General features: G+C 62.9%; 41 protein-coding genes, 1 rRNA gene and 2 pseudogenes. 19 read left to right on the plus strand and 25 right to left on the minus strand.

All coding sequences use genetic code 11. From position 1 onward, the window contains the following. The first annotated feature begins 2 nt into the window (after positions 1-2). The 6 genes from rrf (at position 3) to JWN03_RS42610 (ending at position 8,757) form a co-directional block, all read left to right on the plus strand. Positions 3-119, plus strand: a 5S ribosomal RNA gene (gene rrf / locus JWN03_RS42585). Between the two features lie 364 nt (positions 120-483). Then, complete coding sequence (locus tag JWN03_RS42590) at positions 484-1,509, plus strand: SEC-C domain-containing protein (protein ID WP_297628161.1); 1,026 nt, start codon at positions 484-486, stop codon at positions 1,507-1,509. 184 nt (positions 1,510-1,693) lie between these two features. Further along, positions 1,694-2,068 (plus strand): hypothetical protein, encoded by a 375-nt coding sequence (locus JWN03_RS42595; RefSeq protein ID WP_297628163.1) that lies wholly within the window; start codon positions 1,694-1,696, stop codon positions 2,066-2,068. Then, positions 2,065-2,709, plus strand: a complete 645-nt coding sequence (locus JWN03_RS42600; RefSeq protein ID WP_297628165.1) for a hypothetical protein — start codon at positions 2,065-2,067, stop codon at positions 2,707-2,709. Before JWN03_RS42595 ends, JWN03_RS42600 begins: the two co-directional genes overlap by 4 nt. After that, on the plus strand, positions 2,709-8,276 hold the full coding sequence (locus JWN03_RS42605) for a putative T7SS-secreted protein (protein ID WP_297628167.1): 5,568 nt from the start codon (positions 2,709-2,711) through the stop codon (positions 8,274-8,276). The genes JWN03_RS42600 and JWN03_RS42605 overlap by 1 nt, the downstream gene beginning before the upstream one ends. Before the next feature lies 1 nt (position 8,277). Continuing rightward, positions 8,278-8,757, plus strand: a complete 480-nt coding sequence (locus tag JWN03_RS42610) for a hypothetical protein (protein WP_297628168.1) — start codon at positions 8,278-8,280, stop codon at positions 8,755-8,757. 109 nt (positions 8,758-8,866) lie between these two features. Here JWN03_RS42610 and JWN03_RS42615 read toward each other — a convergent pair whose 3' ends face one another. The 6 genes from JWN03_RS42615 to JWN03_RS42635 form a co-directional block, all read right to left on the minus strand. Beyond that, positions 8,867-9,175: a hypothetical protein gene (locus JWN03_RS42615; RefSeq protein ID WP_297628170.1), complete on the minus strand. Its 309-nt coding sequence runs from the start codon at positions 9,173-9,175 to the stop codon at positions 8,867-8,869. 42 nt (positions 9,176-9,217) lie between these two features. Next, positions 9,218-9,661 carry an SUKH-3 domain-containing protein gene (locus tag JWN03_RS42620; RefSeq protein WP_297628172.1) on the minus strand — a complete coding sequence of 148 codons (444 nt, stop codon included), beginning with the start codon at positions 9,659-9,661 and terminating at the stop codon, positions 9,218-9,220. A 2-nt stretch (positions 9,662-9,663) separates the two neighbouring features. Next, positions 9,664-10,314, minus strand: coding sequence for a YwqJ-related putative deaminase (locus tag JWN03_RS45705; RefSeq protein WP_366914561.1), 651 nt, complete (start codon positions 10,312-10,314; stop codon positions 9,664-9,666). Positions 10,315-10,319: 5 nt separating this feature from the next. Continuing rightward, positions 10,320-13,835 carry a WXG100-like domain-containing protein gene (locus JWN03_RS42625; protein WP_297628174.1) on the minus strand — a complete coding sequence of 1,172 codons (3,516 nt, stop codon included), beginning with the start codon at positions 13,833-13,835 and terminating at the stop codon, positions 10,320-10,322. 197 nt (positions 13,836-14,032) lie between these two features. Beyond that, complete coding sequence (locus JWN03_RS42630) at positions 14,033-14,542, minus strand: YbaB/EbfC family nucleoid-associated protein (RefSeq protein WP_297628176.1); 510 nt, start codon at positions 14,540-14,542, stop codon at positions 14,033-14,035. Beyond that, entirely contained in the window at positions 14,542-14,916 is a 375-nt protein-coding gene (locus tag JWN03_RS42635; RefSeq protein WP_297628178.1) for a hypothetical protein, read from the minus strand. The genes JWN03_RS42630 and JWN03_RS42635 overlap by 1 nt, the downstream gene beginning before the upstream one ends. 76 nt (positions 14,917-14,992) lie before the next feature. Between JWN03_RS42635 and JWN03_RS42640 the strand changes: the two genes are divergently transcribed. Then, positions 14,993-16,231 carry a hypothetical protein gene (locus JWN03_RS42640; RefSeq protein ID WP_297628179.1) on the plus strand — a complete coding sequence of 413 codons (1,239 nt, stop codon included), beginning with the start codon at positions 14,993-14,995 and terminating at the stop codon, positions 16,229-16,231. Between the two features lie 650 nt (positions 16,232-16,881). Here the strand turns inward: JWN03_RS42640 and JWN03_RS42645 are convergent. Continuing rightward, on the minus strand, positions 16,882-17,094 hold the full coding sequence (locus JWN03_RS42645; protein ID WP_297628181.1) for a hypothetical protein: 213 nt from the start codon (positions 17,092-17,094) through the stop codon (positions 16,882-16,884). 249 nt (positions 17,095-17,343) lie between these two features. Between JWN03_RS42645 and JWN03_RS42650 the strand changes: the two genes are divergently transcribed. From JWN03_RS42650 to JWN03_RS42665, 4 genes are all read left to right on the plus strand, one after another. Further along, complete coding sequence (locus JWN03_RS42650) at positions 17,344-18,246, plus strand: helix-turn-helix domain-containing protein (protein WP_297628183.1); 903 nt, start codon at positions 17,344-17,346, stop codon at positions 18,244-18,246. Then, positions 18,243-18,449 carry a DUF397 domain-containing protein gene (locus JWN03_RS42655; RefSeq protein WP_297628185.1) on the plus strand — a complete coding sequence of 69 codons (207 nt, stop codon included), beginning with the start codon at positions 18,243-18,245 and terminating at the stop codon, positions 18,447-18,449. Before JWN03_RS42650 ends, JWN03_RS42655 begins: the two co-directional genes overlap by 4 nt. Before the next feature lie 348 nt (positions 18,450-18,797). After that, positions 18,798-20,723, plus strand: a complete 1,926-nt coding sequence (locus JWN03_RS42660) for a DNA/RNA helicase domain-containing protein (protein ID WP_297628187.1) — start codon at positions 18,798-18,800, stop codon at positions 20,721-20,723. A gap of 211 nt (positions 20,724-20,934) precedes the next feature. Continuing rightward, positions 20,935-22,824, plus strand: coding sequence for a DUF2075 domain-containing protein (locus JWN03_RS42665; protein WP_297628189.1), 1,890 nt, complete (start codon positions 20,935-20,937; stop codon positions 22,822-22,824). Between the two features lie 27 nt (positions 22,825-22,851). On the opposite strand, the gene JWN03_RS42670 is transcribed toward JWN03_RS42665, so the two are convergent. Genes JWN03_RS42670 through JWN03_RS42680 form a run of 3 tightly spaced genes read right to left on the minus strand, consistent with a single transcriptional unit; the run spans position 22,852 to position 24,755 of the window. Continuing rightward, positions 22,852-23,205, minus strand: a complete 354-nt coding sequence (locus JWN03_RS42670) for a nucleotide pyrophosphohydrolase (protein ID WP_297628191.1) — start codon at positions 23,203-23,205, stop codon at positions 22,852-22,854. Positions 23,206-23,214: 9 nt separating this feature from the next. Further along, complete coding sequence (locus tag JWN03_RS42675; protein WP_297628193.1) at positions 23,215-24,174, minus strand: exonuclease domain-containing protein; 960 nt, start codon at positions 24,172-24,174, stop codon at positions 23,215-23,217. Continuing rightward, positions 24,174-24,755: a hypothetical protein gene (locus JWN03_RS42680; protein ID WP_297628195.1), complete on the minus strand. Its 582-nt coding sequence runs from the start codon at positions 24,753-24,755 to the stop codon at positions 24,174-24,176. Before JWN03_RS42680 ends, JWN03_RS42675 begins: the two co-directional genes overlap by 1 nt. Positions 24,756-25,492: 737 nt before the next feature. On the opposite strand from JWN03_RS42680, the gene JWN03_RS45710 reads away from it, so the two are divergent. Both JWN03_RS45710 and JWN03_RS42685 read left to right on the plus strand, forming a co-directional pair. Continuing rightward, positions 25,493-25,786, plus strand: a complete 294-nt coding sequence (locus tag JWN03_RS45710) for an AAA family ATPase (protein ID WP_366914563.1) — start codon at positions 25,493-25,495, stop codon at positions 25,784-25,786. Continuing rightward, positions 25,776-27,602: an AAA family ATPase gene (locus JWN03_RS42685; protein WP_366914564.1), complete on the plus strand. Its 1,827-nt coding sequence runs from the start codon at positions 25,776-25,778 to the stop codon at positions 27,600-27,602. The genes JWN03_RS45710 and JWN03_RS42685 overlap by 11 nt, the downstream gene beginning before the upstream one ends. Positions 27,603-27,644: 42 nt before the next feature. Here the strand turns inward: JWN03_RS42685 and JWN03_RS42690 are convergent, their stop codons facing one another. The 7 genes and pseudogenes from JWN03_RS42690 to rnhA all read right to left on the minus strand — a co-directional run. Then, a complete protein-coding gene (locus JWN03_RS42690) occupies positions 27,645-28,967 on the minus strand; it encodes a caspase, EACC1-associated type (protein WP_297628197.1) in 1,323 nt (440 codons plus the stop codon). Continuing rightward, positions 28,964-29,332 carry an effector-associated constant component EACC1 gene (locus JWN03_RS42695; protein ID WP_297628199.1) on the minus strand — a complete coding sequence of 123 codons (369 nt, stop codon included), beginning with the start codon at positions 29,330-29,332 and terminating at the stop codon, positions 28,964-28,966. Before JWN03_RS42695 ends, JWN03_RS42690 begins: the two co-directional genes overlap by 4 nt. A gap of 63 nt (positions 29,333-29,395) precedes the next feature. Further along, positions 29,396-30,688: a DUF4041 domain-containing protein gene (locus JWN03_RS42700; RefSeq protein ID WP_297628201.1), complete on the minus strand. Its 1,293-nt coding sequence runs from the start codon at positions 30,686-30,688 to the stop codon at positions 29,396-29,398. A 12-nt stretch (positions 30,689-30,700) separates the two neighbouring features. After that, positions 30,701-30,907 (minus strand): annotated as a pseudogene (locus JWN03_RS45715) (DUF2510 domain-containing protein); the annotation flags it as partial. Continuing rightward, complete coding sequence (locus JWN03_RS42705; RefSeq protein WP_297628203.1) at positions 30,907-32,835, minus strand: UvrD-helicase domain-containing protein; 1,929 nt, start codon at positions 32,833-32,835, stop codon at positions 30,907-30,909. The pseudogene JWN03_RS45715 and the gene JWN03_RS42705, both read right to left, overlap by 1 nt. Before the next feature lie 328 nt (positions 32,836-33,163). Next, entirely contained in the window at positions 33,164-33,820 is a 657-nt protein-coding gene (locus JWN03_RS42710; protein ID WP_297628204.1) for a plasmid pRiA4b ORF-3 family protein, read from the minus strand. Positions 33,821-34,281: 461 nt separating this feature from the next. Next, positions 34,282-34,716 (minus strand): annotated as a pseudogene (gene rnhA / locus JWN03_RS42715) (ribonuclease HI); the annotation flags it as partial. 324 nt (positions 34,717-35,040) lie between these two features. Here rnhA and JWN03_RS42720 point away from each other — a divergent pair. Both JWN03_RS42720 and JWN03_RS42725 read left to right on the plus strand, forming a co-directional pair. Further along, positions 35,041-35,583, plus strand: a complete 543-nt coding sequence (locus JWN03_RS42720) for a hypothetical protein (protein ID WP_297628206.1) — start codon at positions 35,041-35,043, stop codon at positions 35,581-35,583. A gap of 2 nt (positions 35,584-35,585) precedes the next feature. Beyond that, the gene (locus JWN03_RS42725; RefSeq protein ID WP_297628208.1) at positions 35,586-36,587 is read left to right on the plus strand and encodes an exonuclease domain-containing protein; all 1,002 of its coding nucleotides are present in this window, start codon (positions 35,586-35,588) and stop codon (positions 36,585-36,587) included. Here JWN03_RS42725 and JWN03_RS42730 read toward each other — a convergent pair. The 3 genes from JWN03_RS42730 to JWN03_RS42740 all read right to left on the minus strand — a co-directional run bounded on the left by JWN03_RS42730 (position 36,535) and on the right by JWN03_RS42740 (position 38,874). Next, positions 36,535-36,837, minus strand: coding sequence for a hypothetical protein (locus JWN03_RS42730; protein ID WP_297628210.1), 303 nt, complete (start codon positions 36,835-36,837; stop codon positions 36,535-36,537). The genes JWN03_RS42725 and JWN03_RS42730 overlap by 53 nt on opposite strands. A 307-nt stretch (positions 36,838-37,144) precedes the next feature. Further along, positions 37,145-38,551 carry a hypothetical protein gene (locus tag JWN03_RS42735; RefSeq protein ID WP_297628211.1) on the minus strand — a complete coding sequence of 469 codons (1,407 nt, stop codon included), beginning with the start codon at positions 38,549-38,551 and terminating at the stop codon, positions 37,145-37,147. Continuing rightward, the gene (locus tag JWN03_RS42740; RefSeq protein ID WP_297628213.1) at positions 38,551-38,874 is read right to left on the minus strand and encodes a type VII secretion target; all 324 of its coding nucleotides are present in this window, start codon (positions 38,872-38,874) and stop codon (positions 38,551-38,553) included. The genes JWN03_RS42735 and JWN03_RS42740 overlap by 1 nt, the downstream gene beginning before the upstream one ends. Positions 38,875-39,122: 248 nt before the next feature. On the opposite strand from JWN03_RS42740, the gene gcvT reads away from it, so the two are divergent. Continuing rightward, a complete protein-coding gene (gene gcvT, locus JWN03_RS42745; protein ID WP_297628215.1) occupies positions 39,123-40,223 on the plus strand; it encodes a glycine cleavage system aminomethyltransferase GcvT in 1,101 nt (366 codons plus the stop codon). A gap of 89 nt (positions 40,224-40,312) precedes the next feature. Here gcvT and JWN03_RS42750 read toward each other — a convergent pair whose 3' ends face one another. After that, positions 40,313-41,140 carry a hypothetical protein gene (locus JWN03_RS42750; protein WP_297628217.1) on the minus strand — a complete coding sequence of 276 codons (828 nt, stop codon included), beginning with the start codon at positions 41,138-41,140 and terminating at the stop codon, positions 40,313-40,315. 98 nt (positions 41,141-41,238) lie between these two features. Here JWN03_RS42750 and JWN03_RS42755 point away from each other — a divergent pair, with 98 nt between their 5' ends. Both JWN03_RS42755 and JWN03_RS42760 read left to right on the plus strand, forming a co-directional pair. Continuing rightward, the gene (locus JWN03_RS42755) at positions 41,239-42,339 is read left to right on the plus strand and encodes a branched-chain amino acid aminotransferase (RefSeq protein ID WP_297628218.1); all 1,101 of its coding nucleotides are present in this window, start codon (positions 41,239-41,241) and stop codon (positions 42,337-42,339) included. 338 nt (positions 42,340-42,677) lie between these two features. Continuing rightward, the gene (locus JWN03_RS42760; protein WP_297628220.1) at positions 42,678-43,031 is read left to right on the plus strand and encodes a hypothetical protein; all 354 of its coding nucleotides are present in this window, start codon (positions 42,678-42,680) and stop codon (positions 43,029-43,031) included. Positions 43,032-43,077: 46 nt separating this feature from the next. Here the strand turns inward: JWN03_RS42760 and JWN03_RS42765 are convergent, their stop codons facing one another. Beyond that, entirely contained in the window at positions 43,078-43,791 is a 714-nt protein-coding gene (locus JWN03_RS42765; RefSeq protein WP_297628222.1) for an MBL fold metallo-hydrolase, read from the minus strand. A 230-nt stretch (positions 43,792-44,021) separates the two neighbouring features. Between JWN03_RS42765 and JWN03_RS42770 the strand changes: the two genes are divergently transcribed. Then, positions 44,022-44,456 (plus strand): SRPBCC family protein, encoded by a 435-nt coding sequence (locus JWN03_RS42770; protein ID WP_297628224.1) that lies wholly within the window; start codon positions 44,022-44,024, stop codon positions 44,454-44,456. 152 nt (positions 44,457-44,608) lie between these two features. Here JWN03_RS42770 and JWN03_RS42775 read toward each other — a convergent pair whose 3' ends face one another. The 3 genes from JWN03_RS42775 to JWN03_RS42785 all read right to left on the minus strand — a co-directional run. After that, positions 44,609-45,739, minus strand: coding sequence for a homoserine O-acetyltransferase/O-succinyltransferase family protein (locus JWN03_RS42775; protein ID WP_297628226.1), 1,131 nt, complete (start codon positions 45,737-45,739; stop codon positions 44,609-44,611). A gap of 121 nt (positions 45,740-45,860) precedes the next feature. Beyond that, positions 45,861-46,832, minus strand: a complete 972-nt coding sequence (locus JWN03_RS42780; protein WP_297628228.1) for a carbohydrate kinase family protein — start codon at positions 46,830-46,832, stop codon at positions 45,861-45,863. A 306-nt stretch (positions 46,833-47,138) separates the two neighbouring features. Next, positions 47,139-47,291 (minus strand): HesB/IscA family protein (locus JWN03_RS42785; RefSeq protein WP_297628229.1); only part of this gene is annotated, 153 nt, incomplete at its 5' end.

The following is a 47,291-nucleotide window of genomic DNA, read 5'->3' on the forward strand; positions in this document are numbered from 1 at the left end:
GTTACGGCGGCTATAGCGGTGGGGAAACGCCCGGTCCCATTCCGAACCCGGAAGCTAAGGCCACCTGCGCCGATGGTACTGCACTCGACAGGGTGTGGGAGAGTAGGACACCGCCGGAACATCATTCACAAAACCCCCCAGCTCACGCTGGGGGGTTTTGTCGTATCTGCACCCTTGCGCGCCTGCAGCATTCGCTGCAGGCGTTTTGTCGTATCCGGACAATTCAATTGCGGGCCCAAGTCCGAGCGGCTCGTATTCCGAAGAGTCACTTGGAGTCTCAGCCGCCCCCGAAGGAGCGGCCCTCCTGCCACCCGGCGCGGCACTCCCGGTCGCGATCAAGGTCCGGATGCTCGCAGCCGGGATTTCGGTCGGGGGCTGGAGCTCCCGCATCCCTGAGCGCTGTCGGGGACTACTCTGCGTCCGTACAGATCTGAGCAGTGAATCGGCGGCACCGGTAGTCCAGCATGGAAGAGAGGGGCGGACATGTCCGAGGAGATGTCTGTCGCGGAACGGCGCGAGTATGAGCGACTGCTGCGGCAACAGGGCCGACTGCTGGCGGAGAAGGCGCGGTTGGGTGCGCAGCTCGCCGATGTCGCCGGACCGTTTCCGTCGCCCCGGGAGTTGGCGCTGGAACATGAACAGGCTGCCGCGGCTGATCCGGAGGAGAGAGCTCAGAACCTGAGCGAGGCGGGCTCCTATTGGGCTATGGCCGGTGAGCCCGAGCGGGCGCGTCGGGCCTATCTGGCCGCCATCGCCGACGGTGGTCCGGTGGCCGGCGATGCCCGGATCTGGTACGCGCTGTTTCTCATCGAGAATGGTGATGAAGCGGCCGGAGTCGAAATACTCGACACCGTATTCGCCGAGGGCGCAGACGATTACGTCGTCTACCAGTCGGTCGGCGAAATGTACGAGGAGCGTTCGGAACCGAAAGACGCGCTGCGCTGGTTCGAGGCCGGGCTGGCGCGGGTCCGTCTGCTCGGCGATCAACAGGACGAGGGGTTCGGCGAATACCGGCTTGCTTTCGGACGCAAGAGGATTCGGCAGTCGATGGATTTACCGGAGGATGCCGACGATCGCTGGGCTGAGCAGAAGCGCGATGAGCTCGTGCAATCAGTGGACGGAGGGCGTCCCGCTCGCGGTGCGCCCCAGCCGATGGTGCACTCCGTATTCTATTTCCCGGAAGCCGAATTGGATCGTGCGCTGAAACGGTGGCCGGAGCTGCGCGAGCATTTCGAGAGTCACGATGAGCATCGTGCGGCCGCAGAGCACAGCCTGAGCAGCCTTGTCCCGATCGGCTCATCACCGCTGATCTCCATCGCCACGGTCGCGGGCTTGATCGATTATGCCGCCGCTGCGGGTTCGGACCCCACCCTCCCGTCGACCCGTGCGGCCTACGCCGTGGAGCTGGCACGCATCGGTCAGGCAGTCGCGTGGCCGCCGGGCCGCAACGACCCGTGCTGGTGCGGTTCGTCCCGGAAGTACAAGAAGTGCTGCGGTAGACCGCGATAGGTGTCCCGCGTGCCGTCAGCCGGGAGGAATCCCTGTGAGCGCGGGTTTTGATCAGCGAATCAACGCCCGGACGATTGACCGGCCCATCGGATCGCCCGTTGCGTTGTTGTAGGGTGCGATGTGCTGCTGTTCGTGGGGGGAACTGTCTGCAGGTGTTGTCTTGACTAGCGCTAATGATGGTCTGATGGGGTTGCGGTCCGAGATCGCGGCGTTCTACGCCGGGTTCGGACAGCCGGAGTTGCTGCGCCGCGCCTTCGAGCAGGCCGCGGTACTCGTACCTCTGGTCGATACCGACCGCGTATTCACCTCGCGGGTGCGCGAGATCGATTGGATCTGCGCCTTCACCAGCCTGGAGGAATACGCTCGCTACATGGTCGCCCGAGGGGTCGCGGCCGATCACGAGTACAAATACCAGACCTTGCTCGGCTGCCGTTTGATCGACTACGCGGCCTCACGCCCCGAGCCGACCGGCATATCGGTCGATTGCGCGGGTGCCGCGCCGGTGGCCTTCCCGCCGCAGCTGCCCGCCGAGTTCGACGAAGTAGGGGTGGCGTCGTGAGCGATGAACTGAAGGTCGAACCCGCCGTGCTGCAACAGGCCGCGGCAGGCATCAACGCGATCATCGGCGAGCTGTCTGGCCTGGGCATCAAGGAGACCGGCGCACTGGGCCGAGGTTTCTCACTGCTGGCGTTGTCACCCTTGGAGGCCGGAAAGGCGTCGGTGCAGTCGACGTTCGAAACCTTCTGCGACCGCTGGTCGTGGGGTGTGCGCTCCCTGGTGCAATCGGCGAACAATATGGCCGAGGCAGTCGGCTTGGCGGCCGGCCGCTATCACATGATGGATCAGCAGAATCAGAACGCACTGAAAGAGGCGTACAGCGACCTGTTCAGCGACCCGCACCTGTCGAAGGACCAGATCGACAGCCGGTCGTGGAGCGAGACCTTCTCCGACAACGAGTTCAATGCGCTGGCCCATCCCGACTACAGCGACAAGTCGTTCCAGGACATGCTCGACCACGTCGGCACCGACGCGCAAGCGGTCAAGGCGGTCGCCCCGCAGGCCCTGGCGAACGACCAAATTTTCAAGAATCCGCTCGGCAATGACGGGGGAGCGGGGTGGAACACCGGCGCCGCCGCACGAGCGGCCCAGATCCTGCATCCCGATCCGGCAACCCCGGGTGTTGAAGGGGGACAACACTAGTGGGGCTGGGTGATTTCGTCGACAAGATCGGCGATGCGATCGAGAACGGCATCGACGAGGTCGAAACCAAGGCCGGTTCGATCATCGACCGTGGCACCTACAAGGTCGCGGACCTGGCCCGCGACGTCGGCGCGGATTCGGTCGCATCCGCCATCCAGGATCTGGGCGACCAGATCGCCGACCACCAGGGCGGCGAGGTCCTCGAGCGGCAACTCGGCCAAACCAAGGACAAGACCGAACTGATCCGCGGCGAGCCGTCGAAGATCCACGACGTCGCCGACAAACTCCGCACCATGTCGACCTCGATCGAATCGACCGGAAACGCGTTGCGCACCATCGACGTAGCGGACTGGACCGGCAAGGGCGCCACCGCATTCCACAGCGCCTTCGACAAGCAGCCCAAGCTGTGGTGGACCGCAGGCGACGCATTCTCCAAAGCCGCAGCGCACCTCGACAGTTGGTACTGGGCAGTCGTCACCGGCCAGGCGAAGGCGCAAGAGGCGATCGACAAGTGGGAGGCCGCCGACAGGGAGGAGAAATCCCAAAAGGACTCCTGGAACGCCTTGTCGGACAAGGACAAAAAGAAAACCACCCTGGTCGACACCTGGTCGCCGATGCGAGACGCAGCCCGCGACATCCTGAAAAACGCCCGCTCCCAACGCGACAGCATCGCCGGCACCGTAGTAAGCGGCCTCCAATCCCAAACCCAGGACGCCCCCACCGAACCCCCCTTCACCCAACGCTGGACCGACAACTTCGAAGACCTGAACGGCGTCTACGAAAACGGCAAAAACAGCTTCTACGCAGGAGTCCTGACAAGCTTCACCTCGATCGCCCAGTTCGCCCGCTCAGTGGATCCCCTTGGCACATACAACATCTCGCACCCGGCCCAATACCTCTCGAGCATGGCCGACCTGGCCACCGGAATGGTGGTGGCCGCCGCAGACCCAGGCGCGACAGTCGGCGCCATGCTCTCGGACGCCCGCAAGAACCCCTTCGAGGCCGCCGGCGCGATCACTGGCAACGTCGTGCTCACCGTCGCGACCGGCGGCGGCGGGTCGGCCAAGATCGGCGTCGACGCCCTTGATGAGCTCAGCAACGCCACCAAGGTCACCAAGGCCACAACCAGCGTGCTCGAAGACGTCCCCGGCGCAGCCCCCGGCCGCGCCCTGCCCCGCGGTGACGCCCCGGTGGCTCCCGCACGTACCGAACCGAAACCGGACCGCGCCGGAACTCCCAACGAATCGGGAGCCCCATCGGAGACCCGCCCGAACGCGACGAAACCGGATGCTCCCGATGCCCAGGCCCCGAAGGCAGGCCTGCCGCATCCGGACGGTGCCGCTCCAGGTGCTCCCGCACCGGAGGGCGGTGGCCCGGCCGCTGCCCCGCATCCAGACGGCGCTGCACCACAGGCCAATCCAGTCGCTGATGCCCGGCCGAACGAGGTAGCGCCTCACTCCTCATCGCCGGTCCCGAATCAGGAACAGCCTGTCGCGCAACCTCATCCGGCGAACGAGTACGTCTCAGACGCTGACTCGCCTGCGCCACATCGGGACCAGGATGTCCCACCGTCGAATCCGGCGCAAGCTCCGCGACCAGATCCCGATTCCAGCGCGCCCCACAATGATCGGCCCGCGGACATAGATCCGGCGCGCGCAGAGAACCCGGTCTCGGACGCGAGCCCCAAACTGGAGACCACTCCGCCTGCCGCCCATGAACCCGGTTCGGCTGCGCCACACGGCGAACCACCGAACACACTGCGAGACGCGGGTGGCAACGGCCCGCATGTTGAGCCAGAACGCAACCCCGCGCATCCCGGAGAACCTGACGGCACCCACGTCGGCGGACACGAGGCTCCGCTAGAACATGGCGCCCCAAACCACGAGCCGCATCCGGAGCCTGCGCAGGTCGAACATAATCCGACGCTGGATGAGCGTGCGGTCGCCGACGAGTCGGCACCCGAGCATGCGCGCAACGGCAGTCCGGAAGATACGAGCAAACTCGAAGAAAAGACATGTACCGAAGACCCGGTCGACGTTGCAACCGGTGCCTTCCTGCTCCCGGAGACCGATCTCGATCTCCCCGGTGTGCTGGGGCTGGTGCTACGGCGAACCCACCGTTCGAGTTACAAGTTCGGCCGTTGGTTCGGGCCGTCCTGGTCCGCGACTTTCGATTTGCGCCTGATCGTCGATGCCGAGGGTGTGACCTTCCTCGGCGAGGATGGTCTTCTACTCGCGTTCCCGCATGCCGCGGTTGGGGTTGTCGTCGAGCCGACGGTCGGCGGCCTGGCGTTGACACGCACCGAAACTGGCGGTTACCAGGTACGGGACCCGAACCGGGAGTTGATCTTCCATTTCTCTCCCGAGACCGGCCTGGATGGGCTGGATGCCCAACTAGGCAATATCGCGATCTCCGCTGTCACTGACCGGCACCGCAACCGGATCCGCTTCCACTACGGCCCGGACGGCGCCCCGATTGCTGTCACCCACTCGGGGGGCTACCGCGTGCAGGTCAATACCTCACGTGGACGGGTGATCGCGTTAACTATGGTCGGCGTCGATCAGGTTGGCCGCGAAACCCGGACGCGCGTGCGGGAATTCGGATATGACTCAGGAAACCTGGTCGCGGTCACGAATGCCGGCGGTGCGATCACGCGCTATGTCTACGACACTGCCGCGCGAATGCTGTCGTGGACCGACTCCAACAACAACCAAATGCTCAACACCTACGACAACGCAGGTCAGATCATCCGCCAGCGAGGCACCGGCGGCGTGCTCAATTGCGATCTGGACTACCAGATCTTCCCAGATGGCACCGGGCGACTGACCACGGTCACCGATTCCCTCGGCGCTGCAACCATCTACGGCTTCGACCGCGACCTACGACTCCGTGACGTGGTCGACCCAGCCGGCGGACGCACCCACTACGACTACAACTTTGATCGCAAACCCCTGAAGGTCATTGCCCCCGACGGCGCTACAACCGACTACCGGTACAACAGCGCTGGGGATGTCGCGCAGGTAACTCGACCTGACGGGGCAGCAATTGCCGTCACCTACCTGGCGAGCAACCGCCCGACAACGATCACGGATGCCGATGGCAGTGTGCAGCACAGGAAATGGGACGAAGCAGGCAACTTGGTGGCGGAAGTCGACGCGAGCGGCGTCCGTACCGAGTACATCCATCACGCTAATGGGGCGGTAGCCGCAGTCCTCGCATCGACTGGGGCTCGTTCCACCGTTGAAGTCGACCCGGCTGGCCTACCCGCCGTCATCTCCGACCCGTACGGCGCCGTCACCGTTGTTGAGCGGGATGCGTTCGGGCGCCCCGTCCGGGTTACCGACCCGACGGGCTCGATCACTAGCTACGAGTGGGACGCGAACGGCAATCTACTGCGCCGCAACGACTCCGACAGTTACGGAGAATCGTGGACCTGGGACGGCGAGGGCAACATGCGCACCCACACCGACCGGGCGGGCGGCACTGTCTTCCTAACCTATGGCGCGTTCGATCTGCTGGAATCCCGTACTGAACAGGACGGATCGATCACCCGCTACGCCTGGGACACCGAACGCCGTCTCGCGACGGTTATCAACCCTCTTGGTCAGACGTGGGCATACGAATACGACCACGCAGGAAGACTGCTCGCCGAAACCGACTTCAGTGGTGCCACAACGAAGTACACCCATGATCGGGGCGGTCGAGTCGCCACCGTCACTGCCGCGACCGGAGTCACCCGTCGGCATACACGCGATATTCTGGGCCGGGTCACCGAAACCGCAGCCGATACTGGAGAATGGCTCCGTTTCCGTCTCGACCCGCTCGGACGGGTGCTTACCGCTGCATCTGGCGTCGACGAGAAATGCACCCATACACTGGAATTCACTCGCACTCGCACGGGTCAAGTTGAATCCCAGCAACTCGATGACCAACCGGCAATGTTGTACGAGTACGACGGCCACGGCCGCCGAATCCGTCGGACGACTCCGAGCGGCGCTGCCACCACCTGGCGTTGGGACTTCGCTGACCGGATCAGCGGGCTGTCGGCCGACGACCTCCATATCTCATTTGCTCACGATCAACTGGGTCGCCAAACGAGCTGGCGCATAGGTGAAATCGAGGTCAACCGGACTCTGTCTGCAAAGGGACATATCACTGCCCAGAACGTGACCGCGTTTCCAACCTCGTCTTTGAACCTCGGCCCAACTCGTGCTGCTAGTCCTGAGCCGCGAGTAATCCGCCAGGACAACTACACATACCGCCCCGACGGGTACCTCACCGAACACTCTCTCTCGCGGCGTGATGCATCGACACAACGCCACTACACACTGGACGCGATCGGCCGCGTTACCGAAATTACTGCGGGCGGCTACCTTGCCGAGCAATACGCGTACGATCCGCTGAGCAACATCACCGACGCATACAGCACACATGATGCGTCTTCAACGAATGCTCCACCTCAGACTGCAGGATTCTCGAAAACCTCTGGGGCCAAGGCGCATCCAGAGCTCGGTGGCAGACGCGAATACCACAAGAACCGACTGATCCGGGATGGCCGCACCCGCTACCACTACGACGCCGCGGGGCGTCTCACCAGTAAGGTCACCACTAGGATTTCGCACAAGCCCGATGTCTGGCACTACCGCTACAACGCATTTGACCAACTCACTGATCTGCGAACCCCCGATCAGCAACGGTGGCACTACACCTACGACGCCGCAGGGCGTCGCAGCAGCAAACAGCGCGTGGATGTGGACGGCTCCGTTATCGAGCGTGTCGACTACACCTGGGACGGCACCTACCTGAGCGAACAGGCTGAGGCCGAAACGACGACACATTGGCAGTATCAACCGACGTCGCGCGCTCCGATCACTCAAGCCACCGATCAGAACCTGATCGACCGCGCCTTCTACGCCATCATCACCGACCCCGTCGGCACCCCGACCGAACTCATTGATTCTGGTACAACCGAAACCGTCGCTACTGCTACACAAGAGCTTTGGGGCGACACCTCATGGCACGGCACGGCAGGCACACCCCTTCGCTTCCCGGGGCAGATCCACGATCCAGAGTCGGGACTTCACTATAATTTTCATCGCGTCTACGACCCCGAAACGGGTCGCTACATGACTTCGGACCCTCTGGGTTTGGTTCCCGCCCAGAACCCGAGTATCTATCCCCACAACCCCACCGGTTGGATTGACCCCCTAGGGCTCAGTTGCCTGAAGGACAACGAGATACACCTCTATCGGGCGGTGCAGGAGAAGGAACTGGCTCAGATCCTCGATACTCGAACCTTTACGAATCCCGTTGGTATTGAGACGAAGTATTTCTCCCTTACAGAGGAAGGGGCAAGTGCCTACGCGCGGGGCGCCTTTAGTATCTGGCCTTCGGAGGGGCCTTACACCATAATCCGAACAACGATCGACAGCGCGCTCATCCCTGAGGACAGCATCATTCCACACCTGTCCGATGCTGGTGTAGGCGATGCTTTTGCACTCCCCAACGACGTTTTACCCAAGCTTGGTAGGCCAAGAATTCTTCCATACGGAATGGCAGGTGAATAGTATGCGGATTGTGTTCGTCGCTGCGTCCGAGGTATTGCTGGATCCGTGGCGTGAAGCGCTTGGCAAAGCGGAGGGTGTCGAGTTCAAGGTAGGTGCGATGCCTGACGTTGCTTTCGGTTGCGATGCCATCCTCATCCCAGGAATTATTGCTCACGATCGCTACGGTGGAATTGGGCAGCCGCGACGTGCGCAGATCCTGGAAAATCTGCGCGGAGACGGAAACCCGGACTTGATTGTGGCCAGTCCAAACTATTCCAACGTGTTTGGTGCTGATGGAAATCACGCGCGTGCAATATCTAGTCTTCGTGAGGTATTTCTTGCATGCTTTCAGGCAGTGGAAGACTACAATTCTGGGAGTCAAGACCACTCCATTGAGAGCGTTGCCGTTCCGGTAGCAGCTGTGCGGGTGGATGGGCTCAAGCCGAAGGATGTCGCGTCGGCATTTGCGGCTTCGATTCCACGTCAGAACAACTCGATCTGACTGAAACTGCCGTCGAGCGCAGGGGGGCTAATCGGTGCATGCTCCCGTTCGCAAGAAAAAGGTTGGCGCAGGCTCGCGTACTGATTAACTCGATGTTCCAGCAGCGCAGTCATTCAGAGTCTGCTGCTGCGAAAACCGGATTCGGATTAGGGCGTATCCGAACATTGGGGTTGGTGGCTACCGTTACCGAAGGAAGAGAACCCAGCTGACCTGAACCCTTGTACACTACGGGGACACCACCCGCGATGGCGAATGATAGATCGCCGTCCACGAGCCACTCGCGTGCGCCTACCTTGAACACGTACAGCTCATCGGTCTCGACAATTTCTTGATCGTCGATATAAAAGGTGCCATGACTCCACTTCGGTTTGAAGTGGCTGATAATGGTCTCGAATGCCTGGTCGTACGTTGTGGTCATGGGTTCCTCTCGTAGTCATGGTCTCGGGTGCTCGGCACCGCGTCACGCCTCTTCAACAGGCACAGGTGATCTTCCGAGGATCAGGGACTCGAGTGCCTCTGGAATCTGGCCGAACGAGGCGAGCCAATCGGCAACCAGGTAGAGATCGCCCGACTCGGACATTCCGAGGAAGTAGCGGCCGGAGTCGAGTTCACCCACCGGTGCGATCGACTCACCGACGACCTCGGCCCATTCGGCGAACCTGTCGTCCTCGCCCTCGACCAACGTAGGATCCAACTCGAAAGGTTCACGGGCGGAAGTGATTCCCGGGCCGGATATATCAACAGCCAGTCCGCCGAATTCCTCGAGAAATCGATCCGCCGCTGCGTTCCACCTGAACCCGCTGAGTTCCAGCCTCTCCCTCCAGGCGCCGGTATCGACCTGCCTGCCGGGCAGCCATCCCGAAGCGCGAAGAACCCTTTCGGTTTCGTCCGTGAACTGTGTCACAACTATCTCCCATCGTCAGTAATGAAATCCAGCGAATAGTGTTCTCGGAGAGGCTTACAGCTGTCACAAGGGCCGACCGGGTGCCCATGCTTCGGGTGGTCCGGATTGCTTCGAACAATCTTGGCGGCGGCTTTGGCTCCGGTCGGATCCAAACCCGCGTGCAAGGCCTCGGATATGCACCGGGGAAGTCCGCAGGAGCCATGTCCGCGTCCCCGCTCCGCGACAGGAGTCGTGTCCAGGATCCGCTGTACCTCCGGATGTAATGTAGCCGATTCGCCCCGGAGGCTCGGTGCCGTAAACACCTCTCCACTTGTCAGTCGAAGTCCCTCTGCCACAGCTGGGCGATTCTTCGCTGGCGACCATGACACGCATTGGTCCGCTTCGTGCTGCGTCGCATCGAGAAGCTCGATGTCAGCTGGTTCCTCGGTTGGCGCGGGATGTTGCTCGCCCTCGGGTGGAGTCTGCTCGCCCTTATGTTCATCGGTCCGGCCGGGATGGGTGTCACGTGTATCGCTTAGCCGTGCCGGCCTATCCGTTTCGACAGGGTGCTCGGGGGTACGAGGGGTATCGATCCCAGCGCGAGTATGTGCAGGTGCAGGATTCGGGTCCTTACCCGATGGTACGGGCTCAGATGCCGAGGGTGCTTGGTCCACGTCGGTTAAGGGGTCACTCCCAGCTGCACGCTCGTCCTCCTCATCGCGACGGAGCGAAATCGCTTTCTGTTCAGCCGTTTCCGGCGATCGATTGTCGCGTTCTGAAGTGCTGCCTGCGGTGGGCTCACGTTCGGTGGTCGGGGAGCGTTCCGGTTCTGGCCCGGAACCGGCCGGGTCGGGACGGTCGGGCAGAAGTACTTTTCGTTGTCGCCCAGGTATTTGGCGAGTTCGGATTGGTGCTCGTCGAGCAGTCGCCACGGCAGGGAGGCCTTGTCGGTATCCGACAAGCCGAGTTTTTCGAATCGCTCGGCGAATTCGGCACGGAGACCGGGAAGCTCGTGTTGGCGAGCTGGATCGCTGTCGGCCAGCACGATTTCTTTGGTGAGGGCGCGCAGGTCCTCGAAACGGCCCTTCAAGTGTGGGGTCAGAGAGTCAGGACGATCGGGGTTGGGCTGATGCTCGGAGCCATGCAAGGGGGCGGGCTGTTCCTCGCTGGGATGCGAGGGGGCATGGTTATTCTCGGGTATCTCGGCAGGGTGCGGTGCGGCCTCATCGGGGTTGGAGTTCAGGCTGTCATGGGGTTCACCCGGATGTACTGGTGCGGAAGGAGTTTCGGACGTCGACTCCGGATGCGTCTGGTGGGGAGTGGTTTCCTCGGGTGTGTGAGGCGCTTGTTCGACGTACTTTTCGACCGAAGCGAACGGTGGGGTGGGTTTGTCGTCCAGTCTGATGTATTGCGTGTTACCGCCATGGTCGAAGTAGTTGGCCGCATCGAGCACAGGGGGTGTGGGCTGACTGTCGAGGAATCGGACTGTACCGCCGACATTTTCGACGGTGAAGACGTGACCGCCGCCGGACTTCCAGGTGATGAAGACTGTGCCACGAGATCCGGGCTCGCTGAAAGCCGCCTCGATCTCGGCTCTGGTACCAGCCTGCCATTGCCCGCCCCAGGCTTGCGAGACCTCGGAAATGGGTCGACCGCCCGGCCCCCCTTCGTCGCTCCGGAGGGGCTTCTCCAGCGGGCTAGCGGTCAGATCGGGTCCCGCCAATCCGCGCCGGCGGATCTCGTATGCTTGAACGCAACTCGTGCAGTTCTCGGCATATGCGGATTGTTTCGGATCGAATTTGGTGTTGACCTCGCCGAGCACCCGGTCGACCTCAGCGTTCGTCGCCGCCGTCTCATCAGCATGGACGGGCGTGTCGGCCGGATCGTTGCCCTCTTCGTGTTCTTCCTTGGGCTGCGTTTGCGGGTCGGTGTTCGCGTGGTCAACGGAGGGTTGCTTCGGGCCGGGTTCGGTGGGCTCGGAATGATCGGGGAGGAAGAACTTTTCGTTGTCGCCCAGGTATTTGGCCAGTTGTGATTGGTGCTCTTCGAGCAGACGCCACGGTGTCGCTGTCTTCTCGGTGTCCAGCAGGCCGAGCTTCTCGAATCGTTCGGCGAATTCGGCACGGAGGCCGGGGACTTCGTGCTGGCGGGCTGAGTCGGCATCTGCCAGCACGATTTCCGTAGCGAGGCCCCGTAGATCCTCGAAACGTTGCTTCAGATGCGGGGTCAGCGACTCCGGGCGGTCGGGGTTGGCCTGGTGCTCGGGGTCGTGCGTAGGGGTGGGCTGATCGTCGTCCGGATGGCTAGGGGCGGGCTCTTCCTCGTCCGCGCGGGCGGGGGTTAGTTGGTCGTCGGGGTGCTCTGTGACGCGAGGGGCAGTTTCGTCGGGGTCGGAGTCCGGTGTGCGGTGGGTATCGTCTGTGTGGGAAGGGTCCTCCGAGCGGCTGTTCCTCGGGGCCCGCTCTGGTGCAGGGGAAGTCGTGCCGGGTTTGCCGGTCGGGTCGATGGGCCGGTTCGCTGGGCGATCAATGGGTGCACGGTCGACCGGGATCGGCGCAACTACAGCGGGCTCGATGCGTGCTGGGGTCCCAGTGGGGTTGGCAGACTGGATGTTTCGCTGCTCGACGGGTTCGCTGACCGGCTGCAAGGTCCTGTCGCTACTCACCTGCGAGTCGCGCGTTGACGGAGCTGCGGCCTCCGTGCCGGAGTACCGGGCCTGTAGTGGCGAAGGTTCCGGTCGTTCGGTGCCACCGGAGCGATTTTCGCTGGGCAGCGCAGAGCGAGAGTCAAGCGATGGCCTGGCGGGCTGGGCGCCGGGCAGATCGGCGGCGGGGCGTGGTTGGGCCGCCGGAACGTCGGCGGGTTTCGGAGTCGCAGCTACGTCATTGCGGACCGGCGCGGGCGAATTCGATCCGAGATCGGCGTGGGCGGGCGGGCCCGTACCAGTGGCCGACGGCATCCCTGTGCGGTCGGTGACGGGCGCAACCTGAGCTTGTGCACTCGGGTCACCGAGTGTTGTTCCTCCGCTGAGGTTCTCGCCGAGGCGCAGATTCTCCGCCGTGGTCGGCGGGTGCTGTGGGCTGTCGCCAAGTCCGGCGGCGTGGGGATCGGCCAGGTGTTCCTGAGGGGGTGTGGCGACGTCGCTGGGCTGTTTGTTCGACGGTGCATCCGCCGGATGCGCGGCTGCTTCCTGATCGGTGCTGGGATGACCGGAAGTATCGGAGGTGGTGCGAGTCAGGTCGCTGGGATGCGCCGTGGTGGCGTCGACGGTCTTCGGTTGGCTGCGCCCAGCTTCGATGGCCCCGTGGCGCAGGCCCGCGGTCGCGCCCTGGGCTGCGCCACCGGTGACTGTGCGCCAATCAAATTCGCCGCCGTTGGCCAGCGAGTACAGGCCGCCCGCTCCACCGGCGACACCACCGCCGATCATGCCGCCGGCGGCGTGGGAAATGTAAGCACCTGCGCGGTTACCCAGCATGTTCGACAACGGCGTGCCGAGCCCTTTGCCGATGCCTGCTCCGATGGGGCCGCCGATCGCGCCGGCACCGGCCGAGGTCAGGGCGGTGATGCCGAGCTGGCCGAGGTCGAAGGTGTCGCGGGTACCCTCGATCATCTGGGCGGCCTGAATCCCGGCATCGGTGGCGGTGCCGATGATCGTGTTCAGCGCGATATGCCGGACGGTGTAGCGAACCACCGCCGCCGCAGCCGATTCCGCAGCCTTCTTCGCGGCTTCCGAGAGCAGCCGGCGGGTCAGGAACCGCACCGCGACACGGGCAGCGCCGACCGCCGCGGCCTCGGCGCCTTCCACGAGCGGGCCTGCCAGTGGTGCAGCGGCCAGGTCGATCGCCAACGTGACCAGCGTGGCGTAGAACATGATCTTGGTGTATTCGGTCTCGGTACCCATGCCGTGGGCGCTGTTACCGATCTTGTCCATCCACCCCGCGAGCTCTTCGATCGAGCCGTTGCCCGAGCGCATCTTCCCCAGCTCGGCGACCATCGCCTCACCACCGTCACCGAAGGGGTACGCCACCTGCGCAGCGGCTTTCGCCACATCGATGTGATCGCCGAGAGCGCGCATTTGGTCCGCGTGGGTCTGCCAGTCGTCGGCCATGGCCCACAGCGAGTCCTCGTCGCCGTCCGGCCATTTCATCCCCGCCAGATACCCCAGCCATCCTGCGCCCGGCGGCCGCGGAATCATCGCCCGGCCCCATCGACGCGAAAGCCGCACGGCGGCAGACGGTTCCCTGACGGCAATCGGGATGCGACAGGAGAATCCCCCCGGATTCCTAGCACCAACCCCCCAAGAAGTGATCCAGCCCCACACCGCAACCGGCTGTTATGCAACCAAACTGAAGATCAGAGCGCAAGAGCAGAGGCCCGAGCCACGACCGGCCTCTACCACTCCGGTGCCGCGATATTGCTTCGCGGGTTCAGGTCGATGTATTCGACGTTACTGAAATGCCGGTCTTCGGCCCCGGCGCTGGCGAGCAGGCGTTCCGGGGATCCGGGAGGTGCGGTGGAGATCGGCAGCGGTTCGGGAGCCATGTCCTCCACGTCCGGCAGTCCGACGATCAGATCGGACAGCTTCGGTATCCGCACCCGGCTGTCGTGCAGTGGGGCCATCAGCTCGTCGTTCTTGCGTTTCAATTCAGCGGCGGCAGCCTGCGCCGCCTCGGTGACTGCCCGCGCGATCTCGAACGGCTCGAGATCGAGGATGTCGTCGCTGAACTTCGTCTCAACCACGATGCTGTCGGCATTGACGGTCACCGAAACCCGCTTGCTACCGCCCATGCCACTGGCCAGCAGCTCGGTCCGCTTGCGATAGATCTCGGCGATCGCATGCATCTGGGTCTGGAATTCGTCGAGCAGCTCAGCCAGCTCAGCCTTGCCCTGCTCATTGGTCATCAATCTGCCCCGAACGCTCTGGCGTTACTGCCGTCGACGCCGGTCAATGCGTCCGTAGCCTTACCCTGCGCGGTCGCGAAGTGATCGAAAGTCGTCGCGATTTTGGCGATCCCGTCGGTCTGGTTACCGGACTGGGCCAGATACCCATTCTCGCCGCCTGCGAATCGTTGGCCGTATTCGTCGTTACCCCACGGAGTTCCCTTGGCGGACAACGCATCCTGGAGTGAGCTGAGGACATCGCGAACCCGGTCATGCACTTGCGACGTCTTGTCGGCGGCCGTATGCAACGCCTCGGCATTGACTTCGACCTTGCGGGCCATATCGATCAACTCCTCCCAAAACGGTTCTTCGACGCTGTCATAGCTGCGCTTCATATTCAACCGGAACGACTGGCCTGCCGCCTAGGTCGGGTGTGTAGGGTCGCAGTCAACATAGGAGGGGAAGTCCATCGTGACCGGCGAACCAGCCAACCCTGATGACGAACACCCGAACAACTTCATGAGGGGTTTCGCCGACGCCACCGGTGAATCCGACATCGCGAATTCCGTTGTCCACCACGATCAGCCATCGACCGTGGACCAGCAACAGATCGCGGAGAGGGCGCGGGAGCTGACTCATACGATCGCCCGCGAGCTTGCCGCCGCAGCCCCGGCGGGGTGGCAGCGCATGGATGCGGTTTTCGTGTGGACTGTCGCCGCGCAATCGTGGCGGATCTATTTCTCGGGGGACAGTAACGCGCAGCGAGTCGACCCCTCCGACAAGGTGACGTCCCTGGTTCGTGAGCAGCGCGAGGTGGCCGCGCGAATGCCCGAAGGACCGTGGTGGCGGATGTTGCTCCGACTGACCAACTCAGGTGCTCTGGAAACTGGCTACGACTACGGCGACGAACCATTCCCGGACGAAGACCTCCTCGCGCCTGACGCCTATCTTGCGGACCTGCAGGCATATCCACGTTCTCGGGTGCCGGTGTGGTTGGCCGCCTATGTCGGGCACCGGGATCGGCAGAAGCGCTCTCCACGCACTGCGGTCGAACAGGCTCGTCACCACCGCGACAGCGGTGTGCACCCGCGGCGTTCGATCGACGACTTCCCGCCGCTCCCTCAGCTGTGGGGTCGGTGGACAACGCTCGCCGCGATGTACGCCGCCATCGGGTCACCGACGGGTCCGCGAATCCTGCCATCCCTGGCCTGGTTCGAAGGACCGACCCGCAGTGGCAGCACGCTCTACCTACTCGCGCACGACCGGGCCGTCATCTCTGGTGGCGTCTGGAACGCCACGAACCTCGATGCCGCATACAGCCAGGGCGCGCCGATGCCGGAACTGTATGCCGGTGCGCCGGAATGGATTACCGACTCCGTTCTCAACCCGCGCGCCGCGACAGGGACACTGTCGTTCTGCTACTGGTGGGACAACGGCCACTGGTACCGCGGAGACTCACCCACCGGCCCAGGCGTTTCCGCCGCAGTACCGGGCGTGTGGACCGCCGAAACCGCCCTCGGTGTAGTAAACCGTGTGCTCGCGAGCGGCGGCCGCGACATCGATAACCGTGTGGAAAAGGCTGCAGCAGAACTAATTTCGGCCGCAGAAGCCGGTGCTGTAACCCGATCCATCCTGACCGCCCTGCTCGACGCCGACACCTTCGATATCGATGCAGCCGTCAACCAATTCGTTCTCGCCGGTCTCGCTTGAACGATCACCCTCACCACCACCGCCGTCACGAAGCAATCGCCTGAATCCGTAGGCATTTCGGTTCGCTCTTCAGAGGCGGAGCGACCGGTCGGTCGTCATCCGTTGCTCCCCTCGGGCTAAGCAGCTTCCGATGCCGTACCGGTTGGGCAGCGCGTCTCGGAAATCCTTGGGAAGCTTCTACTCCGGTGCCGGCGATGATATTCAGAGATCGGCACGATCCGGGAATCGCAGGATGGTCGCGGGCTTCTGGGCGAAGTCGTCCTTCAACCGTTCGTATGCGGCGCGGGCCCGCTCGCATGGTGGGTCGCAGTCTCGGTGGTGCACCCTGGCTTCGATCGCCTCCGTCTGTGACATACGGCTTTCGGACTCTGCGACGGTGTGCGCCTCGAGCATCTTCAGGCGCGGACCGTACCGATCCGCCGTTTCCGTACTGCTCGGTCCCGAGCTGACTATCTGTTTCGCCCAATGCCATTCGTTGCGGTCGGCTATCTCGAGCAGTTGCCGCAATCGGCCGCAACTCTTGGCGTTGTGTCCAGGTCCGGCAATGCAGTTGCGGTGTGGGTATATCAGCGCTCGCACGCCCTGCGGATAACGTAAATCGACTCGGTACTCCGGAACGGGGTGATGATCGAGCCTCGAGTACACGCCGGTCATCGCTGCGGCTCGATTACGTCGGCTCGATGCCGCCCGCGTGCGGGTCTGGCCGCGGCGGGATAGCTGCTGCCGGTGGACAGTTCGAGCCGAAACACAGCCCGCGGCGGCTGCGTGCTTCCGCTGTCGCGCAGCTCCGCCACCACCACGCCGATGATGGTGATCAGGCCGCTCGCAAGCAGCGTGAGCAAAACCAAAGATTCCCAAGGCATTTCAGTGTCTCCTTATCGGTGTCTGCTCCGGTGCCCGATTGGCGGCTTGGCGGAGGTAGTCACCCGGTGGTGATGAACGCAAGTAGGCACCCCTCTCGCGTGCGGTGGAAGGACTTTCGGATCGTCCATATGAATTCGCCCGTTTTCCCAGCACGCCACCCGAACTGAGCGGAAGATGACATCCAACAGGTCGAGCTACGCCATCCATGATCAGCGCACGAGTCATCCGAAAACTCGGGAGCAAGGCTTATGATCGGCAAGAATCCGACAACTATTCCCCGACGGCAGTTGGGTCGGCAGCTTCGTGAAATGCGGCAAGCTGCAGGACTTTCCATTGCCGATGCCGCGCGGCTGATCGAACGAGGGGCCGGGACGCTCCAGCGTTTGGAAAAGGGGGAGAACCCTCGGATCAGGCTGTTGGACATCGAGGCGTTGTGTCGCCTGTATGGCGTGGGAAGGGACAAGCTCGGTGCATTACAGGCTCTCGCCAAGGAAGCCGATGAGCGCATGCGACCGGTGGATGAGCGCGTCTGGTGGCATCGATACGACGATCTGATCCCTGACGACTTCGAGACCTATATGAGCTTGGAAGCCGCAGCGGCGCAGGTGATCATGTATCAGCCGGATGTTGTCCCAGGGGTGGTCCAGACGCCCGACTATGCGAGAGCGCTGGAGAGGACCTTCTTCAAGTCCGATACACCCATGGAGTCGGAGCAGCGGGTTCAAGTGCGGATGCAGCGGCAAACCGCAATTACACGGCGGCTGTCCCCTGTTGAACTGGACTTGCTCGTCGACGAGGCGGTAGTTCGACGGATTGCCGGCAGCCAGAAGGTGATGGCCGCGCAGCTCCGCAAACTGGCGGACGTTCCGCCGAACGTCCGTGTTCGCGTACTACCGTTCGCCGGTGGGTTCCCACTGGGCTGTGCACCTGGGGCATTCGTAATCCTGCGATTTCCAATGGATTTCGGTACGAAGGAGCCCGTGGAGCCGACCACGGTATACGTAGAGTCCTACGGTTCTCGGCTCTACTATGACAGTGCGGAGGTCGTGGATCGGTACCTCGAAGCGCACGATCAGTTGAGCCAGGTGGCTCTGAGTGAACCAGACAGTAAACACCTGCTCAGGCAGGTAGCGAAGGAGTTCGAATCATGAACGATCTAGCCGAGGCGCGCTGGTTCAAAAGCAGCAGAAGCCAAGGGGGAGAGGCGTGTGTCGAAACCGTCCACCTTCGCGGCGGCAATGTCGGGGTGCGGGATTCGAAGTTGGGGACCACCAGCCCGGTGTTGGTCTTCGATGGGCTGGCTTGGGACCAGTTCAATGATGCAGTGAAGTCCGGCCGGTTCGACTGCCTCTGAGGCTCTTGGGCTGCCTTCGATCTGTTCGAGCCGGTAGTGGCGGAACTGGGTGCAGTGCAGAAGAATTCGAGTCCAACTCGCGCACCGGCCGAACCCGATGCGGCATATGACCATCCGTCTGCTCGGTAGCCGGGATCGCTCACCGCTCCAAGGTTGGACGCCGAGCGACTTGGTGCTGAGGTGTTCTGCCAACGCAAGATCAGAGCCCGAAGATGGGTGCAGCGATTCTCCGCGGCAGACTCAAGTGGTTGTGTTCAAATTGATCTTGCGGCCCGCCGAGCACCGAGCTCACCTCGTTGTTGCTCCTACCCGCACATCGAATCCAGATGTGGCGTGTGGGGAGCGTGGATGGCGCTTATGCGGGGTAGCGTCCGGCAGCTGCTGGAGCTATCGATATCCAATCGTTTGCCGGTGCAGCTTCTCGAACGTGCTGCGGCGGAGTGGGGGCAAGAGGTCCGTACCGGCGAAGTTCGCGCGTGGAGGAACAGCTTGCGTGAGTTTCTCGGCGATTGCGAAGAGGCAGGTCTCGGGGATGTCGAGGTACTACTCGAACACAAGTTGCCGCACAGTGCCAAGCGGGTAGATGCGATCTTGTGCGGTGCGCATCCCGATACGGGTGCGCCGAGTTACGTTCTCGTGGAGCTGAAGCAGTGGTCGACGGCGGAGCAAATCGCCCGAAACCTTGTTGAGGTGCCATGTTACGACCACCCTGTACTGCATCCAGTCGCCCAGGTTCACGAATATTGCCGTTACCTTGTGGATTTCACGCCCGATCTCGAGCGGCAGACGGGGGCGGTGCGAGGTATCGCGTACCTGCATAATGCCGTGACGGCGGACGTCGCTTCGCTGACCCAGTACGAGCCGAGCGACTTCGGACAGCTGTTTTTGCAGGATGACAGGGAGCGACTACAGAAGTTCCTCGGTTCGGTACTGAACGCACGTGCGGGCCGAGAGTTGGTGTGCCAGATTACGGACAGTTTTCTGAGATTCCCCCACAGGCCGACCAAGAAGCTGCTCGATTTGGCGGCCGAGGAAATCCTGAGTCGTGAGCTGTTCGTCCTGCTTGACGAACAGCGTGTCGCGTACGAGATCGTGGCCGAGACGGTCAATCGGGCATTGGCAGCTTCGCGCGCTCGTCGGAGTCGGTCTCGAGTGGACTATGAGCCGACTGTCGTCGTGGTGGTCGGAGGTCCTGGCTCCGGAAAGAGTGTCATTGCACTCAGCCTGATGGGCCACTTAGCGCGGAAGAACCTTGCCGTAAATCATGCGACCGGTTCAGCTGCCTTTACGAGGACGCTGCAGAAAGTGGTGGGGGCCGAAGATTCTCGTGGCCGAGCGTTGTTGAAGTTCTTCAACAGCTATTCCGGCTCGGGGGTGGGCGAGCTGGACGTACTGATCTGCGACGAGGCGCATCGGATCAGAATGTCGAGTTCGTCCGGCTCGGCGGTGTCAGCAGACAGGAGAAGACGCCGAAGCCAGCTGGAGGAGTTGATCAGTGTCGCGATTGTCCCGGTGTTGTTTCTCGACGACAACCAGGTCGTGCGGCCACGGGAGGCGGGCTCACTCGCGGCGATCAAGGCTGGCGCGGAGGCCGCGGGATGCCGTGTCGACGTTGTTCATTTGCATGGCCAATTCCGTTGTGGTGGTTCTGATCTCTTCGAGGAGTGGGTTGACCGTCTACTTGGAATCAGCGACGATCCACCGCTCAACTGGTCTCGACTAGCCGCGGGCTCCGGTGATGATTTCGGCGTCGGAAGTGTGGCCACCCCCGCGGCCCTGGAAGCGTGGGTGGCTGATCGATATCAGCAGACCGGCGGTACGGCGCGGATGACCGCAGGCTTCTGCTGGAAATGGAGTGAGCGGCCGATTGGGTCCGGTGCCGAACGCCGACTGGTGTCCGATGTGCGGATAGGGGACTGGCACCGTCCATGGAACGCGCGCCCGGGGGCAAACCTGCCAGGTATCCCCGACTCTTATTTCTGGGCCTTCGATGATGGTGGGATGAGACAGGTGGGATGCATCTACACCGCTCAAGGCTTCGAATACGACTGGGCCGGTGTGATCTTCGGGGACGATTTTGTACGTCGAGGCGATCGGTGGGTTGCACGGCGGGAGCGCTCCGAGGACTCTGCCGTACGAGAGGCGGACGAGGCCAGCTTTCCGGACCTGATTCGCAATACGTACAAAGTGCTGCTCACCCGCGGTATGCGCGGCGCGTGCGTCTACTCGACCGATGATGAGACACAGATATTTCTAGAGCAGATGGCGAGGTAGCGATCGAAGTTTGCCGAATATGGCTGGTGTGCATGCCAATTCACCCAAAGTACTCACTGAGTGGTACGGAGGGCTGGTTGATCGTGGCGGTCGCCGGGGTTGTAGGCGCCTTTCGCTAATCTGATCTACGCGGCCCGCCGGGCACCGAAGGTCACTTCGTCGCTGCCTCTACCCGCACGTCGATTTCGCGCGCCCAGGTGGGGAAGGCAACGTGGCTCTGATTCGTGGAAGTGCTCGCTATCTGCTGACGGAAGCGCAGGCTGGTCGCCTGCATCTGCTGTTGAGCGAGCAGGCTCGGCATCAGTGGGAGCATCAGGCAGGGGCCGGCGAGGTGCGTTCCTGGATGCGCAGTCTGCCGCCGTTGCTGACCGAGCTGGTCGACTCGGGCCTCGGCGATGTCGAGGTGCTGCTCGAGCACAAGCTGCCGCACAGCCCGAAGCGTGTGGACGTCATCCTGTGCGGCGTACACCCGCGGTCAGGAGAGGTCAGCTATGTTCTGGTCGAGCTGAAGCAGTGGTCGAAGGCGGAACTTATTGCCGCCGATATTGTTTCGATCGCCGCCTATACGGATCCTGTCCTGCATCCGGTCGCGCAGGTGCGTGCGTACTGCCAATATCTCGTCGACTCGACACCGGCGCTGGCAGATCTGCCGCAAGCCGTGCACGGTATCGCCTATCTGCACAATGCGACATCCGCCGATATTCCTTCGCTCATGCAGTATCGACCCGACCGTTTCGGTCGCATGTTCACCGAGGACTTCAAGTCCGAACTGGTCGAGCACCTGCGCTCCCTGCTCGATGTGGAGGGTGGGCGAGATCTGGCGCGTGAGTCCGCCGACCGCTTCCTGCGATTCACTCACGGACCGAGTAAGCCGCTGTTGCAGTTGGCTGCCAAGGAGATTCAGGATCGTGAGCAGTTCGTCCTGCTCGATGAGCAACGCGTGGCCTACCAGCTGGTCGAGCAGGCTGTCGCGACCGCACGCGCGCAGCGCACTCAAACCGTCGTGGTGGTTCTCGGCGGCCCGGGCTCGGGCAAGAGCGTGATCGCGCTTAGCTTGCTCGGCGAACTGTCGAGGCAAGGGCGAAAAGTTCACCACGCCACCGGGTCCAGTGCGTTCACGAACACCTTGCGCAAGGTCGCCGGCAGCCGCAATACCCGTGTCAAGACGATGTTCAAGTACTTCAACAACTACGTCGGAGCGGAGCCGCGGGAACTCGACGTGCTGATCTGCGATGAGGCTCATCGCGTTCGAGAGAACAGCGTGAATCGTTGGACCGGAAAGGATAAGCGTGCGCTGGCCGGTCGGCAGGTCCACGAGCTGATCGACGTCGCGTGGGTGCCGGTGTTTCTTCTCGACGAGAACCAGATCGTGAGGCCGGGGGAGATGGGCTCGCTCGCCGAGATCACCGCAGCCGCGGCCGCATCCGGATGCAAGGTGGAAGTAGTCCGGTTGGACGGCCAATTCCGTTGTGGCGGTTCGGATGCCTTCGACGAATGGGTGCGACGGCTACTCGGACTGGACCCGTTACCTCCTGTCAGTTGGACCCGCTTGAGTGCTGGCACTGATGACGACTTTCATGTCGCCGCCGCCGCGAACCCGTCGGCGATGGAGGCATGGCTGCTAAACCAGCGTGAACAGCACAGCGGTACGGCGCGATTGGCTGGCGGGTACTGCTGGCCCTGGAGCGATCCGGTTGGCCCGGCTGACGCGAAGCATCTCGTAGATGATGTGAAAATCGGGGAATGGAAGCGCCCTTGGAATGCCAAGCCGGGCAAACGAGTTCCCGATGCACCCGAGTCCTACTACTGGGCATCCGATGATCGAGGGTTCGGCCAGGTCGGCTGTATATACACCGCACAGGGATTCGAATACGACTGGTCAGGAGTCATTTTCGGGCCTGACCTTGTGAGGCGAGGTGACCGCTGGGTGGCGCGCCGCGAATACTCCCACGACCCGGCCGTCAAGAAGGCGGAGGAGGCGCACTTCGGCGCTCTCATCCGCAACACCTACAAGGTGCTCCTCACGCGCGGTATGGAAGGCACCTGTGTGTTTTCGACCGACCCGGAAACCCAAGAGTTCCTGGAGAAGATGACCGGATAGGACCAGCCGAGTCGGGTAGCGATTCGGCTACCCGAGTTCGGAGTACTTCACCGCGCGCCCCCGCGCAAGGTTGACCGGGTACCGCTGTTCGTTTACCTTCAGCTTCGCCTGAACTGCAGTGGCGAGATCGATATCCAGCACGGTCGAAAGCCGCAGCAGGTAGATCAGTACGTCAGCGACTTCATGCTCGACCTTGACCCGACCTTCCTCATCGTCGCAAAGCGCCTCGCTCTGCTCCGGCGTCAGCCATTGAAAGATCTCCGCCAGTTCGCCGACCTCTCCGGTCAGAGCCATCACCAGATTCTTCGGTGTGTGGAAGCGTTCCCAATCCCGGCGTTGGGAGAATTCCGTCACCATATCCCGCAGCTCATCGATGGTCATGGGCACTGTCTACCAGGTCGGGCGTCTGGTCTCGTCTAGAGGTTTGCCCTCGAGACATCGGAGGAAATCGTCCTCGGTCATGACCTCGATGTCCTGGCCTTTATCCTGACGCTCGAATGCTTTGCGAGCCTTGCCTGTGACATTCGAACCTGGGCGTAGCACGGCAGGATTGATGTCGCCCACGACGAGGACGTTCGTCTTCTTCGTAACGTCTTTGTCGGCCAGTGCGCCGACTCGAGCGCACTCCTGCCAGGCGATGTGCCTGGTCATGGACATCAGGGTGCCGGTGAAAACGACGAGCCTGCCGTAGAGGTAGCCGTCGGGGTCGGCGTTCGGATCGAGTTCAGGCCGCACCAGTCGGGATCTGGTACCCCCGGAAATCGCAACACTGCCTTTGTAAATACCGCCAGCCATCGTGCCGATGCGAACACCAACCGAACTGGCTAGCTCCTCCAGATCGACAGCGTTTTGCGTCCGGGCCAGCCCACGAACCAAGTCCACCACGGCTCTGGCATCTGCGAGCGGATCGTGATGGTCGTCGATCGACCCGCCGAGCGACTCCAGGACATACGGAAGCCGATACGAAGGCAGGGACAGAACACGGCGAGACAGCACCATCGTGCACAGGAATCGCAGGCCCGGCCACTCGATTCGGTCGACTGCACAGGCATATCGGATGACGCCGGTATCGAAGCCTGCATTGTGAGCAACAACGACGTCGTCGCCGATGTAGTCGACGATCGCTGGCAGGATCTGCTCCCAGCTTGGCGCATGCGCGACGGTTTCCTCGCTGATGCCGTGCAGCACAGTGTTGTACGCGTCGAAGTAGTTAACCTCCTCCGGGGGACGGATCAGCCAACTGCGTTCGTCCACCACCACCCCATCGCGGACACGGACGAGACCGACCGCACAAGGCGATCCGCGGTAGGAGTTCGCAGTCTCGAAATCAATGGCTGTGTAGTCGAACATCAGGCCAGGGGCTCCGGCTGCACACGGTCCGCGAACTCGTCGGGGAGGATCGCGATGGTCTGACTATTGAGTTCCGCTGGCATGATCCACGGGCTTTCGCCGGTCTTGGGCGCCATCGTGCGGCGGTGACGTTGCTCGTCGGTGAACAGCCATGCTGCCCACACTTCGCCGGCGTAGTCGGCGACCGCCAGCGCGCGGTACTGCGGTTCGTCTTCGTTCGGTGGAGCGAGCACGGGCGTCGGCGGAAAGCGGGGGATCACAAGGTCTTTATGGTTGCGTGAGTTGTAGTCGCTGATCGCCTCACAGATGCGGTCCTGGTGTGTGGCGGTTTGCCTGATCAGGTCATCGAATGTGTCGAGGTGGACGGCGTGCACGAAGCCGACAGGTGACACCGTACCGGTTGTGAGCACGACCGATCGGCCTGCTGTAAGCGCACGGACCTTCATGTCGTACTCGGGATCGTCGTGCGCGATGACGACCGCGTTAGTGTTGTTGACTCTGGTGCTTCCGATGCGGCTGGTCACCCAGACGGCAGTGGCGCCTGCGGTCGGTTGCCGATCGACGATTGCGAAGCCGAGCATTACTCTCCCGTGAGTAGATGGGTGTACTGGTGGGATCGGAGTGTGGATGGATCAGTGTTACTTCAGCTGGGGCAATTGACCGAAATGTCCAGTGGGCAAGTGGAATCCGCCATATGGTCACGCAAGAGTGATATCTCCGAACGGTGAGGCGAAGCCCGGTTGGTTGCCTTCCAGTTTCATGCCTTGCTTGGAACTTCAGCGCTCGAGGGCGTGATCTCAGATATGAACTGGCGCAACAACTCCATGGCTCAAAGAGTACGCGTTGTGTTGAGCGCCAAGGTCGTTCGTGGATACATGGCCGATATGACGGCAGGAGCAGGCTGGCGGCGTGACGTTCTGGGCGAGGGTAGAGGCCAAGTGCTGTTGGGAACCTATGGATGCCAACGGGTTTCGTGGACAAGGTGGTGGGCATCTGGGTGTGGCGGAGTGTCGTTGGCGTCCGGGTTATCTCCGCTCAGGCCGGGGGCATTGGTGTCCTGACGAAACATACTGAGCCGTATAAATATTCGAGCATGTAACCGGCAGGCAGATCGGAGCGATCAAGTTCGCGACAGGTGTCATGACAGCGATAGGGGACGAAGATTGGTCGTTGAACGTACCGCCGGTCTCACGCTTACCGGCGAGTTCAAGGATGCGCTGTCGCGTCTGGAGCGAGGCGAAAACCTCTTCCTCACCGGTAGGCAGGCACAGGGAAATCCACGCTGATTCGCGAATTCCTAGCGACTACGGGCAGGAATGTGGTCGTGGCAGCACCTACGGGTATTGCTGCTCTCAATGTCGAGGGCTACACGATCCACCGGCTATTCGCGTTTCGACCGGCAAGCACCCCAGAGGATATCCGGTCGGGTAGCTACTCTCCGGGTCGGTTCGCCCCCATCCTGCGCAAGCTTGACACGCTGATCATCGACGAGGCTTCGATGGTGCGGGCCGACCTGTTCGACCTCCTGGTCCTCGCATTGGAACGGTTTGGGCCGAGGCCCGAAACCCGCTTCGGTGGGGTTCAGTTGGTGCTGGTCGGCGATGGTGATTGAGAGCGAGAAGGACTACTTCCAGACTAGATACGCATCCCCGTACTTCTTCTCCGCTGATAGCTACAGTCGCGAGCACTTCCCTACGGTTGAGCTCACCACCGTTTTTCGCCAGATTGGCGACCCGCGACTCGTCGATATCCTTAATGCCGCGCGCGAGGGAGCTTTGCTGGACGGGGCTCGGGCGGAACTGAACTCGCGAACCGATGAAACCTTTCGTCCCCCAATCGACGAGTTTTGGCTGACCTTAACTACGACCAATCGGATCGCGGGTGCCCGGAACCGGGAGATGCTCGGCCTGCTTCCCGGCCTTAAATCGCAGCAAAGGGCGACGAAGACAGGCGAATTGGATGGATTCGAGAAGCCAACTGACGACGATCTTGAGTATAAGGTCGGGGCGCAAGTCATGCTCCTGACTAATGACTCCAGTGATCGATGGGTAAACGGAACCATCTGGCGTGTCACCGGGTGTCGAGTCGACCGAGGTGATCTTGTCGTTACGGTCGAACTTCCTGGCGGCAGTGAGGTCGAAGTGGGCCCGCATACGTGGGAGGTCAGCCGGCCGGTCTTCGAGAGTGGGGCACTCCGTCATCGAGTGATCGGAACATATACCCAGTTGCCGTTCCGCCTGGCGTGGGCCATCACGATCCATAAGAGCCAGGGTCAGACTCTGGACCGTCTGGTGGTTGACCTCAGTGGAGGGACTTTCGCTGACGGGCAGCTGTATGTGGCGCTCAGCCGGTGCACATCGATGGAAGGCCTGGTGCTTCGGCGTGCAGTTCAACCACGAGACCTCAAGGTGGATCAGCGAATTCGCCGCTTCCTTCAGTCGGCCAGACCTGAAACGCGGTCGCGCGGAAATGTGTATCTCGGTGTCTGCACCGTCGGTGATGAAGGGCGGGCGTGGAAGCCGCGGCCAGTAGAGATTGCGCTGGTGACCGACGACGGCACCGAGGTCGCTACGCTGATCAACCCCACTCGTGATCTCGGTGACGCTCGCAGTGTTTACGGGATCACTGCGGGCGATGTGCAGTTCGCCCCGTTGCTGATCGAGGCATGGGCCGCGCTGGCTCCTCACTTAGCCGGGCGAACCCCCATCGGCCTCGATATCGACCGGCACCTCGGATACCTCGACTACGAGCTCAAGCGCAACGGCTATGTCGCACCTATGCCCGTTGGGATCGAGCTCAACGTTTCGAACCTGTCGCAGTTGGACTTGCGACGGCTCAACGCTTTTCGGGCACTTGACCGTGCCCACGCCGCCCGAGATATTTCGAGGCGTTCGGTGGCGGTTGTCAGTGCCGCTGACGTCTTTCCCCCGGCGGAACCCCGAACTGGGTACCTCCTGTCACGAGGCTTTGGGCCGGACTGCTTTCAGGTTGGTGGCGTTATCCCCTCCTCCTCGACCCCTGGGCAGGTCCTGGCGGATTACCTGCGCACCAAAGCCCAACAGGTCCATATGGATAACCGGACGAATCGGCTTCTCCGTGACGTTGAGGCCCGGCTCGGACACACCATCCTCGATTCCGACGTTGATGTCAGCGAACAGCACATCAACGCCGTCCTCGTCGCGGGAACTCGGGTCTGCTTCACCGGAACATGCATCGACGAGGACGGGAACGAGCGGACCCGAAGTGAGATGGAAAATCTAGCTGCAGCTCGTGGGCTCGTACCGGTGAAGACTGTCACCAAGAATAAATGCGATGCCCTGATCACCGCAGAAGCCGGATCACAGTCGGGAAAGGCCAAGACGGCGATTGCCTACGGCAAGCCGATCTTCACGGTGGAACAGTTCTTCTTCTGGACCCAGGCTGGCTAAACCGACACAGCCACAACAAGATTGAAGAAGTGATGGTTCAGCTTACTGTGACTGTCTTTGTGAGACCGGACCGCGTAGCTTCTCGTTGGTGCGTTGTGCCCGTTGGTGCCCGGCTCGCTGCCACCAGGTGGTGGCCTCGGAAATTTGTCCGCGATAGCGGAGTCGAATCGCGAGGTTGTGCATCGCGTCAGTGTGGTCGGCTTCGGCGGCCCGCTGGTACCAAGTGAGGGCTTCGTCGAGGTGTCGGGATTTATCGAGCATGATGGCGAGGTTGTACATGGCGTCGGTGTTGCCGGCTTCTGCCGCTCGGCGCCACCAGAGTTCAGCGTCCCGCAGTTGTTGTATTTGGTGCAGCAGGATTGCCAGGTTGCCCATGGCGTCGACGTTGCCTCGCTCGGCGGCTTCGCCGTACCACACGTGCGCTTGGCGGGCTTGTCCCCGCCCATGAAGCAGGTTGGCGAGGTTGTTCATCGCGCCGGTGTGTCCTTGCGATGCGGCTTGCCGCCACACAGACTCTGCTTGGCGGAGGTCGCCCTGGTCGGCGAAGCGCCGGCCACACTCGAAAAGCATGTCGACATCGATACCTGGGCCGGCAGGTCGTTCGATGATCGGCGCGATCGAGACATCGCCGCTGGAGAGCGGTCGGACGTCGGGTGGGGTGAACAGGCACAGTTCACCGGCAACGTTGACACTTCGTCTTTGGGGTCGGGGGTAGCCATCGCGGTGCAGGGTCTGGTCTATCTTCTGGTACAGCTGATCGAGGGTGAGGCCGGTGGTGGTGGCGGCGCTGAGTAGAGCCGCGGTGAAAGCGGTGTGGCGGTGGCCTTCGGGCGCGATCGATGGTTCGTTCTTTGCGGAGGACGCGATGGTGTAGGTGCCCTGGATGTCGATTTGGCCGTCGATGAGCGAGGAGGGTGTTCCCATTGCCTCAAACGCTCGTCCGGAGAAGCAGCAGTCCAGGATTAGGATGCGTGTGCGGGCCGGGCTCGCGATGATTTCATCGCGCATCGTCGCAAACGGGACTGAACTCCACTCTGGGTGATCACGGCTGGTGCCGGTGAGCGCCAAGTACAGTCGCCCGCGCCGGTCGACCACGCCGTGTCCGGCGAAATACACCAACAGGACACCTTTGGCTTCTCGCGCGGCTGAAGCGACCGCTGTTCCGACTTCCGTGTTGTGCTCGGGATCGGTTCGAACATCGCATTGGCTTTTGGCAAGTGCACTGCCGCTGGGAGCAGTCAGGAGCCGGGCGAGGTCCGCGACATTGTTGCCAGCAGCCGGGATGTCGGGGAATTCTGGATCGATGTACCGGCTCACCCCGATCAGGGCGGCCCGCCACTCGCTGCGATCCGGATCTGGTGTCACTGTGGGTTGTTGGGCCGTTCGAGCATGCTCTGCAATGCCTGGGTGATCTCTGGTGTCTTGATTCGTTTGGCGTCGATGGTGATCTCTGTGTGACCGTCGATCTTGAGGGTGACGGCGATATCGGATCGGCGGACGGTGAACCACGCTGTCAGGGACCGGGCCAGCGCAGGTGCGATTCCGCCCGCGCCGACAGCAACGACAAGCACGTCATAGAGGTCACCCATCTGCCCCGGACGAATCCGGGTGGGAGGCAAGCTCACTTGGCCCCGGAGCTCATCGTCATCGTTGAACCATTCGAGGAGCTGGAACAGGTCATCGGCGCTGCCATTTGTCTGGATCGTCAACTGGCCCTTAGCTTCCGGCATGCTGTCCATCCTGCCGTGCCCAGCCTCACCAAGTATGAGAAACCGGCGAGATCACACGCGCGATCATTGCTGGCTGGTGTCGCGGGGAACAGTGAGGCTTTGGCGGTACTCCACGGCTTCAGCGAGCTCGTTGAACTCGAGGAGCTGTCCCGTCAGTGCCTGTAGGTGCTGGCGTACCTCTGCAGGTGTGGCGTAAAAGAATTCGCGACGCTGGTTGACCTGATTGACGCGCTTGTGCGCCAAACGGCGATGTAACTCGGCTTCGATTCCGGCCGCGTCCTCGGCGTAGAACAGTGCGTGGACGTCGTATCGAAACGGCACCGATGCATTGCTCAGATCGCGGATGCGGTCCGACGGGTCGTAGCGGCGAGTCATGCCGATCTGGACAACTCCCTCGCCGAACGCGCCGATATTGGAGATGACGTACACATGGCCGATGCGAATGTCGCCCTCTTGGTCGGTGATGGTGGTGATGGCACGTTCCAGCGCTTCCAACCGTGCTCGCAGGTCGTCCGCGTCCGCGGTGTCGTCTTTGTGTGCGGATTCGAGCGCGGTGAGGGCGTCGCGGGCCTGCTGTTGCTGTTGTTCGAGTTTCGCTCGCTCGCGGGCGAGTTCTTCGTGGGCTTTGCGTTCCTCACGCAGGCGGTCGCGTTCGTCGCGCTCGGCTTGTTTCTGGCGGGCGAGCATCTCAAGATGATCAGCGGTCATCCCGAGCTCGCGGCGGCGGAGTTCGTGGAAATACGGGGCTACACGCAGCTGCATCGTCTTGCCCAGTCGTTCGATGGTGATAGAGATCTTGTCGAGGCGTTCGAGCGCCGAGTTCAGTTTGTACGGTTTGAGACTGCGGACGAGGTTGTCGGCTTCGGCGTTGTAGGCGCGCAGCATCAGCATCGAGTATTCGCGGATCATCTTGCGGCCTTCAGTGATCGACCCGTTGACCGTCCAGGTAAGCGATGCCTCGATAGCGCCGCCGTCGCGGCGAGCCAGCGCCTTGATTTCACCTTGTAGGTGCTTGAGCGCGTCGCGGTAAGCGACCGCGTCCGATAAGGGGTGGCGGTATTCGTAGATGCCGATCTCCTGGAGCACCTGCTCCTCTCGGGTGCTAACAACTTGCGTGCGCAGGCTCCCCAGCAGCGTCTGCTGATCGATGATCTGCGCTGCGAGCTGCCCCCGCAGCCGCTGCAGTTCGGCGACCTCGAGTCCTCCGATGCTCGCCAATTGCGCTTGTAGCCTTTGATTTTCGGTGAGCGCGTCCGCGAGCTCCTGCGATTGCCGCTTCGCATAAGCGCGGGTACCGAACAGCGGAACCTTCTCAGCCTGCGGGACGGCGTCACGGGTCTGGTCGGTGGTGTCCATGGCAGGGTTGGGTACTTGGTCGGCTGTCCATTCAGTGCCGTTCCAATACCTCAGAAAGCCCTCGTCCTGAGGGTCGGGATACCAGTTCGGTGGTGCGGTATTCATTATCCCCCTTGTCGCAGTTACTGTTTTGAGGACGCCAGCACGGCCGAGACCTGGTATAGATCGAATGATTATTGGAAGCGTCGACGCCAAGCTGCTGGCCCTGTCGAGCCTCATCAGCCCTGGATACGGCACTCCCAGACATAGTCGCGGGCTCGGCTGCGGGCCACCATGATTTGGCGCGCGGACAGTTCCGCATCATCGGGGAGGGCGGATTCGCGGACGATATGCAGGACGGCGGCGAAGTCCATGCCCTTCGCGCGGTGGACCGTTCCGACCTTGATGCGTGTATCGTCGGTGCCGTCGTAGTGTTCCAGGGATAGGGCGTGAAAACCCTTGCGCTCCAGTAATTGTCGTAGGTGTTTCGCATCTTTTCGGGTTGTCGTGATCACCGCGATGTCGCCGGGGGCGAAGCCGCAGTCGCGTATCTGATCGACCACGCGCGTGTCGACCGCGTTGGCTGCGACCGTTTCCAGAGTGGCTGTGCCGTCAGGCAGTACCGCTTCGCTGTCTCGCAGGGTGAAACTGGGTGCACCGTCCAGGTCGTCCACGGTGTTGACCGCGTTTACCTGCTGTGCGAACGCAAGGATGGCCTCACGGTTTCGATAGTTGATTTGGAGCTTGGCCCCACGTCCGACGATAGGTACACCGGCGTCGCGCATTCGCCAGCCGCCCGGGTATACCTGCTGTTGGCCGTCTCCGACGAGCAGGAGTCGGGAGGTAGAGGTTCCTCCGGCGATCTGATGCACCAGGCGGAGCTCCACAAAGGTGAAGTCCTGTACTTCATCGACTACGACCAATCCGTAGGGGTCGTCCTGCGGTGCGGCGCGCAATTCGTCGGTGGCAGTGGTGATGAGATCGTTGAAGTCTTTCAGGCCACGCTCGGCCAGCAAGGCCTGGTAAGGGTCGAACAGCTCGTTCCAGACGATTGCCCGCTGTGAATTGCCGAGCAAGACACCATGACGGTGTTTGCGTTCAAGCTGTTGGTACTCCTCAAGGGCGGTTAGTCCGCGCCCCTTGATGATCCGGTGGATCTCGTCCTTCCAATAGGACGGACTGGGATGGACCGGCGTGAGGTGATCACGTGCCACGCCACGCCAGACGCGGCTGAAGGTGTCCTCAATCTGTCCGTCGTCCGGCTCGATAACTGTTCCCCGGCCGCGCAGAAAGCCTTTCGCCCAAGCGTGTAAACCGATGAACTGTGCCCGGCTCTCGGCGTGCGGTGCAAGCTGCAGGAAACCGGACTGGTGATAGGTCGGCAGGGTTTTCACGAAGCTGGTGAACAACATTCGGCCGGGATGGTGCTTGGCGAAATGAGCCATGCGATGGATGGCGACAACAGACTTGCCCGTCCCTGCGGGACCACTGAACCGGGCGGGGCCGTTGAAGTTTCGGTACACCAGATCCAGCTGCTGCGGATCCAGAAATGTCATCCAGTCCTTGAACGGGCGCTTCAGCATTCGGCTGCGCTCGTCTTCGCGCAGATCCGCGGTTTCGAAGAGCCCGTCTGCGAGTACGGTTTCGGCACTGGGTGCGTCATCGGCCGAAATCAGCTCGAACCGGTCGAACCGGGCTGCGACGCCGAACGCGATGTCGCGGGCACGCTGTCGAGCCAGCTGCGCGGCGTTCTCGAACAGATACTGAGGCAGGGTCTTCGGGTCGAGCATGGTGTAGACGCCCGAGAGCGGCGGAAGCGTAACCTGGTCGGTCAACACCAGCAGTTCGATCATATGTGGCACGTACTGATTCCGGCCTGCCGTCACGTTGACGAACGTTTCTTCGGCGCGCACCCGGACCCGCGTCAGGTCGCTTCGATCGGGCACGTTGTCCGAGAAGACGAAGGCAAAGACCCCGGTCGGTCCGACCGCGAACGCGCCGGCCCGCCCCGGAGGCGGGAAGGGCTCGCTGCGGTCGATGAGGACGTGCCAACCACTTCGCATGAGCGGCACCGATAGGAATCGCCGGTGCACTGCCGATAGCGAGCCGAACCCGGTCAGCTGCTCTTCAACCCACTGGCGTCGTTTCTCGAATCGCATATCAGGCATCGACAACCCCCCAGAGCTTCTCTCGATATCCGCGAATGCCCTCAGCCGCAATTAAAGTATCGGTGTCGGGTTCGCAGAAGGACTGTCGCTTCGATCAGGTTGGCACGGAATGGCACATCCTGTGCGAGGTTCGTTCGCGTCAGTGGTGCTGGCCGAGGTTGCGACGGTGGATGGGTGGTTCATTGAGGACCTGGACACGCTGTCCAACAGGCTGATCCGGCCGCCATGGCCCGCTATTGTGGGACAAGTTCACGCGAACCGAATTTCGCGTGGCATCGGGCGCGGATCTTCCAGGAACTGGCCGACGAGTAGTCGGCCCGCGAATCGGCTACCTCACGTCACGTCCGTAGCCGAACTGACTGGCCAGTGCCCAGTTGATCTCTTCGATGACGAAGGGGCTGGGTTCGGCGTAGTCGGATTCGGTGATGATGTCTTCCGGGCTGACGTAGTGGAAGGATTCGCCTTCGTCGTCCGGATCCGCTCTGCGGGAAAAGTATTCGTATCGGGCTATGCCGCCCGCGACGTCTGCGGGGCAGTCGCGCCGACCGCCCGCGCAGCAGGCGCGGGGCATTTTCGCGGTGCGGGGCAGGATCTCTTCGACGTAGATGTGGTGCACCCAGGGGTTGGCGAAGTCGTAGATGTAGAACAGGGTGTCGCCTGGGGCGGTGAGGAGTTCGTCCAAGCGGACCTGTTCCTCGGGGACGGCGGGGTCGCCGTCGGCGACTGCTTCGGGGCAGATGTAGCGATCTGCGGTCGGGTCGTCGAAGGCTGCGCCGCAACGGAATTCGTGGGAGGCACGGTTGACCCAGCCGAAGGATGCGCCGATGACCTCATTGAGGTCGTTGAGGAACAGTTCGGAGGAGACATCCAGCCATCGGAACAGTGGCGGCTCGGTGCCCACGACTGTCGCGTGCAAGCGGAAAGTGACCGGCCGCTTGCGGCGCGGTCCACGGCGGGATAGGGAGGGCGGCTGTGTGTCGGCCACGAGGCGACATTAGTTGATGTGGTGAAGAGGTATGTCGATTCCGCAGAAGGTCGCAGGTAGCTCCCGGGGAATGACGGTGCCACGCCCCACTGGTCGCGCGTCCGGGCGGCTCGCACGGTGAGCACGGGGCCAGATGGAGGTATCGGCAGCCTTTCAGATCTCGGTGCTCACGAACCGGCCAGGTCGAGCAGCGATGGCGTCGTATCGGTCCTCGAATCAGGCACGTCGTAATGGGTTTTGCAGCGGCCGCCTCCGGTGGCGATGCCGCATGGTTTGCCTTTTCGATTGATCGCGCCGCATTGCAGCGCCGGGTCGTGAATATGGCACAGCCCGGATTCGCGAGCGGCGTTCGGGCAGGCCGTGCCCGACTTCGTCAAGGCGCGACAGGGGTTCGTGGCTGGGCCGACAGCTTTGCGCGGAGAACGCTCACGCGGTGTCGAGGCGCCCGGCTGCCCGCCGTACCCGCCGGCCTCGGTCGCACCCTGCACCGCCAATCGGTCGGCTCGTTCGTTGTCGGGATGCCCGGCATGCCCTTTCACCCACTCCCATTCGACCTCGTGAACGGAGCAGGCGGCGTGCAATTGCTGCCAGAGGTCCGCGTTTTTGACCGGCTCCTTCTTCTGCGTGAGCCACCCGTTGGCCTGCCACTTCAGAACCCATGAGGTGATCCCGTCGCGCACATAGGTGCTGTCGGTGAAGATCCGCACCTGTGCAGGGCGCTCGAGCCGCTCCAGTGCCCGGATCGGCGCTGTCAGCTCCATGCGGTTGTTGGTCGTAGGGCCGGGATCGCCGCCGTGTAATTCGAGTTCGCGAGTGCCGTAACGCAATACGGCTCCCCATCCTCCTGGTCCAGGATTCGGACTGCACGCGCCATCGGTGTAGATGTGAACCTCCATGCCTCCCCCTGTCTCGCTCCGGGTCCTGCTCGGATACTCCATGATTTTCACTCACGCCCGGGTTTGCGGGGAGGAGATCGAGTGGAACCTGTCGGGCGACGTCATCCCTACGCTGACCGGTCTGTGAAGATGTATCGAGTTATGCTGTCTAGCAATGTATTCCGGCTGCTCGATTGACCCGCTTCGAAACTGGACTAATGGCACAAATCGCGCAAGCAGTGGCAGCTTCTGGCACTTTTCGGTACCGGCCCCGAAACTGGCGGCATGTCGGACCCATGCTCTACGGTGGCCGGTGCAGACTGTCCGCAGAGGACTCGGAGCGCCATGAGCATGATGAACCAGACTGTGCTGTCGCTTGTTGTTGTGCTCGATAAAGTGGGCGACCGGTTGGTTATTTGGCATGTGAATGTTGGTCGGGGGATGGGGCTTTCGCGGCTAACGGGCGCTTGGGTGGTTGGACTCGATCAGGAGGATGTGATCTCGACGCTTACGGCTGGGTGTTTCGCGATCTGGTGTGACGGTGAGGTGGTTGCAGGCACGGCGGAGATGGGTGTTGTCGACCTCGATGCGACTGTGGATGCGGTCCTAGACGAGGTTGCGGTGGTGGACGAGCGGTTCACCGAGCATCAGGAAACCCTGTCCAGCAAGCTGATTCGTCCGCAGTGGCCCGCTGTTGCGCATCCGAGGGTAGCTACTCCGCCACTGCGTGAGATTGATGAAACCGTCCGTCCGGCATTGTGTTTGGCGCATGGCATCGCGGATCTCGCTGATCGGTGGGCGGAGTTCGAGGCGCTGCGGGTAGCGCGCCCGTTCCTGATCGAACAGGACGACAAGGCCGCTCGCCCGCTGCCGCTCGTGGTGCGGTGACAGTGACGGGATTGTCGTTCGCTGCAATCGACGTCGAGACCGCAAACTCCTCCCGGGGGAGCATCTGCGCGGTTGGTGTCACGATCGTTCGCGACAGTATTCGCGAAGAGACCTACTCATGGCTGTGCCGTCCTCCTGCCGCAGTGGACTTCTTCTCACCACACAACATTCGCGTGCATGGCATCCGGCCTGCGATGGTCGCGGACCAGCCCACGTTCGCGCAGCGTTGGCCGGAGGTGCACCAGGTGGTCGGAGACCTTCCCCTGGTTGCGCACAACGCCGGATTCGACAGCGGCGCTATCCGAGAAGCGTGCCGCCACAGCGGAATCGAAGCCCCGCGTTGGGAATTTAGCTGCAGCCTGGCGATGTCGCGGCGGCACCTCGATCTCGACGGTTATCGACTGCCGGATGTCGCTGGCGCACTGGATATCTCGTTGATCGCCCACCACGACGCCGCAGCCGATGCGAGGGCCGCCGCCGATATCGTGCTTGCGCTCGCGGCGAGGGCTGGGGTTGATTCGCTGGGTGAGCTCGAGCAGATGGTAGTGCTCGAACGAATGAAGGTCGACCTGCCGTTCCGGCCGGCGCTGCAGGTCAGTCGGCCGCGCCGATCAGTGTTCTCCCGTGAAGAATTGGTCATGCCCGAGATCGCCGGCACTGATCCGAGCCACCCGCTCTATGGCCAGATCGTCGTGTTCACAGGCGATCTCACCTCGATGACCCGCCAGCAGGCATGGGACGCGATCGCGGACCACGGTGCGACTCCGGCGAAGAACGTCACCAAGCGCACCACATGCCTGGTGATTGGTGACCGGTTTACCGGTTGTGACGCTGCCAGGTTCACCACGACGAAGGCTCGCAGGGTAGCTGAGTTACACGCGCGAGGTCAGCAGATCGAAGTGCTGGACGAGCAGCGGCTGGTTGCGTACCTCGAACCTGTACCGGTGGCCGTCACCGCAGCAAGTTTTCCCGGACCCATGTCAAGCACAGCATCAGGACGATGAGCGTCAGTGCGCTGAGGAAGGTTATTGCGAGGCCTGTTCCGATTTGGCGTGATCGTCCGCCGGCGAGGCACAGTGCTGCGATCACTATGAGCTCGATCAGGAAGAACAGCGCTAGGAAGAAATACGCGAAGCCGAGGGTGAACAGTGACGTGACGTTCAGGAAACCGCCGACAGCCGCGCTGATGAACGACGCTCGCCCGAACCAGGGGCCCCTGGTACGCAGATTCTGTTCGTTGTTGAGTGCAGTCACCACACAATCCCTACGTTGCTGTAAAGGCACATCTCGAAAACTGATGTGACAAGCCATGTTCCGGTCGTTGCGACTGCGGCCCAGGCGACTGCCCGTGCGGTGCCGAGACCTCGCCGGAACAGCAGGATCGCGGCTACGGCGCTGACACCGGTCGTGATCAGGAATGCGCGGAGTGGGTAATCGGAACCATCCAGGTTGATGATCGCGACGCTTGCCCCGAATATCAGTGACTGCATGACGAGAAGCGCGGCGACGCTCCATGTTGCGGCCCGCCAGTACCGGACTTCCGATTGTGACCGTAGTGACATCAGATCATTCCTTTGGGCACGAGTACTGGAACGTGGGGCGGTGCGGTGACGGGACCGAATACTGTCGACGGCTTGATCGCAGTCTTGGTGTCGTAGTCGGGATTCCAATCGTAGAAATCCGAGAAAGCCTTGGCGCCTGAGCCGATGTCGTGATGGAAAGGCAGGTTCATCGCCGGACCCCATGATCTGCCGGTGACCGCCGAATCGATGGCGACCGTGCTGGTCTGGCCGTTCGGACGGTCCTGGTAGACCTCCAGTGACGGGTAATCGGTTCGGGTGCCATTGACCTGGACACCCTTGTCTCCCGGTGTGAAGACCAGATCGCCATTCACAGTGATCGTATGGTCGCCGAGAGCCCAATGGCTCTTTGCCACGCTCGGCGCGAATGGATTCGCCGCGTCGTATTGAACGCGTACCGCGCCGTCCGGGTTCTGCCAGACGCGACCCTCCGGAGTTGCGACTTTCACCTCACCGGGTGTTCCGTCGCTGTTCTGTTCCACGGACGGGTTCTGCCGCATCACCACGATGCCGTTGTCGTAGTCGACATAGGCGGTCACGCGCGTGTGTTCGGGGTCGAAATTGGGGTCGGTGGTGCGGTTGTCGCCACGGTCGCGCGGGAAAGGATTGGTGCCCTTGGGTGTTGAGGTGACATCGCGCTGTTCGATGAATTGGCCGGTGCGCACCACACCCTGCCCCGGGACCGGAGTGATGCGGACGACTCGGACCTCCGGTTCGACGCCCTGGTATTTCGGATCGTAGCTCTTCGGATTCAGCGACTCGGCGGTTGCCCAATCACTGGTGCCCACCGGCGGTCGTCCGAAGACCTGCTCGAATGCCGCCGCAGAGGTGCGAATTCGCTCGGGATCGGCTCTGGTGTCCGAGGTCTTGTCGTTCTGGATTTCGGTGTTGGCTGCGACCAGTGCCGCGGCGGGAGCCATCGCCGCCAGCTCCCCATTGGCCGCAGCGATTTGCGCGCCCCATTGGCTGTCGATCGCTTCGAGCGTCGCAACCAAGCCGGACAGCTTCGAAAGTTCGATTCCCGCTTCGGAATTCCAGTCCTCGACGCCGCTGACAGTCCAGTCGTCGGCCACTGCGACGGGCGAGCCGCCGTAGTGCTGGAGGATGGAGCGGATTTTCGCCAGGGGATCGGCGAGGTCGCGGGCGGCGCCCGCGCAGGCGGTGGACAGGTCGTCGTAGGCCGTGGCTATGGCGCGCATTTGGGTTTGCTCGCGATCGGCTCTGCCCTCGGCCGATTGGCGGGATGCGCCCTGCCACAGCAGGTTATAGATGGTGTCGTGCATGGCGCCGGAGGATTTGACGATGGCGTCGGCGATCTTGGTGGCATTGTCGGCGTTGGTCTGGAGGCCGGATAGGTCCCAGGTGGCGAGTTGAGCAGGGGTGGGCATCAGTTGCCGCCCGCATGGGGGTCGCCGGAGTTGAAATCGGTGAGGGCGGCGAGACGCTGGGCTGCGTCCTGATCGGTGCCGTGGAAGGTGTCCGCTGCCACTACCAGGACTGCGGAGAACTCGTTGAATCGCGCTTTCAGGACCTTCTTGGCCTGACTGCTCAGCGGGTCGGATTTGCTGAGAGCGGCACCGGTCGCTGATCCCGGCAGCTTCTCGGCAACCGGTCCGGCACCGAGGTGGGGTGCGCCATCTATTTGACCGGTCAGCAGAGCAATGGCCCCCGCGGCGGCGCGGAGGCCATCGGGATTCACTTCGAACGACATACTGCTCCCTCGACCGCTAACTTCCCGCAGACTCTATCGCAGCGTTTGACCTCCATAGCCGGGCGGCATTGCCATCGATGCAGATAGGAGGGCTACGGCGACCAGATGCCGCGCCGACCGGCAGATTGCCGCACTGCGGTTCGGTATCGCGGATGGCACCGGCAGTTCGCTGGTTGGGTTCCACGATCAGATGGCGTAGCGAATTACCGGCATCACGGCCGCTATCCCGGACCGATAAGCTGCTTCGGGTGACCGACGAGAAGCTGCTGCAGGGGCCTATTCATGCCGTCCACGTCGAGTTGGGCGCTACCTTCGCGCCGTTCGGGGGGTGGGAGATGCCGGTTTCGTATGCGGGGACCGTGGGGGAGCACACCGCTGTCAGGACCACGGTGGGGCTGTTCGATGTCAGCCACCTGGGGAAGGCCACGGTCAAGGGGCCGGGGGCTGCTGCGTTTGTGAACTCGGCGTTGAGCAATGACCTCAATCGGATTCGCCCGGGGAAGGCGCAGTACACGCTGTGCTGCACGCCCGAGGGTGGTGTGATCGACGATTTGATCGCCTACTACGTGAGTGATGACGAGATCTTCCTCGTGCCGAATGCCGCGAATACTGCTGCGGTGGTGGCGGAGCTGCAGAAGGTCGCGCCCGAGGGGATCACTGTGACTGATCAGCATCGCGAATATGCGGTGCTCGCGGTGCAGGGGCCGAAGGCTGCGGAGGTGCTCACTAAGCTCGGGTTGCCTACCGAGATGGAGTACATGGCGTACGAAGACGCCGAGTGGGACGGCCGTCCGGTGCGTGTATGCCGTACCGGTTACACCGGCGAGCAGGGCTATGAGCTGCTGCCGCGCTGGGATGACGCTGGGGCGGTGTTCCGGGCATTGGTGGCCGAGGTCGAGGCTGCCGGCGGCCAGGCCGCTGGGCTCGGAGCGCGCGATACGTTGCGCACCGAGATGGGGTATCCGCTGCACGGACATGAACTGTCCGTTGATATTTCGCCATTGCAGGCGCGCACGGGCTGGGCTGTCGGCTGGAAGAAGCCGGAGTTCTGGGGCAAGGCTGCACTGGAGCAGGAGAAGGCTGCCGGCCCGCGGCGAATTCTGCTGGGGCTCAAGGCTGTCGACCGTGGCGTGCTGCGTCAGGGCCAGACGGTGATGCGTGGTGACGAGCAGGTCGGTGAAACCACCTCTGGCACTTTCTCGCCCACGCTCAAGGTGGGTATTGCGCTTGCGCTGCTCGACACTGCCGCCGGCATCGAGCCCGGCGATGAGGTCGAGGTCGATGTGCGTGGACGTCGCCTCAAGTGTGAGGTCGTCAAGCCGCCGTTCGTCGAATCCCACACTGCCTGAAGCAGATCGGCTTAATCGTGCACTAAGCGGCCCTGGCGGGCGGTTTTCCGCCTGAACAGGTGGCTGAGTGCACGATTAGGCCGAGGGCCTCAGCACCAGGTGCCGACGACTACGTTGTCTTGTTTGCAGTCGGCCTGCGCGAGATTGGCAGGCCGGACCGTGGTGTACATCTTCCGCATGGTGTCCGCGGTGGCAGCGTCGGCAACGCCTTGGTCTGCGTAGATGACCATGACCACGGCCTGCCCGATCTTGTCGGTGAGCGCGACGGCATGCAGCACGGCCGAGGGCGTGTTCTTGCAGTCGACCGGCCCCTGATTGGTGATCGTGGCTGTCACATGCGCGGCGGCCCGCCCCTGAATGGTGAGTGTTTCGGCAGCGCTCAGCGTGATCGTCGAGTTCGAATTCCCGCTGTCGGCCGTGGCGGCCTTGGACCAGGTGTCGGCCACATCGCGCGCCGCCCCGGCCAGATCGGCGATCTTCGATCCGGTGATTCCGGCGATCGCCCGGGGGCTGTAGTCCCCGCACGCCTTCTCGTTGAAATTCGATGCCCCGCTCATGACCGCCCGCAGCCCATTGCCTTCGAATCCCACAATGGTGGTCGGACTCGGCACTTTCCAGTCGGCGGGCACGTCGTATGCCGCACTGCGGGACACGGAGTAGGCGGTCTGCCAGCCTGGCGTCACAGCGGGGATCACAGCTTTCGCCGCGGTCGTCGTCGTAGTAGTGGTGGAGGGCGTATGCGTCGCAGTGTCCTGCGGCCCGTATTGGTCTGCGGGAAGCGCGTTTCCGGCCACCACCCGCCCCGGTTGCATCGCAGCGACAACGAGAACGGCAATGGCCGCCAACGCCGTCACAATGATCAATGCCAGCACCCAGGGCCGGTTCGAGCGGGCGGCGGGCGGAGACTGCGAATACACGGCCTCACCCTATCGGTGGCACCCCAGATTGCCCGGTCCGGACAATGCTGGGAGGCCGGATCGCTCCATTCGGCACCCGAGGTTTTAGACTCCAACCCATGACAGTTGCCGCGCAATTCACCCGTACCCCGCATCCCGCCCCGACCCCGGCGGAGCGGCGACAGGAGATTCTCGCGGCGCCCGGTTTCGGGCGATTCTTCACCGACCACATGGTGTCCATCGATTACCTCGACGGGCAGTGGACCAATGCGGAGGTCAAGCCCTACGGCCCGCTGTCCATGGACCCGGCGACCATGGTGTTCCACTACGGACAGGCCATCTTCGAGGGTCTCAAGGCGTATCGGCAGGCGGATGGCAGCATCGCCACCTTCCGCGTCGACGCCAATGCGGCGCGCTTCCAGCGGTCGGCGGCCCGCATGGCCATGGCCGAGCTGCCCGAAGAGCTGTTCATCGAATCCGTGCGGCAACTGCTCGAGGTCGACTCCGCGTGGGTGCCGCCGGCCGGTGGCGAGGAGTCGCTGTATCTGCGGCCGTTCATGTTCGCCACCGAGGCCGGACTGGGTGTGAAGCCTGCCAGCGCCTACAAGTACCTGCTGCTCGGCTCTCCGGCCGGCGCGTATTTCCCGCGTGGTGTGAAGCCGGTGAAGGTGTGGCTGTCCACCGAATACGTGCGCGCGGCTCCCGGCGGCACCGGTGAGGCGAAGGTCGCGGGTAATTACGCGTCCTCGCTGCTGGCGCAGAAGCAGGCTTCCGAGGAGGGTTGCGACCAGGTCGTCTGGCTGGACGCGTGTGAGCGCAAGTACGTCGAGGAGATGGGCACCAACAATCTGTTCTTCGTGTTCGGCACCGGTTCGGAGGCGCGGCTGGTGACGCCGGAGCTGTCCGGTTCGCTGCTGCCGGGCATTACCCGCGACTCGCTGCTGACGCTGGCTGCCGACTCCGGTTACAAGGTGGAGGAGCGGAAGATCTCGGTGGAGGAGTGGCGCAAGGGCGCTGAATCCGGTGAGATTTCCGAGGTTTTCGCCTGCGGGACCGCTGCAGTGATCACGCCGGTCGGCACAGTGAAGTCCGCCGAGCGCGAATTCACCATCGGCGGAGGCGAACCCGGCGAGGTCACCATGGCGCTGCGCGACACCCTCACCGGCATTCAGCGTGGCACGTTCGCGGACAGCCACGGCTGGCTGCGCACCATGGCCTGAGTACGGCCATCGCCTCGGCGCGCGGTTCCAGGGGTATCGAGGCGACTGCGGCGATCTCGGTGGTGGGCGCCGGGGGAGTGGACCGACGACACCTCCATGGCCGGCGCGGTGGCGCGTGCGGCCGCGGAGTCGGTGAACCTGCACGAGGAGCCCGGGCTCGGTTGCCCGGGCCCCGGGGCGCTCCAGCGGTCGGCCGTGGCTGCTTCGAGTTGGTCGATACCAGAACGTCTGAGTGCCTGAAAATACCGAAAAACGCCTGCTCCGAACGGTTTCGGAGCGGGCGCTTTCGCGTTGAAAGCGCGGGCAAGGTTGTCGGTGGTCGGCGCTACCTTTGAGTGGTGAGCTACGAATTTGTGGTGTTACCAGCGGGAGCTGTGGCATCGCCGGGGGATGTGGCCGCGTATGTGTTTACGCAGCAGGGGATTCCGGTCGATACACAGCTGCAACGACTTGTCGTGGCGGGGTTGCACGTGTGGAACGCGCGACTACCGGCCATCTATCGGCACGCGAAAGTCGATATCGAGGCTGCGGGAAACATCGTGCGGGTGTTGCCTGCCGACCGCTACGACCGGCGGTGGACCCGGTCCAAAGCGGTCGATAGTTCCGCGACCGCCGTGCTCTGCTTCCTCGCCGATCTGACCGTAGGGCGCTATCTCCTCTATGACGCAGAGGAGAACGAGCTGTGGGCGTGATCGGCGAGGAGTTGTTGGCGCGATCGGCGAGGAGCTTCGGCCATGATCAGCTCGGCATGAACATCTGCCACTCATCGAGCGTCTGCGGGCGCATGACGTAGTTCTTCTGCACGATCGTGGACAGGTCTGCGCTGGGCTCTTCCGAGTACCAGTGGCCGGGGTAGACGACTGGATTGCCTTGCAGCGCAGCGAGAGAGCGCAGGCTGCGGAACATATCGTCAGAGTTGCCGCCGGGGAAATCGGTGCGGCCGCAGCCGTCGACGAACAAGGTGTCGCCTGCGATCAGCCTGTCCTCGAACAGGAAGCACTGGCTGCCCGGCGTATGTCCGGGCGTGTGCAGCAGTTCGATCTCGAAGTCGCCGACCTTGACCTTGTCGCCGTGCGCGTGCCCGGTCAGCTCGCTGGGCGCGATACCGGTGACATTCGCGACCCACGGCAGCTCTTCGTTATTGACGTGCACTGCCACATCGGTCTTTTCGAGCAGCTCCTTGACTCCGCTCAGCGTGAACCCGAGCATGGTGCCGCCCACATGATCCGGATGGTGGTGCGTGGCCAGCACGCCGGTCAGCCGCATCCCGTCGCCCTCGGCGATATCCACCAGATCCGAGGCGGCGTACGCGGGATCCACGACCACGCACTCCCCGCTCTCCCGATCCCCGATCAGGTAGGCGAAGTTCCGCATCTGCGTGGCGATCGGGTCACCGACGGCCCAGTCGCGCCCCGCGAGCAGCTGACGAAAATACAAACGGTCCGAGCCCATGGTGAGCAGCTTATTGCCACCGGGTCCCATCGCAGCACCCGGACCTGCCCCGGATCAGGGTGTGCCGTCAGCGGTCCCACCGGAACGGTTCCTCCTACCTGTGCCCTCAGTCGTTCCGCAATCACGTGTGCGCTCGGCCGGAGGTCACGGAATCCGCGTACAGGTTGGAGCTTGCATGTAGTCGCGACAACAATTAGTGTTGTCGCGACAACATGATTGGAGTTCTTGTGATGTACGAGATTTCGGCCGAGACGATCATCCGCGGGGATCTGGCGGGCGTGTGGGCGACCGCCACGGACGTGGAAGGGCGTCCAGGATGGGATCCGCACGAGCAGACGGCCCGACTGGACGGGGCCTTCGCACCCGGGACCACCGGATGGTCCAAGCCGCGCGGCGGACCCGGCGTCAACTGGATGATCACAACGGTCGAGCCGCTGCGCCGATGGGGTTCGCAGAGCAGGGTGCCCGGCGGAAAACTGGTCGGCGAGAACCGATTCGAGGATCTCGGTGCGGGTCGTATCCGTTGCCACAAGACCGTGCGAGTGACAGGTCCGTTCGCCGTGCTGTTCAGACTGTATTTCGGTAAGCGGATCCGCCGGGATTTCTTCAAGACATGGGCTGCCCTCGAACTGGAAGTGGCCCGCCGAGTCGACCTCGACGTCTGAACACGCGCTGACGGCCGCAGAGTGCATGGTTGGAATCGGCCACCGCTGTGTCCAGCAAGATCGCGACGTCAGGTTCGTCGATCCCCGAGGGCCTCGCCACGAGGGGTGAATGGCGTAAGGGGATGGGTGATGGCGTCATCCTGCGGGCGAGTTCAGTAAGTGGGCACCAGAGCGCCGGTCGCGCAGCGGGCGTGGATGGCGTGAATCCAGTTGGCGAAGAACTGTTGTGCGTGTGGGGACCACGTGTGCGCGACGTCGTCGAAGGTTGCGGGGAGGGGGAGGTCGTCGAGTAGGGCGGGGTCTCGGCGGGTGCGGAGCAGGGTGGCGTGGTCGATGAGCTGCCGGTGGGTGTCGGCGGGGAAGAAGTTCAGGGGGATGTCGGGGAAGGGGCGGGTGGGGTCGGCTATCCAGCGGCGGAGGTCACGGCGGTATTCGCGGGCCATGGTGTCGCAGCGGTATTCGGGGTGGCCTTGGACGAAGACGTGGTGCAGGCCGTCGGGGGAGGTGGCCAGGTGCCATTCGGCTTCGGCGGAATCGAGGAGGATGGGGACGCCTGCTGCGCGGAGGTCGGCGGAAGTCATTGCGTTCCAGCGGGAATGGGGGACCGGCACGGTGCCCACGAGACCGGCGGTCAGTGAGCGACCTGCATCACCCGCAAGACATGAATCGTCGGAGGGGCCTGCATCGCCCGCAAGACCTGCATCGCCCGCAAGACCTGGATGGTCGGAGGGGCCTGCGGCAGCCGCGAGACCTGAGCTGCCTCCATGTACTGCGCAGCCGGGCAGGCCGGCGATGTGTGCGAGACCTGCGGCGAATGGGCTGGCATCCACTGCCGGCCCAATCTGCCGGTGGGTAGTGGCAGCAGCCTGGAGCGGAATCGTGTGCGCGAAGACGCCGTGCCGCCGCCGGGGGAGCCGCTGGCGGTCGATTCCGTGGAGCAAATGCAGTGCCGCGTGGGCTGATTGGCACGAGAACAGCACGGACGTTGTGGCCGAGCACTCGGTGAGAATGCGCGAAATGATCGCCAGGCAGGGTTCGGCGCTGATGTCGGTTCCGGTGGGTTCACTGCCGCTGATGATCAACGCATCCATGGTGGTCAGCGCAGGCCAATCGACCTCGTCGACGGAACCCCTCGGATCTATGCCGAAAACAGTTGTCTCGACCCGATTCTCGTCACCGGCCACCTGGCCGGTGGCACCGTGCACCGCCTCCAGGAACACTCTTCGTGTCATGCTGTCCGGCCGGGTCGAAATGAGATCCACAATGCCGACCCGTACCACCATCATCAGGTCCTTCGAAACGAGCTGTCGTACATAGCCGGTCGCGGACGACCGGGGATCGGCGCAAAAGAAACCGCACGCCGATCCCGAGATCAGCGTGCGGTACGAAAGAGTCCAGCAGGTTTCAGCGGAGAATCGCTTCGATCTCGGAAGCCGCTTCGGGGCCGTAGGCCTCGCGCAGGCGCTTGAGTGCGACGTCGTGGTCGAGGGTCCACTCCTGGGTGCCGGTGGTTTCCAGGATGAGAACGGCGATGAGCGAGCCGAGCTGAGCGGAACGCTCGAGGGACAGGCCCGCCGAATGTCCGGTGAGGAAGCCCGCGCGGAAGCCGTCGCCGACGCCGGTGGGATCGACCTTGGCATTGTCCGGGACCACATCGACATGCAGCTCGGTGCCGTCGCGGTCGACGATCTTCACGCCCTTGGAGCCGAGGGTGGTGACCCGAATACCCACGCGCTCACCGATTTCGGCCTCGGTCAGCCCGGTCTTCTGCAGCAGCAGGCTCCACTCGTACTCATTGGTGAACAGGTACGCGGCGCCGTCGATCAGTGACAGCGCCTGCTCGCCGTCCAGGCGCGCCAGCTGCTGCGAAGGGTCTGCGGCGAACGGGATTCCGGCTTCGCGGGACTGCGCGGTGTGCAGCACCATGGCGTCCGGATCGTTCGCGCCCACGAGCACCAGCGCCAGCTCACGCTCGGAAGCCAGTGCGCCGATGGAGATTTCGCGGGCCTCGCTCATGGCGCCGGGGTAGAAGGACGCGATCTGCGCCATGGTCTCGTCGGTGGTGCAGACGAAACGTGCGGTGTGCGCCTCGGTGGAGATGCGCACGGCGGAGCAGTCGACGCCACTGGATTCCAGCCACTGCCGGTATTCGGCGAAGTCGGGGCCGACCGCGCCGATGAGCAGCGGGGTCTGGCCGAGCAGGCCCATGGCGTAAGCGATATTGCCGGCCACGCCGCCGCGGCGGATGACCAGATCGTCGACGAGGAAGCTGAGGGAAACGTGTTCGAGCTTGTCCGCCAGCAGTACATCGGAGAATTTCCCCGGGAAGCGCATGAGGTGGTCGGTCGCGATGGAGGCGGACACGGCGATGGTCACGGGCGTCGATCCTTTGGTGACGTGCGCTGCGCACACCTGCATGCGGGACGGCAGTCGCGGGGCCGGTGGGAGGACGGACCGAAGGGTCCGCACTCTAGAAAATACACTGTCCGAGACGGATAGCTCCAACTCTCGGAGCTCTCAGGGGCTTCGCCCCCGAACCCCAGGAGCTTCTTGGGGGCTGCGCCCCCGAACCCCCGACAACAAAACCCGGGAGTTCTGCCCCCGAATCTCGAAAGGTGTTGCCGCCCGGACATAGTGCAGCGCGGAACTTCCCGGGGGATGTTCCGCGCTGGTAAGGCTAGCTCAGTTGAAGCTGTCGCCGCAGGCGCAGGAGCCGGTGGCGTTGGGGTTGTCGATGGTGAAGCCCTGCTTCTCGATGGTGTCGACGAAGTCGATCGAGGCGCCCTGGATGTAGGGGGCGCTCATGCGGTCGACCGCGAGCTTGACGCCGCTGAA

The organism is Nocardia sp. (assembly GCF_025465275.1).
In the GTDB taxonomy this organism is placed as follows: domain Bacteria; phylum Actinomycetota; class Actinomycetes; order Mycobacteriales; family Mycobacteriaceae; genus Nocardia.

Coding starts and splice junctions, on each gene's coding strand:
- JWN03_RS42590 (WP_297628161.1), top strand. CDS start 484: ATGTCCGAGGAGATGTCTGTCGCGGAACGGCGCGAGTATGAGCGACTG.
- JWN03_RS42595 (WP_297628163.1), top strand. CDS start 1,694: ATGGGGTTGCGGTCCGAGATCGCGGCGTTCTACGCCGGGTTCGGACAG.
- JWN03_RS42610 (WP_297628168.1), top strand. CDS start 8,278: ATGCGGATTGTGTTCGTCGCTGCGTCCGAGGTATTGCTGGATCCGTGG.
- JWN03_RS42615 (WP_297628170.1), bottom strand. CDS start 9,175: ATGACCACAACGTACGACCAGGCATTCGAGACCATTATCAGCCACTTC.
- JWN03_RS42625 (WP_297628174.1), bottom strand. CDS start 13,835: ATGATTCCGCGGCCGCCGGGCGCAGGATGGCTGGGGTATCTGGCGGGG.
- JWN03_RS42630 (WP_297628176.1), bottom strand. CDS start 14,542: ATGACCAATGAGCAGGGCAAGGCTGAGCTGGCTGAGCTGCTCGACGAA.
- JWN03_RS42635 (WP_297628178.1), bottom strand. CDS start 14,916: ATGAAGCGCAGCTATGACAGCGTCGAAGAACCGTTTTGGGAGGAGTTG.
- JWN03_RS42645 (WP_297628181.1), bottom strand. CDS start 17,094: ATGCCTTGGGAATCTTTGGTTTTGCTCACGCTGCTTGCGAGCGGCCTG.
- JWN03_RS42650 (WP_297628183.1), top strand. CDS start 17,344: ATGATCGGCAAGAATCCGACAACTATTCCCCGACGGCAGTTGGGTCGG.
- JWN03_RS42655 (WP_297628185.1), top strand. CDS start 18,243: ATGAACGATCTAGCCGAGGCGCGCTGGTTCAAAAGCAGCAGAAGCCAA.
- JWN03_RS42660 (WP_297628187.1), top strand. CDS start 18,798: ATGGCGCTTATGCGGGGTAGCGTCCGGCAGCTGCTGGAGCTATCGATA.
- JWN03_RS42670 (WP_297628191.1), bottom strand. CDS start 23,205: ATGACCATCGATGAGCTGCGGGATATGGTGACGGAATTCTCCCAACGC.
- JWN03_RS42675 (WP_297628193.1), bottom strand. CDS start 24,174: ATGTTCGACTACACAGCCATTGATTTCGAGACTGCGAACTCCTACCGC.
- JWN03_RS42680 (WP_297628195.1), bottom strand. CDS start 24,755: ATGCTCGGCTTCGCAATCGTCGATCGGCAACCGACCGCAGGCGCCACT.
- JWN03_RS42685 (WP_366914564.1), top strand. CDS start 25,776: ATGGTGATTGAGAGCGAGAAGGACTACTTCCAGACTAGATACGCATCC.
- JWN03_RS42695 (WP_297628199.1), bottom strand. CDS start 29,332: ATGCCGGAAGCTAAGGGCCAGTTGACGATCCAGACAAATGGCAGCGCC.
- JWN03_RS42700 (WP_297628201.1), bottom strand. CDS start 30,688: ATGGACACCACCGACCAGACCCGTGACGCCGTCCCGCAGGCTGAGAAG.
- JWN03_RS42705 (WP_297628203.1), bottom strand. CDS start 32,835: ATGCCTGATATGCGATTCGAGAAACGACGCCAGTGGGTTGAAGAGCAG.
- JWN03_RS42720 (WP_297628206.1), top strand. CDS start 35,041: ATGAGCATGATGAACCAGACTGTGCTGTCGCTTGTTGTTGTGCTCGAT.
- JWN03_RS42735 (WP_297628211.1), bottom strand. CDS start 38,551: ATGCCCACCCCTGCTCAACTCGCCACCTGGGACCTATCCGGCCTCCAG.
- JWN03_RS42740 (WP_297628213.1), bottom strand. CDS start 38,874: ATGTCGTTCGAAGTGAATCCCGATGGCCTCCGCGCCGCCGCGGGGGCC.
- JWN03_RS42755 (WP_297628218.1), top strand. CDS start 41,239: ATGACAGTTGCCGCGCAATTCACCCGTACCCCGCATCCCGCCCCGACC.
- JWN03_RS42765 (WP_297628222.1), bottom strand. CDS start 43,791: ATGGGCTCGGACCGTTTGTATTTTCGTCAGCTGCTCGCGGGGCGCGAC.
- JWN03_RS42770 (WP_297628224.1), top strand. CDS start 44,022: ATGTACGAGATTTCGGCCGAGACGATCATCCGCGGGGATCTGGCGGGC.
- JWN03_RS42775 (WP_297628226.1), bottom strand. CDS start 45,739: ATGGTGGTACGGGTCGGCATTGTGGATCTCATTTCGACCCGGCCGGAC.